Here is a 56,157-nt window from a genome sequence, read left to right as displayed (position 1 = left end):
TGCAATCTTGCGCACATAGACCGGCACATGCCAGACCGCGCGGGTGCCTGCGGGAAACAGCATGCTGACGCCGGGGCGGCCTTCATAGGTGTTGCCGGCCTCATCGGTTATATGAACCTCGCCTTCAAGGAAGAGCACGGTCTCGTCCCAGAAGAAGTGCCAATGGAATTTGCCGGCGGTGCACTCCCAATGGTCGGTCGAGGACCAGCCGTTGGTGCCGGTGGAAAGGCTGGCGAGCCGGGCCTGCGGCATGCCCTCGATGATCCACTCCGGGCGGATCGGCGCGCTGCGCATCGCTGCGGCGTTGAGGGCTGCATAGCGGAAGACAGGCGTCGCGCCGCCCGGTTGCTCCATCTGGGGCGCAGCTTCCCCGTCCTGCGGCTTGCCGATGCTGCCGTTCTCAATAAGTGCCATGATGCCCAGCCTTCTCCTGACCAGCGGTGCCTCTTTGCCCGTGGGCACCTGCGGTTGCGGGATTTATGCCATGGGCTGCGTTGCCGCGGGGTTTAACCGCGGATGCGGGCCATCTGGAATTTGCAAATGCAGTTAACCGCCCGTGACCGGCTGGTCAGGCCTGGCGCGGGTAACGGGCAGCTTCTGCGGGCCAGCTTTCGATATCATGCGGGCGGCCCTCCTGGTCGGCAAAGGCGACCATGTCACGGGCCAGGATGGCCTCGAAGAGGAGAACCGAGGTGACAGCCATCCGCCGGCCCCGGTCAAGGATCAGCAGTTCGAAGCCTTCCTGCAGGCGGGCACGCAGATAAGGCACGATATCGCTGGTCTTCCAGGCGAGCGGGCGGGCCGGATCGACGAACATCACATAGATGCGTTCCAGCGGATCCCGGTGAAAATAGGCACCTGCATCCAGTGGATGGGGAATACGGTTGCGGTCCGGGCTGTTCGTCAGCCGGGCGGAGAGATAGGCGCATTGATAGGCAAGGCATGCGGACGGACGTTCCGGCTGGCCGAAGATGGCACAGCCATGATCCTTGATGCTGGCGCAGGGCCGGTACATCGGTTTGTCCAGAGGACCAATCTCCGGCAGCTCGCAGCAATAGGTACAGGTGCGGCACCAGGATATGCGGGCACCAGCGTCCTTCTTGCGTTTAGCCTGCCCCACGCGGCGTTCCCCTTTGGCTTGCGGCGCGAAGCTGGCGCCGCCACGGCTCATTCCGTCTGGCAAACACGTTCGCGATTGCAGCGGAAGATTAAAGAGTTATTCCTGAAGCTCAAGGCTGGCGATGCAGATGAAGGGGGAGATACAAGACAAGACGCTGAAGTGGCAGAGCGTGTCTAACTATGCCGCTGAAAAGTGTGGTGCCCCTGGCCCGAATCGAACGGGCACTCCCTCACGGGAAACGGATTTTGAATCCGTCGCGTCTACCAGTTCCGCCACAGGGGCAGCGTCCTTGGAGCCGCGACTATAGCCAGACTGGCTTTGCCGTCAATCCACCGGTTTGGGCTTTCCCCGCTCCAATTGGCAATTGTTTGTTGCGCCGCGGAAAATATCCGCCCTGGCACCTCGTTCCCCCGATGACAAAAGCTCCGGCGGCGGCTATGCAGAATGTCATTATGCTTAGAAAACTCTACGATTGGACATTGTCCCTCGCCTCTGGCCCGCGCGCACCGCACGCGCTGGGGGTGGTTTCATTCATTGAAAGCTCGTTCTTTCCGATTCCACCGGATTTGCTGCTGATCCCAATGGTGGTCGCAAACCGCCACAAGGCCTGGTTCTACGCAGCCATTGCCACGGTCATGTCGGTACTGGGCGGCATTTTCGGCTATCTGATCGGCGCTTTCCTGTTCCATCAGGTCGCAGCGCCGATCCTGTCCTTCTATGGCTACATGGACAAGTTCGACCGCTTCAGCGAGATCTTCAACGCCTGGGGCTGGTGGTTTGTGTTCATTGCCGGCCTGACGCCATTTCCCTACAAGGTGATCACCATCGCTGCCGGTGTCACCGGCCTCTCCATGCCGGTCTTTGTCGTTGCCAGCATCGTGTCGCGCGGCATGCGCTTCTTCGCAGTTGCAGCGCTTCTGTATCTCTTCGGTGAACCGATCCGGAACTTCATCGAAAAGCGTCTCGGTCTCGTCTTCACGGTATTTGTGATTCTGCTTGTTGGCGGCTTCGCTGCTATCAAACTGCTCTGAAATCGGATGAGGATCTGAAATGACATCGCTTCAGCGGGCCAGGGCGGCCAATCTGCTTCTGCTTCTGGGGGGAACAGCCTCCATTGCGGCAGCTTGGGGCTTTCAGCTGATTGGCGGATATCTGCCCTGCAAGCTGTGCCTTGAGCAGCGTGTCCCGTATTATGTGGGGCTGCCGCTGGGTGTTCTGGCTCTGCTGGCTCTCATGACGCGCCGCACCGGCGTTGCCACGGTGCTGCTGCTTCTCGTGGCTGCGGTCTTTGCCTATGGGGCCGGACTTGGCGCCTATCAGGCCGGGGCCGAATGGGGCTTCTGGATGGGGCCATCCGACTGCGGTGGCGGCGGTGCCACTCCGAAGTCTGCGGCCAACATGCTGCAGGCGCTGCAGAACACCCGCGTGGTCTCCTGCACAGAGGCCAGCTGGCGTATGTTCGGCCTGTCCTTCGCTGGCTGGAACATGGTGGCCTCCGCAGGTGTTGCCATTCTGGCGCTGTTTGCAGGCTATCAGGCCCGCAAGGGCTGAGAGGGGACGCGGCCATGGGTGAGCGGGAGCGGCGTGCAAAAGCCAGGGAAGACGAGGCCAGACGGGCCCTGTCGCGCGTCCAGGCCGAGAGCGAGACCATCCTTGGCTCCACCACCAGCCGCATGGCCAGCCATGCCCAGCGTCACTTTGGCGCCGCCGACAAGAACCAGAACGACCGGATCGAGGTCTGGGGCACGCGCATCGGCCGCATCGCTGGCCTGCTGTTCGCGATTGGTCTGGTTATCTATCTGGTCAGCGCCTATCTGATGTGAACTGTAAGTTCACAAAGGGCGATTTGATGAGTGACCGGACAGGGGCGCCAGACCCGCAGATTTCAGCCATCGCGGCCATGGTGGCCCCGGGGCTGGACGCCTTCGAGGTCATGGTGCGTCAGGCCTATGCCCAGCTTCCCGAAGAGTTTCAGGCGCTTTGCGAGGGTTTGGTGATCACGGTTGCCGATTTTGCCGATGAGGAGATGCTGGAAAGCGTCGGCCTTGACGACCCCTTCGAATTGATGGGCCTGTTTCAGGGCGTGGGCCTCGCACAGGGCGGAGACATGCTCCATACGGGGCAGGAGCCAAACCATGTGTGGCTGTTCCGGCGCCCGATCCTCGACTATTGGGCCGAGCATGAAGAGCAGCTGGGTGACGTGGTGACCCATGTTCTGGTGCATGAGATCGGCCATCACTTCGGCCTGTCGGATGAGGATATGGAAGCAATCGAGGCCGCAGCGGGCTGACCCGCGCGGCCTCGTTGTACTTGTCCTGTACCGGGCACGAAACCCGGCATTACAGTGTCACTTGTCCTCGGCCTTGGCGCGCTCGATCGCCTCGACGATCAGCTGACGCGCCCTGTCCGGGCCTTCGATGCCAGTGACCTTGACCCACTTGCCGGGCTCCAGATCCTTGTAGTGCTCGAAGAAGTGCTTCACCTGTTCCATGGTGATCGCCGGCAGATCGTCGACCGACTTCACGTTTTCATAGCGGCGGGTCAGCTTGGTGCTGGGAACGGCAATGATCTTCTCATCCTGGCCGCTCTCGTCTTCCATCATCAGCACGCCGATCGGACGGCAGCTCATGATGGCGCCGGGGATGATCGGGCGCTGGTTGATGACCACGACGTCGATGGGGTCGCCATCGCCGCACAGGGTGTGGGGCACGAAGCCATAGTTCCCCGGATAGCGCATCGGGGTATAGAGGAAGCGGTCCACGTACATGGCACCTGCTGCCTTGTCCATCTCGTACTTGATCGGCTCGCCGCCGACCGGAACTTCGATGATGACGTTGATGTCTTCCGGCGGGTTCTTGCCGATCGGCACCGCATCAATACGCATGAGCTTGCTCCTTGAGTTGCTGCGCAGGTCTATTGCAGGGACCGCGCCGCGAAGCAAGGGGCAAGTGTGATACTGCGTTGAAATCCGGGCTTTTCGTCGTTGCAGGCAAAGGCAAACCGGTCTCCCGGATCAGCGGTCCGTTTCATGCCAGCAATAGATCGAAAGCTCCAGCCGCTTGCCCCCCGTCTGGTGCCAGGAGCGGCCGGTCAGCACACCGCCAAGGGCGGCATAGAAGCCGCAGGCCGGTTCATTGTCCGTCAGGACGCGCACCGCAAGGCCCTTGAGACCGCGCCGCTCAAGGCAGGTTCTGACGCTGGCAAACAATCTGCGGCCAAAGCCGAGGCCCTGATACTCCGGCTTGAGATAGAGCTCGTAGAGCTCTCCGGCGCAGCCGGTGCCCCGCATGCGGCAGGGGCCATAGCTGGCATAGCCAGCTACTTCGCCGGCCACTTCCAGCACCTCGATCTCGACGCCCTTGTCGATGGCGTCATGCCACCAGCCGCGGCTGCGGCGGGCGACAAAGCGCTCCAGGTCCAGCCCGTCGAGCATGCCCCGGTAGGCAAGGCGCCAAGCTTCGGCATGCACGGCAGCAAGGCTAGCCGTGTCATCATGTCTTGCGGGGCGCAGTTCCACGAGGCTCGTCGTCATCGGCAGATGATAGCCGGGCATGAGGCGAACGGGAAGCGGACAATGAAGGGAGACCGGTTGATCTGCCGCAACGGCAAATGAAAAGGGCCAGCACGAGTGCTGGCCCTTCAGGTGCCCGTTCGAATGTACTTCAGCACTGAACCTGATCAGCTCCGTTCCGGGGGGGCTGGGGGGCTAATGCGTACCGGAACCAGAACCGTTCAGGCCGAACGGGTATGATCATAAGATGGTGGGCCAACGTGGCGTGTGAAGGGCTCAATTGAGGCAAAAGCAAGGTATCTTTTCAGCTTTCCTGCGGCCTTGAATCCCTGCGACACGCAGGCTTGCCAGTGCGCCCCGCAAGGGGCATCATGACAACTCAATGACATATCCTCGCCGGCAGGCATCAGCAGGTTTGATTCCGCAGCAAGGTTGACGGGAGGTGGCATGAGCGAGAGCGAAGGTGATGCAGCCGGACAGCCGCAAGGCTTTCCTCTGGAGGTGCCCGTCCGGCCGGACAGTCCGCCCGGTTCCAGTGCCCAGTCCACCGTTCCGCAGACCCCGGCAAAACCCGTCGTTGCCTTTGACCGTAGAGAGCTCGACCAGATCCTGCGCATTTATGGCCGGATGGTCGCGGATGGAGAATGGCGGGACTATGCCATCGACCTGATGAAGGACCGGGCCGTCTTCTCCGTCTTCCGCCGCAGCAGCGAAATGCCGCTTTACCGGATCGAGAAGGACCCGAAGCTTGCCCGCCGCCAGGGCGCCTACAGCGTGGTGGCGACGGGCGGCATGGTGCTCAAGCGCGGGCATGAGCTGGCATCTGTTCTCAAGGTTTTTGAAAAGAAGCGCCATCTGCGGCTGGTGGATGCCTGAGCCCAGGCAGAGCGTATTCCTGCAACGCAGAAAGGCCTCAGGACGGTCTCGTCCTGAGGCCTTTCTTCCAGCTTTTCTTTAAGTCTCAGAAGCGCAGGCTCAGTTCGGCGTTGACCGAATGGGACTGGGCGTTGCGGCGCAGTTCACCGCCATAGGTCAGCTTGCCGGTCAGCTTCTGGCTGGCATTGGTGGCGGCAACACCAAGGTTGAGCCGTCCGATGTCACGGCCAAGATCAGGTGCCGCAACCTGGACAGATGTTCCCAGCACCTGAACCTGACGGCTGGCGGAAACCGGCCCCAAGGCGCGGGCATAGGCGATGTCCATCGTCGGGGTCACGCTGTAGCTGCCCAGTGCGATGGGCGTGGCCGACAGACGCAGGCCAACGCCGGTTTCCGAGCCCGTTGAGGTGGTGTTGCGCAGGCTGACGTTGAACACATCGGCCCCCGTTTCGTTGCCGGAGCCCAGCCACTGATGGCGGACGCGGCCGTGCACATAGGGCCGCGCCAGCAAACCTTCGGTTTCGAAGGTCATGCCAATGCGGGCTGAGGCCGAGAGGCCGAAATCATGCGTCCGTGTTTCACCGTTTACTGGCACGCTTGTGCCCGGCTCGATGATGTTGTTGCGGTTCGTGGTGCTCTCGAACCGCGAGAAGCTGGTGGCTGCTTCCAGGAAATACCGGTCATAGGTGTAGCCGCCGTAGAGCAGCGCATGCTGCCCGCCTATGCGTACACGATCGTCCGCGCTGTGCATGGAGGAAAGGCTGAAGCCGCCGGCCGCGCCGAGGCGCAGATTTTCGGTGGCGATGAATTCACCACCGATCAGCAGGCCCGCGCTGCGGCTGGTGGCTGCGGGCGCGGAAGCTGTGCCATCCATCAGGTTGAGGCCGGCAAGAGACTGCATCCAGAACCGCCGGCTCGCCTCGTTGGGCGCAGTGCCATTGGTGGATACGGCCACCGCCGGTCCAGACGGGTCAAGCAGGGCGCTGGCGCGCTGCTCCGTGATGCCCATAACCGTGTTGAAGGCCTGCTGCTGGACCTGAGATGTCCGAGAGAAGACGGCGGTCTTTGTGATGTGGCGATTGCTTGTCAATCGGTCGAGGTTGAGCAGACCCCAGCCATACCGGCTGTCGATGCCGGCGGCGCCGATGTCCGAGGCGGTCACCAGTACAAGGCGTGCCAGCTGCTCCGGGGTGGCATTGGGGTACATCTGCTGGGCGATGGCCAGCGCACCGGTGACGTGCGGGGCGGCCATCGAGGTCCCGGAGAAGCGCACATAGCCGCCGGTGTTGGCCGTGGAGTAGATGCCGCCGGTGTTCTCGTCATCGTCGCCACCCGGTGCTGCCAGGCACCACATCATCGTGACGCCGCACTGGTTGGCATAGGCAGCAGTTTTGCCATCGCGGCCTACCGAGGTCACGGCAATCCAGTTCGGTGTCAGTTCCGGGTAAAGGTAGGGCAGGGACGCCTCGACGCCCGCATCCGGCGAACGTTCATTGCCTGTCGCCCACACCAGAACGGCGCCTTGGCTGGCAGCTTCACGTGCCGCAAACAAAAGTTCCGACCTGTATTCTTCGAATTTGGCTCTGTCTTGAGCCAGATTGCCGGAAGGTTCGTAGACGTAGCTGCCCCAGGAATTATTGAAGATGCGAATACCATTTTCGAGGCCATACTCGAGCACCGAAGCTGCATAGTTGACCAGGATGTCGCCGTCCTCATCCATGATCGCAAGATTTGCGAGCTTCACGTCTGGAGCCACACCCATCATGCCAATGCCGTTGGCGGATGCTCCGATGATGCCCGCCACGTGGGTGCCGTGGCCATCGGCGTCCGTGAAGGTCGCCATCTCCTCAGAGCCGTTGTAGTTGAGGGCGCTGAGATTGGCGATCAGGTCGGGATGGCTGGCGAGGATGCCGGTATCCATGACACCAACCGTCACACCGGCTCCGGTATAACCACGGGAATGGGCAATTGGCGCGCCGGTCATCAGCAGACCCCACTGCGCTTCATACTCGTTGACTGGCACAAGCGGCGCTGCCTGTGTTGCCGCAAGGCCCAGGAAGAGGGTGGACGCTGCTGTCGCACCGAGCAGTGCGGAGCGCAGAAAATATGAATGTGTACGCATATCAGCCCTGAAAACCACTTGAACTGCCTTTGTATTCACCAGGGCAGCAGGCGGTGCAATCAATGCCCGGTGATGGCACTTTCCGGGTGGGCTTGAAGATAAAAAGGGCGCGGAGGTGATCCGCGCCCTTGAACTTTGCTGCTGTGTGCCGCGATTATTCGCGGTTGCCGAACAGCTGCAGCAGCATGACGAAGAGGTTGATGAAGTCGAGGTAGAGACGCAGGGCGCCCATGATCGACTTCTTGGTGGCCACTTCGCCGGTGTCGCCTTCGTAGTACATTTCCTTGATCTGCTGGGTGTCATAGGCGGTGAGGCCTGCGAACACCAGCACGCCGATCACCGAGACAGCGAACTGCAGGGCGGAAGACGCCAGGAAGATGTTGACCACCGAGGCAATGATGATGCCGATCAGGCCCATCATCAGGAACGAGCCCCAGCCCGACAGGTCCTTCTTGGTGGTGTAGCCGTAGAGGCTCAGCGCACCGAAGGAAGCGGCGGTGATGAAGAACACGCGTGCGATCGACCCGCCCGTGTAGACGAGGAAGATCGAGGACAGGGACGCACCCATGAGCGCGGCATAGACCCAGAAGCTGACCTGTGCGGTCGAGGCGCTCATGGACTGGATGCGCATGGAGAGGAAGAACACCATGCCAATCGGAGCCAGCATGATCAGCCACTTCAGCGGCGAGGCATAGAGCGCATAGCCAAGCTGCGAGAGCATCGTGCCGTTGCCGAGAACGGCAGCAGCAGCTGCCGGATCAGTGGTCGTCGCGAACTGGGCAAGGCCCAGAGCGATGAAGCCAGTGATGGCAAGACCGATGGTCATGTAGTTGTAGACGCCCAGCATGTAAGAGCGCAGGCCCTGGTCAATGCCGGCATCGGCGTAGCGGCCGGCGACCGCGTACGGTGCTTCATTTTTCCGGTCGAACGTCGACATAATAGTGTTTCCCCTTCATTAGGTTACGCGGGAGGGACACTCCCAAACCGCCTCGACGGAGCAAGTCCGTTTGCAGAAGAATATGGGCGGCGTTTGGTACCTGCACAAGGGCAAATGACCAAAAAACCGGGCTGGCGAAGATTACAAAATCTCCATCTGCGGCCTCCGGGGGCTGACGAAGCGCCTGAGGCCGTTCGTTGCGGTTAGAGATTGCGCAGCACGGGGGCAGGTTTCTTGCCCAGAACGCGCCAGGTGCCGATAAGGCCGAAGCCGACGGTCAGCACCAGCGCAGCAAGCGCCGCGGTGATGGCTGTGCCGGGCAGCAGCGTGAAGGACCCGTTCATTACCTGCGTGATGACGAACCACGCGGCCACGGACCCGGCCAGTACCGCAAACACAGCCGTGTCGAGGCCGAGCATCGCATATTCCATCGCATAGGCGCCGGTCAGCCGGGCGCGGGTGGCGCCAAGCGTCTTCAGGATCACCGCGTCATAGATGCGGCTGCGGTTTCCGGCCGCCAGCGCTCCGGCCAGTACCAGAATGCTGGAAATGAGCGTGATGGCAGATGCCGCACGTATGGCGACGGCAAGCTGGGCGACGAGATCGTTCACCTGCGCCAGGGCATCCTTCACGCGGATGGCCGTGACTGTTGGGAAGGCGGAGGAGACGGTCTTCAAAAGGCCAAGCTCGCGCTCTGCCGGCACATCCGGGTCCCAGGTCACGGTCATCAGGAAGGCATGCGGGGCGCCGGCGAAGGTGTTGGAGGAGAAGACCATCACGAAATTGATGGCAAGCGACTCCCATTCCACCTTGCGGGTGTTGGCGATCTTGGCGGTGATCTCCCGGCCCAGCACGTTGACGGTGATCCGGTCGCCGACCGCAAGACCCAGTTCGGTGGCCAGTTCATCATCGAAGGAGACCAACGGTTCTCCGCTGTAGCCTTCGGGCCACCATTCCCCCTTCATCAGTGTGGAATTGGCCGGCAGGCTGTCCTGATAGGTGATGCCCCGGTCGCCGCGCAGCACCCAGGCGGCGCTGGCCGGCGGGGTGATCTGGTTCACTGGCACGTCCTTGAGGCTGACGAGGCGCCCGCGCAGCATCGGCACGCTCTGGATCTTCGCATCCCCGGCCTCCTGCTTCAGCAAGGTGGCGAAGGCGTCGCGCTCGGTGCTCTGGATGTCGATGAAGAAGAAGCTCGGCGCCTTTTCCGCAATCGTTGCCGTCAGCTCCCGGCGCAGGTTGCCATCAATGAGGGCGAGCGACACCAGCAGGGTGAGGCCAAGGCCAAGCGACAGCACCACCGAGGAGGTAAGCGCGCCGGGCCGGTGGATGTTGGCTATGGCGAGCCTGAGGCCGGTGGAGCGCACCTGCGGCGCCTTGCGTGCAGCCAGCATCAGCAGCCGCGCAACCCCGCCCAGCAGCAGGAAGGAGGCAGCGGAGGCAACCACATAGATGGAAGCAATGCGCCGGTCTTCGGCAAGGAAGATGGCGATTGCAGCCAGCGACAAGGCGGCGATCAGCGTTGCCGCCAGATAGCGCTTGCGCGGCCAGACCTTGGCGCCCGTCACCTGATCGCGGAACAGAGCGGTGGGCGGCACGTCATGTGCGCGGCCCAGCGGCCAGATGGCAAAGGCCAGCGCCGTCAGCATGCCATAAAGCAGGCCGAGGCCAAGCTCTGCAGGGTAGACGGATACCGCCAGCTGCACAGGCAGAAGGCCGGAAATGGCCCCGGCTGCCGCGAAGGGGATGATGGCACCTGCCACAAGCCCGATGGCGATGCCGATGGCGGCAATGATCATCATCTGGATCAGATAGATGCGGAAGACGAGATCATTGCTGGCGCCAAGGCACTTGAAGCTGGCGATCACCTCGCGCTTGCTTTCAAGGAATGCCCGCACCGCATTGGCAACGCCGACACCGCCGACGACCAGCGCGGTAAGGCCCACCAGCGTCAGAAACTGGGTGAAGCGCTCGATGTTGCGCTCCAGCCCCGGTGAGGCGCTGGCGCGGGACTGGATGCGCCAGCCGGCTTGCGGAAACTGCTCACGCGATTGCTCGATGAGGCGGATGATGCCTTCATCCGTCGTGCTGGATGGCAGCTTCACCATGTAGGACCAGGTGACGAGGCTGCCGGGCTGCACGAGGCCGGTTTCGGGCAGAGCCGTTTCGTTCAGCATCAGGCGCGGGCCGAATTCAAGCCCGCCGGAAAGCTTGTCCGGTTCGGTGGCAATCACACCGGTGAGGGTGACGGTGGTGCGGCCGACGGAGAGTTTGTCTCCGGTGTTGAGGCCAAGACGGGCGAGCAGCGAGGCATCGGCGACGGCGCCGAAACTGCCGTCCGGCTGGCGGCCCATGGCCTCGGCAGGATTGGTGCCGCCTGCAAGTGTAAGAGTGCCATAGAGCGGATAGGCGCCATCGACGGATTTCAGCTCGACAAGGGCCTGATCACTGCCATCGGTCTTGCGGGCCATGGCGCGCAGGGTCGCGGTGCGGGTAACTTCGCCAAGGCTCTGCACATAGGCATATTCGGCAGCATCGGCCTCCCGGTGGACGAGGCGGAAGGACATGTCGCCCCCGAGGATGGACTGCCCCTCGTTGGAAATGCCTTCTGTCAGCGCCCGCGACACCGAGGCAACGCCGGAGATGGCGGCAACGCCAAGGGCAATGCAGGCGATGAAGATGTAAAAGCCCCTCAATCCGCCGCGCAACTCGCGCAGGGCAAAGCGGAAGGCTAGGGCGAGTGAGCGGTTGCCGCCTGACGGGGCCGGGGCAAAGGCCGTCATGCGCGGGCCTCCGCCGGGGAGGTGTGATGCTCCTCCTCCACCTGGCCGGAGCGCATCCGCACCACCCGGTCGCAGCGTTCGGCCAGCGCCGGGTCATGGGTCACCAGCACCAGCGTGGTACGGCGGCGGGCGATGGCTGCAAACATCAGCTCGACGATTTGCTCGCCAGTCGCGGCATCCAGGTTGCCGGTGGGCTCGTCGGCGATGAGGATTTCCGGCTCCACCACCAGCGCCCGTGCGACGGCGACGCGCTGTTGTTCGCCGCCAGACATCTGCGCCGGATAGTGGGAGAGGCGGTGGCCGAGACCCACGGCTTCAAGCTCTGCGCGGGCCTTGTCGAAGGCCTTGGGGTCGCCGGCAAGTTCCAGCGGCACGGCGACATTTTCCAGCGCCGTCATGTTGGGCACCAGATGGAAGGACTGGAAGATGATGCCGACATTGCGGCCACGGAAGCGGGCGAGCTGATCCTCGCTCAGCGGCGTCAGCTCGGAGCCCGCGACAATGACCGAGCCCTTGTCGGCGCGCTCCAGCCCGGCCATCACCATCAGCAGCGTGGACTTTCCGGAGCCCGACGGGCCAACCAGACCGGTGGAGCTGCCAGCCTCGATTTCCAGATCGACACCCTTGAGAATGTGAACCCGGCCTGCGCCGTCGCCGAGACTGAGGTGAACTCCCTTGAGCGCAATGGCTGGTCCAGTCGTCATGTGTGACCCTATATAGGTTGGGTGCCGGGATGGGATCCAAGCGGCTCCGCTGCCATTTCACTGCGGTGCCAGCCCCATCGGGCAACAAAAAGTATGATCCCGCTGACTGCGGGTTTTCCGGGTGCATATGGGGCCCTGTCACGGAGTGATCCAGACCGCCATGTTCAAGTTTGTGTATCTGTTTGTCGCAATCGCCTTGTCCGCAAGCCTTTCTTCAGGCGCTGCCCTGGCCAATGACGAACCTGTGAAGATTGTTGTGCTCGGGGACAGCCTGTCGGCCGGCTACCAGCTTGCCCCCGACGAGGCCTTTCCCGTGCAGCTGGAAAAGGCGCTGAGGGAGAAGGGTGAGAACGTCACCGTGATCAATGCGGGCGTCTCGGGTGACACGTCCTCCGGCGGCCTGTCGCGGCTCGACTGGTCCGTGCCGCCGGATGCGGATGCGGTGATCGTGGAACTGGGCGCCAACGATGCCCTGCGCGGCGTTGATCCGGCAGCCACCCGCAAGAACATCGAGGCTATCGTCTCCCGCCTGCGGGAGCGGGGTGTCGAGGTGCTGGTGGCCGGCATGCTGGCGCCGCGCAATCTGGGCGAGGATTATGCCGCCGCCTTCGACCCGATCTTCGCGGATGTGGCAAAGGCCAACGATGCGCTGCTCTATCCGTTTTTCCTCGAAGGCGTGGCGATGAAGCCGGAGCTCAATCTGGCTGACGGCATGCACCCCACGGGGGAAGGGGTTTCGGTCATCGTTGCCAATGTGCTACCCCTCGTGCAGGATCTCGTTGCCCGCGCCCGGCAGAAGTAACCTTCTGTCCCGCCGGGTCCCGCCTTTCGCGGCTTGCCGCGCCTGCCACATTGTCTTGAACAACGTCTTGAAAAAAGACCTTTCGAAACACGAGGGATGCTCCGATGGATCAACGCCGTCTTGGCCGCACGGATATCATGGTCAGCTCGATCTGCCTTGGCACCATGACCTTTGGCGAGCAGAACACCGAGGCTGAAGGTCATGCCCAGCTCGACTATGCGCTGGACCATGGCGTCAACTTCTTCGACACCGCCGAGATGTATCCGATCCCGCCCAGCGGCGAGACGCAGGGGCGGACCGAGCGCATCATCGGCACCTGGCTGAAGGCGCGCGGCAACCGGGACAAGATCGTTCTGGCCACCAAGGTGGCGGGCCGTTCGGACAGCACTTACTACCGCAAGTCCGGTGAAGAGGTGCGCCTCACCCGCCCGCAGATCCGTGAGGCGATCGAGCGCAGCCTGAACAACCTGCAGACCGATTACGTCGATCTCTATCAGGTGCACTGGCCGGACCGCACGGTCCCCGGCTTCGGCTCCAACCCCACCCGCTGGAATGATCCGGCGCCCGCGCCCGATGAAACGCCGATTGCGGAGACGCTGGCTGCCCTGAGCGAGCTGGTCAAGGAAGGCAAGGTACGCCACATCGGGCTGTCGAACGAAAGCGCCTGGGGCACGATGACCTATCTGAAGCTGGCGGAGACCGAAGGTCTTGCCCGGCCGGTGTCGATCCAGAACGCCTACAACATGCTGAACCGAACCTTCGAGACGGGGCTGGCGGAAGTATCCTTGCGCGAGGACGTGGGTCTTCTCGGCTACTCGCCGCTGGCGCAGGGTGCGCTGACGGGCAAGTATCTGGATGGTGCGCTGCCTGCCGGATCGCGCAAGCAGCTCTACAACCGCCTGCAGCGCTATGAGAAGCCGGGTGCGGAAGAGGCCATCCGGGCCTATGTAGAGCTTGCCCGCTCAGCCGGCATGGATCCGGCCCAGCTCGCCATCGCCTTCCCGCTGACCCGCAGCTTCATGACCTCGGTGATCATCGGTGCCACCTCTATGGCGCAGTTGCAGGTTGCCATTGGTGCGGCGGATGTGAAGCTTTCGCCGGAACTCATCGAGAAGATCGACCTGCTGCACCAGATGCACGGCAACACATCGCCCTGATCTGGATATCTGCCGTAACGGCAGAATTGCGGGCGAATCAACCTGTTGCGCGGCGCCATTGGCGCCGCGTTTCATTTTGGCCGTGCAAAGCCTCGTCTTTTCAAGGCCTTTGCGAATTTCCTTGCGCAGTGCGGCAAGATGTCCCCTGATGGAGGGACCAGCGACAGCGGAGGGTTGCCCGATGCCGCGATTGTTTACAGGTCTCGAAATTCCGGCCCAAACCGGCCTGCACCTGTCCATGCTCCGCGGAGGCCTCCGGGGCGCCCGCTGGATTGATCCTGAAAACTATCACATCACCTTGCGCTTCATCGGTGACATTGACGACCGCACGGCTGATGACGTGGCTGATGCCCTTTCGCGCATAAGGCGCGACCCGATAGAGATCCGGCTCAACGGCCTTGGTTCCTTCGGCAATGGCAAGCCGCATTCGGTCTGGGCGCGGGTAGAGCCATCTGCCCAGCTGGCCGAGCTTCAGGCGGAGCAGGAGCGTATCCTGCAAAGGCTTGGGCTGCCACCGGAGCGGCGCAAATACATGCCGCATGTCACCATCGCCCGCTGCAAGACGGCGAGCAACGCCGACGTTGCACGCTGGCTGGCCGAGCGCGGGAGCTTTCAGGCGTCAACTTTCCTTGCCGGCCGCTTTGTGCTGTTCTCCTCCCGCGCCAGCATCGGTGGCGGGCCCTATCTTGTCGAAGAGGCTTTCCCGCTGGCCGCGTGAGGGGCATGGCAACTGCCCTGCCTTGAAACGGGCCAGGTGGCGGAGCAGGCTGGGACCGTTTTTGGCATGGATAGACGGTATGATTGACGGCGGTTTGCTGGTGCTGCAGGCGGTAAAGGCCGTGACCGGTTTCATTCTGGGGCTGCTGGGGGCCGCGGGCTTCCTGGCCTTCGGATTTTTCCGGGACGTGTTTGCTCTGCAGGATCCGGTGATGGCCGGAGCAGTGACCGGCACGGCGCTTGTCTCCGCGGCTTTTCTGGGGGCGCTGGCCTTTGCGCCTTCTTTTATCGCCATTGCCCTTGCCGAAATCCTGCGGCTGCGCAGTGCTGTCTATCATGTGGGGCTGGCAGGAGTGATTGCAGCAGGGCTCTGGATCATGGGGGATAGTGCCATGATCAGTAATGGTCATGCCGGATGGCTGCCGGGCACCACAGTGGCGCTGGCTGCCGGCTTTGTCGGCGGCATCATCTACTGGCTGATTGCCGGGCGCACGTCAGGCTGCTGGAGGAGCCCGGCAGACAGGTCTGGTTGAAACTCCGGCCTGCTGACCAGAATTGCCAGCCTCATGATTAGAGCTTCTTGTCGCCTGCCAGCACTTCCTTTGCGGCCTGGCTGTGCTCGGGCCGCATGTGGGCGCGCACCATGGCGATGGCGCCCATCAGCACGGTGGCATCGTCGCCAAAGCCGATGCCGAGGATAAAATCCGGCACCACGTCCAGCGGCAGAACGAAATAGGCCAGTGCCGCCAGCAATGTGGCGCGCACTTTGCGCGGGGTTGCCGGATCAAGCGCGCAGAAATAGGCGGCCACCACATCTTCCATGAAGGGCACTTGCCGGGCCGCCTTGCGCAGCGTTTCCTGCAACTTCTCCCGGATGCGGCGGGATTTCTGCTCGTCCGTGCCCAGCTCCGGTCCAAGGATTTCCGGATCAAAGCCGAAATCGTCAACACGTGCGCTCACGATGGAATCTCCTTTTTGGCCGGAATGGCCGTGGGCTTCGCCTATCCTGCGCCTGATTGCTTGTCCTTATGAACTGCCTTAGAGCCAAACATATGGGAATGTGCTGCGACGCCTGCAACCGGCTCAGTTCTTCGCCCCAAGCTTTCGGGCTTCGTCCAGCCACGACTGGCGCTTTTCGAGAGAAGATCCACGCACTGGCGCAAAGGTACGGAACTTCACAGGGCTGAATCCGCAAAAGCCGAGGATCTGTCTCTTCAATGCCCTGTATCCGCCCGCGCGATAGACAAGATAGAGCCACCAGACAGGTGTATCTGCGGCCACCAGCACTTCGGCGCTCCGGCCCTTGAGCAGTTGAGCCGGAAAGGGGCTGGTTTCGAGATACTTGAAGGCAAATCCGGGAAGGAAGGCCCGGTCGAACAGTCCTTTGAGCTTTGCCGGCATCATGCCCCACCAAAGCGGATGGGCGATAGCAAGGTGATTGCACCAGGTCACCGCCTCTTGGAATGTGACAAGGCCGGGCTCCAGCGCCTGAATACTGTTGTAACCGCCGGCCAGGTTCGGGTCGAACTGCATGTCTGCAAGTGCCATGATCCGGACTTCATGGCCTTTTGTCCTGGCGCCCTCGGCATAGGCTTGTGCCAGCGATGCCGTGAAACTGGTTTCTCCCGGATGTCCAATCAGGATGAGGATCCGCTTTGTCAATTGTTCCTCCATGGCATGCTGCAACGGCTAGGCCGTCATTTATTGACCGTGGTCAATTTCTTTAGATGATACTTTGACCGTGGTCAATAAATGGGCCGCCGAACCGGCACGCGAATTGAAACGGCAGGACAGGAATGGCAGGACGCCGCCAGCAGCGCACAGTCGAAACGCACAGACGAATCCTTGAGGCGGCGCAGGAATTGGTCGCTGAACAGAGCTTCGAGGCCACGAGTGTGGAGGCGATTGCAATGCGGGCGGGCGTTGCCAAAGCGACGGTCTTCGCCCATTTCGACGGCAAGACGAGCCTATTGATTGCCCTTCATCTTAGCCAACTTGAGGCGCTGGCCACAGATTTGCGCCAGACCGTCGATGCTCTTGCTGCTGATCCTCAACGGAACGATGCGTGCAAGGAAATCCTGGCGCTGCTTTCGCCTTGGCTCGCGCTGTACCGCGAAGACCCTGACTTCGCGCGTTTGCTTCTGATCCAGTCGACCCTGAAGGATGGTCCGCATACGCGGCAGTTCATCGAGGCCTGTTCTGGCATGGAGGCCGAAATCCGCCGCGCCCTGAGCGTGCTGGCAGAGCGGGGCGCTCTGCGTCCTGGAGCTGAGGTGACCGTGCTGACCCAGGGTGTGATGGCTTTCTATTACCACGTCATCGTTGGTTTCAATCTTTGTCATATCACAGACGAAATTCAGCAGACCGAACTTATGCAAGGGCTTCTGGCACGCCTGCTCTGACAGGGAGAGGCGTGAACAAAGGGGCCGCTGCCGGATTTCCGGTCAGCGGCCTGAAGTGTGTTTGGTACTGGGAGGCAACCGCTTCAGTCTGTCACAGTGCCCGGGTTTCCAGCACGCGCCGGGCGATCACTTGCGCCTGGATTTCAGCCGCGCCCTCAAAGATGTTGAGGATGCGGGCGTCGCAGAGCACGCGGGAAATCTGATACTCCAGTGCAAAGCCGTTACCGCCGTGGATCTGCAGGGCATTGTCCGCCGCCGCCCAAGCCACGCGCGCGCCCAGCAGCTTGGCCATGCCCGCTTCCAGATCGCAGCGCCGGCCAGAGTCCTTTTCTGCGGCGGAGAAATAGGTGAGCTGGCGGGCCAGCATCAGCTCGGCTGCCATGAGCGCCAGCTTGTCGGAAACGCGCGGAAAGCTGATCAGCGGCTTGCCGAACTGGATACGCTCCTGTGCATAGCGAAGTCCCAGGTCGAGTGCGGCCTGTGCAACGCCAAGGGCGCGGGCGGCGGTCTGGATGCGGGCGCCCTCGAAGGTCTGCATCAGCTGCTTGAAGCCCTGACCGGTCTCGCCGCCGAGCAGGTTTTCTGCCTTCACCTCGAAACCGTCGAAGGCGATCTCGTATTCCTTCATGCCCCGGTAGCCGAGCACCTCGATTTCGCCGCCGGACATGCCGGGGGCCGGGAAGGGCTCCTCATCCGAGCCGCGCGGCTTCTCGGCGATGAACATGGACAGGCCCTTGTAGCCCGGCTCATCCGGGTTGGTGCGGGCCAGCAGCGTCATGATGTCGGCGCGCACCGGATGGGTGATCCACGTCTTGTTGCCGTGGATCTTCCACACGTCCTCTTCCTTCACGGCGCGGGTGCGCAGCGAGGCAAGGTCGGAGCCAGTGTTGGGTTCGGTGAAGACGGCGGTGGGCAGGATCTCGCCGGAGGCAATCTTCGGCAGCCAATAGGCTTTCTGCTCTTCCGTGCCGCCGCACAGGATCAGCTCTGCCGCAATTTCCGAGCGTGTGCCGAGCGAGCCGACGCCGATATAGGCGCGGGACAGCTCTTCCGAGACAACAACCATGCTCTGCTTGCCGAGGCCCATCCCGCCGTATTCCTCCGGAATGGTCAGCCCGAAGACACCGAGTTCCGCCATCTGGTTGATGACGTCGAGCGGGATATAGTCATTGTCGAGGTGCCACTGATGCGCATGGGGGCTCACCTTGTCCTCGGCGAAGCGGCGCATTTCGGTGCGGATCTGCTCCAGCGTTTCATCAAGTCCGCTGTCGCCAAAGACAGAGTGACCCTCCTGATGACGGATGAGCTCTGCGAGTTCTGCCCGCAGTTCCGGACTGGAGCCCTGCGCAATCAGTCCGGCAGAACAGGACCGCAGGGCGGCGGTGTTCGCCTCTCCAAGGCCAAGGCTGGCAAGGCGGATGAACTCGCCCTGATTCATCGGAATGCCGCCGAGAACCTGCGCCAGATACTCACTGAAGCCGAGGCGTATCGTCAGTTCCTCCAGGCGCCCAAGCCGGCCCTCGGCCAGCAGGCGGCTGCCATAGGCATCCATCTGCCGCAGGGCCTCCACATAGGTCGCAAGCCAGGCGAGCCCGTGGGTGGCATGCTGGTGCCGGTCCATGGCCTCTGCCGACAGACCCTTGCCGTCCGTCACCTTCGCCCGAACGGCGCGTGCCGCTGCATCCAGCAGGGTGTCCAGCGCGGCTACGGCCTCTCCCGTTTGCGCAAACAGATGCTCCACTGCACTGCCCTCACCGGCTGCCTCACTGGCTGTCTTGTGTCCCAGAGCCATGCCCATCCGTCCGTCCCTTTGCATTTGTTGTTTGTTGCGTCGCATTCTGGAAAGCATGTTGCGCTGCACCTGCGGCTTTGTCGAGGCCGCACCTCTACGCCTTTCGGCCAAGCAGGCAGTGCCGCGGAGGCAACATGCACTTGACGCCTGCACGCCAAACGGGCCACATCGGGGACATGAAACTGATAAAGCCTCTGCCCGTCAGCTTTCGCATCCTGTGGGATGCAGTCAGCCACTTCAACACGGATGACGGCTGGGCCATGGCCAGCCATGTGGCGCTCTCGACGCTGCTGGCCCTGTTTCCGTTCCTGATCTTCATCGCCGCGCTGACCGGTTTTCTGGGGCTTTCGGGCGTGGCCGATCAGGTCTCCGCGCTGATTTTCGATGCCTGGCCTCCGGTTGTTGCGGCCCCTGTCGCAGATGAGATCAACAAGGTTCTGACGGTCCGCCGTGGTGACCTCTTGACCTTTGGCGCTGTTGCGGCCCTGTGGTTTGCCTCCAACGGGGTCAGCGCAGTGCGGCTGGCGCTTAACCGCGCCTACCGGGTGCGGGAGACGCGGTCCTTCATCTGGCTGCGGCTGCAGGCGATCCTGATTGTCATCCTTGGTTCGGTGGCGCTGATTGCCTTCACCTTTCTCGTGGTGCTTGCGCCGCTGGTGCTGTCGGCAGCCCTCAAGTGGTTTCCGGGGCTGGCGGACGTGTTCCAGGAACTGCACCTGACCCGCTATGTCATCGCCGGTTTTCTCGGCTTTGCCGGTCTTTATGCCATTCACTGGCTGCTGCCGGCCGGGCGCCGCAGCATGATGGATGCCCTGCCGGGGGTGGTGCTGACGCTTGTGCTCTGGGTGGCGTGTGGCGCGGTCTTCGGCTGGTATCTGGCGGGCTACGCGGATTATGTCTCCACCTATGCAGGGCTGGCCGGCGTCATGTCGGCGCTGGTCTTTCTCTACATACTTGCCGTGCTGCTGCTGATTGGCGGCGAGTTGAACGCCGCCATCCTGCGTCAGCGGTTGCTGGCGCAGCGAAGGGCGGCGCGCCAGATCACGCCGGGCGGGGTTTCCGGCGGATGAACAGGATCGCCGCCATGATCAGCACCATGCCTGCGATCTGTACAAGGGTCAGCGTTTCGCCAAACAGGAAGTAGCTTTCCAGCGTCGTGGCTGCGGGCACCAGATAGAACAGCGAGCCGACCTCTGCGGCTGATCCGGTGCGGATCATGTACATCAGCAGCAGGATGGCACCGATGGACAGCACCAGAACAAGCCAGGCCATGGCGAAAATGAGCTGGGGCGACCAGGTGATCTCCCAGGTTTCGGTGAAGGTCAGCGGCACCGTAAAGAGCAAGGCGCCGGCATATTGCCAGATGGTGCCGGTCACATGGTCCGCGCCCTGCACGAAGCGCTTCTGATAGACAGTGCCCAGGCTGATCGCGATCACCGATACGAGCATAACAGAGACGGTCACGGAGGTGATGCCGGAGGCTGCTGCGCCCAGCTTGGGCAGCAGCACCAGCAAAAGGCCGGCAGAGCCACCGGCAAAGCCCAGCCAGTGGCGCCAGGTGATCTGTTCTTTCAAGAGCCATCCGGCTGCCAGTGCGGTCACAACCGGCTGCAGGCCGACCATCAGTGCTGCGGCGCCCGCGGGCAGTCCCTGCCGGATGGCCCAGAACACTCCGCCCAGATAGATACCGTGCACAAGAATGCCGGTGACCATGCAGTGGATCGCGGCGCTGACGGGCAGTCTCCGGGTGGATCCCAGCAAAACACCGAGGCCGATCAGCAACGGTACGGCAAAGGCATATCTCAATGCCAGAAAAACAAATGGCTCAATGAACGGCGCGCCAAGTTTGGAGCCGATGAAGCCGGTTGACCAAAGTGAAATGAATGCAACTGGGGCAAGTTTATGTGGTTGTATAGACATGGGCCGCCGGGCTTCGGTTCGTGATGTGATGGAGTGCATGGGTGGTGAAAATTTAATCAGTAAGGGCGCCGATTCCTGATTGTGAATTCAGTCTGCATTAACTGCTCTTGTTGCTTAGAATATCTGGTCAGCGCGCAACGGCTGTCACCTGATGGGAAAAGTCTGAATGACCCGGAACACACACACCCTTCCAGACCAGGGCCTTTCTGCACAGACCGGGGAGCGAGGTTTGTCCACAAACGGGCTTACAGTACGTGCGCGGATCTTGTCTATCAGTCTGATCACGGCCATAGGCCTGCTGGTGGTGGGCGCTGCCTTCTGGTGGAGCCAGTCCAAAGTGGAGGATGCCTTCCGGGCGTCCGAGGCGAACACCAACCTTGCGCGTGCGGCCTACGATTTTGCCGGTGTCGCCAACCGGATGCAGATCGAGGAAAAGTTCTATCTTTCGGCTCCCTCTGCTGCTGTCTTTGACAGTTTCAAGGCTGAGGCTGCTAAGGCCGACGCCGGAATTTCTTCGATTTCTGCGATGCCGTCTGCTCAGCCACTTGCAAACGAGATGGCGGATGTGAAGGATACTCTGTCTGCCATTGGTGGCGCTTTCGGGGAGCTGCATGCCATTCAGGAGAAGATCGGCTTTGACGGCAACTCGGGCCTCAGGGCGGATCTGACAACCTTCGCAGACCAGGTGAAGAACCGGATCAATGATGAGCTGAAGTTCGGCGGCGCGTCCGACTTCGAGAAGCTCGCCCGCACCGTCATGGAAGTGCAGCTGGCCGAGCGCAAGTTCACTCTTTCTGGCGGCGGGCCGCGTGACGAGTTCGATACCGCCTTTGCCATGTTCACGAAGCTTCTGGGCCGTGCCTATATTCCCAATGAGGTCAAGGCGGATATCGAAGCCAGCATGACGGCTTACAAGGCCGCCTTCGACACCTATGCGGACGCGCTGGTGGTGCGCTCGGACAAGATCACTCTGGTTGAAGACCTGTTCATGCTGCTGCCGCCGCATATTGATGCACTGATCAGTGCGGCACGCGCAGGCGACGCTGAAGCGGCTGCGCAGCTGGACGAGGTGCGTCAGCTGTCCTCGCTTGTGGTCTACGGCATCATTCTGGCCATGCTGCTGGGGCTGCCGGCGCTTGCCTTTGCCATTGGCCGCTCCGTGTCCGGTCCCCTGACTCGCCTGCAGACCTCCATGGAGCGTCTTGCCAGCGGCCAGACGGATGTGGAACTGCCGCAGAGCAATTCCCGCGACGAAATTGCCGCGATGGTGCGCACCGTCCGCGTGTTCCGTGACAACGCGGCCGAGCGTATCCGCCTTGAAGCAGCGCAGGCTGCAGAGAATGCAGCACGTGACGAGCGGGTGCGCCGCCTTGAAGCCATCATTGGCTCCTTCGACCAAACTGTTCAGCGCGCTCTTGATAGCCTTGATGCCGCATCAAGGGATCTCGGCCAGGCGTCGTCCGCCGTGGAGCATGCGTCCGATGAAGTGGCGGCACAGGCCGGTAATGCCGGTCAGAGCGTGCGTGTCGCGGCCCAGAACGTGACATCTGCGGCAGGTGCGACGGAAGAGCTGGCCGCATCCATCAAGGAAATCGCCAGCCAGGCTGACCGGTCGACGAAAGTCGCCAAGCAGGCTGTCTCCGGTGCAGAATCCACATTCTCCACCATGCAGGCGCTTTCGAGTGCGGCTGACCGTATCGGCGCTGTCATGAGCCTGATCCGCGATATCGCCAACCAGACCAACCTTCTCGCCCTTAACGCCACCATCGAAGCTGCACGGGCCGGAGAGGCGGGCAAGGGCTTCGCGGTCGTCGCAGCTGAAGTCAAGGCGCTCGCCAACCAGACGTCGAAGGCAACCGAGGATATTGCGGCTCAGGTTGAGGCAATCCAGAATGCGTCTGCCGGTGCTGTCACCGCCATCTCGGAAGTGCGGGACATCATTTCCGACATGGACAATCTGGCTGTTGCCGTCGCGGCTGCCGTCGAGCAGCAGGAGGCGGCTGTCAGCGGGATTGCGGCCAATGTCGCCGATGCGTCCAGCCGCTCAGAGGAGGGGGCGGACCGCATGTCGGCCGTTGTCAGCGCAACGCAGCACGTACGGTCCAGCGGAGACGAAGTTGAGCGCCTGTCGCGGCTTCTGTCCGAGCAGGCTGGTGTCCTGCGCACGGAAATCCGCAGCTTCCTTGAAGGTGTGCGGGCCGCCTGAACGGGGAGCGGCCGGGGCGGCGCGGCCAGAATGCTTGCACCAGAGTGATTCTGCCTGAGCCGGTCCTTTAAACATGGGTGGGATTTCCTGCCCATGTTTTTCTTTTTACGGTCAAATCCTCCCACGTGAACCTTGTGTGAAGCTTGTCCGGGAAGGGCCTTTGCCTTGCCCGGCTTTTCCCGCTATCGATAGGCTCCAGAGAATATATCGGGCCGCGGGCCGGGAGTTGTCATGCAGGAGAGTATCGTCATCATCGGTGCGGGCCAGGCTGGCGCGCAGGTGGCGCAGTCCCTTCGCCAGGGCGGATTTGCAGGAGCCATCCATCTTCTGGGTGAAGAGCCGCATCCCCCCTATCAGCGCCCGCCGCTGTCCAAGAAATTCCTGTCCGGCGAGACTGATGCCGAAGGCCTGTGGCTGCGCCCGGCGGCCTTCTACGAAGCGCAGAACATCGGTCTGAGGACGGGTATCCAGGCGACAGCCATCGACCGGACGGGCAAGACCGTGGTTCTGTCGAGCGGTGAAGAGCTGGCCTATGGCAAGCTGATCATTGCGACGGGCACACGCGCCCGGTCGGTGCCGCTGCCCGGCGCAGAACTCGCCGGTGTTCTGAGCCTGCGGTCCATTGCCGATGTGGATCACATCCGCAAGGCCCTCACAGCCCATTCCCGGCTTGCCGTGATTGGTGCCGGTTACATCGGTCTGGAAGTTGCGGCTGTCGCCCGTGCCATGGGCAAGACGGTGACCGTCATCGAGGCGCAGGACCGGGTGCTCAAGCGCGTCGTCTCGCCGGTGATCTCGGCTTTTTATGAAGGCCTGCACCGGGAGCAGGGCGTTGACCTTCGCCTCAATGCGGGCGTTGCCGGGATCGAAGGCGAAACGGCAGTGACCGGCGTGCGCCTTGCCGATGGCAGCTTCGTCGATGCCGATCTGGTGCTGATCGCCGTTGGCGCATTGCCGAATACCGAACTTGCAGCGGAAGCCGGACTGGATGTGGATGGGGGTATTCTTGTCGATGCCTCTGGCCGCACCAGCGATCCGGACATTTATGCCTGCGGTGACTGCACCCGTTTCCGCTCAGGCCGCTATGGCCGGGATGTGCGGCTGGAAAGTGTGCAGAATGCCATTGATCAGGCCAAGGCGGTTGCGCAGGCTGTTCTTGGCCAGCCAGTAGAGTATGACCCGCTGCCCTGGTTCTGGTCCGACCAGTATCACGTCAAGCTGCAGATCGCGGGGCTGTCCGAAGGCTATGATCAGACGATCACGGTGGGCGAGCCCGCCGAGGCAAAGTTCTATGTCGCCTATCTGAAGGACAGCCGTCTGATCGCCGTGGACAGCGTCAACGCGCCGCGCTCGCACATGATGGCCCGCCGGACCATCGGCGAGGCCTGGCGCGAGGATCTGCTGCCTCCGGCCTGAACGTTCCGGCGGGCGTCAATGCCCGCTGGTGATCTCCGCGAGAAGACGGATGACGTCGCGCGGCTGCTCAAGATGCGGCATGTGGCCGGTGTCTGCGAGGCGGTGCACGGCGATTGCGCCTGGCAGGCCCTCGCTCTGGCTCACGGGCAGCACACCGTCTTCAAGGCCCCAGATCACTTGAACCGGCAAGGGCAGCGCGGCGACATCATCGAGTGGCAGGGTTTTCTGCCCGTCACCGTCAAGGATTTCTTCCACGATCTCCTGCAGGGCTTCGATGGCGCCCGGGCGTGAGCGGGCCTCTGACGCATGGCGGGCAAGCTGGCGCGGCATGCGGAAGGAAGCGGCGAAGAACTCCGGCAGCAAGGCTGCGAGGTCCTCTTCTTCCGAAGCTGACGCGTAGCGGCGCAGCAGGTCCGCGTTGATTTGCGGGCCGAAGCCGCCAGGGCCAACAAGCGTCAGGCTTGCGATCCGCTCCGGCATGCGCAGCGCGATGAGCGCCGCAACGGCGCCGCCCATGGAATGGCCGGCCAGATGCACCTTTTCCAGTCCCAGCGCGTCCAGCGACTGGCTGACCGCCTTGGCCGAGATTCCTGCGTTGCCAATGCGCGGCCAGCCCACGGCCGTGCCGTGACCCGGCAGGTCAAAGGCGATGCTGCGCAGGCGGGTGGAAAGGCCGGTCTGGATGTTCAGCCAGCCCTGCCGGTCGCCACCAAAGCCGTGCAGCAGCACCAGGGGTGTACCAGTCTGGTCCGTGCCCTGCTCGGCATAGGGCAGGTGAGCGGGAACATCGGGCTTCAGGCTGATGGACATGGCGGCTTTCCGGAATTTGGTGTGACTGCCTATAGATAATGGGCCCGTTCTGATCTGCCTAGCCGCCCGAATGGCGGGCACAATGACGGCCAAAGGGATGGACTTCGCATATGCTGGCAGATTAAATCGATTGAAAGACGCTTCTCATGGCTGCCCGGCTGGTCTAGAAGCGGCAAACCTTTTTGTTTCAGGGTGATTTTCAGATGACGAGCGCGGTGGATATCGTTTGCCTTGGCGAGCCCATGGTTGAGCTGAACCAGCATGAGGCCGGTGGTGCCTATCATCCCGGTTTCGGCGGCGATGTGTCCAACGCCGCTGTTGCTGCGGCCCGTCAGGGTGCCCGTGTGGCGCTGGCGACGGCTTTGGGCACCGATGTATTCGGTGACAGCCTGCGCGCCATGTGGAAGGCCGAAGGCGTTGACGACAGCGAGGTCAAGGCAAACCCGGATGCGCCGACCGGCATCTATTTCGTCACCCATGGCTCTGATGGCCACCGGTTCTCCTACCGCCGGGCAGGCTCTGCCGCGAGCCTCTACCAGCCGCGCGACCTGCCGAAGGACATGCTGGCCAGCACCCGCGTGCTGCATTTCTCCGCCATCAGCCAGGCGATTTCAGCGTCTGCCTGCGACGCCTGCTTTGCTGCCGTCGAGCAGGTGCGCGCTGCAGGCGGCCTGATCTCCTACGACACCAACCTGCGCCTTGCGCTGTGGCCGCTGGCCCGCGCCCGTGCCGTCATCCGCTCGACCATCGGCATGACGGATATCATCCTGCCGGGCCTCGATGATGCCCGCCAGATCTGCCATGCGCAGGATGCAGATGGCATCGCCGATGAACTGCTTGGTCTCGGTGCCAAGGTGGTGGCGCTGACCATGGGCGGCGATGGTGTGCTGGTTGCTACGGCAGAGCGCCGCGAGACGCTGGCGGCCCATAAGGTGAAGGCAGTGGATGCGACGGGCGCAGGCGACGCCTTCGACGGTGCGTTCCTGGCCGAATACCTGCGCAGCGGCGATGCATTTGCAGCTGCTGCCTATGCCAATGCGGCAGCGGCCCTTTCCGTCACCGGCTATGGCGCCGTTGCGCCTCTGCCGCGCCGGGCGGATGTGGAAGCGTTTCTCGCCGGCAAGGCCGCCTAAGGCCTTCCATCAGGAAATGTAACGGTTTCTTCACCACGAAAACGCTAGAAATACTGGAGTTTCAGCCCGTCACCGTGCGGGCACTCCCGTTGCGTTCCTGTGTTTGATCCAACCGAAACCTTCCAGCGAGCCTTTCCATGCACCGTCTGTCCCGCCTGACTTTCATGGCTGCTGCTGCCGGCATCGCCTTGAGCGCATTTTGCGCCATGCCAGCATCGGCTTATGACAACACCTATTTTGATCCGGTCACACGCCAGTGGCTGGAAATGAAGCTGACCCCGGAAGTGGCGGCAAAGATCGCCCGCCGGGAATACAAGCGCAAGACGGTAACCTACAACGGTCCCGAAGCACCCGGCACGATCATCGTCGACACCACGGAGCGCCGCCTCTACCACGTGCTTGAGAACGGCAAGGCCATGCGTTACGGCATCGGCGTCGGGCGGGATGGCTTCACCTGGAAGGGCGAGGAAAAGGTTACCCGCAAGGCCGAGTGGCCGGGCTGGACGCCGCCGCCGGAAATGATCGCCCGTGAGCGCAAGAAGGGCCGCAAGCTTCCCGCCTTCATGGCTGGCGGCCCGGAGAATCCGCTGGGTGCCCGCGCACTTTATCTCGGCAACACCATTTACCGCATCCATGGCACCAACGAGGACTGGAGCATCGGCCAGGCCGTCTCCTCCGGCTGTTTTCGCATGTGGAATGATGACGTGGAGCACCTCTACAGCGAGGTCTCTGTCGGCGCCAAGGTGGTGATCCGCTGAGGCTCTGACACCTCCTTCGAGACGCAAAAAAGGCCGCGCCGGGCAACTGGTGCGGCCTTTCTGCTTCAGAGAAAAATACAATAATGTCCGTTAGTTTCGTCCTGCCATGATCAAGTCATGGCAGGACGGAGAGAAGGGGGATGGCTGGAGCAAACAACAGGCGGCCTTAACCTCCCGCAACCTCGCCGGGCCGGATGATCAGCCAGTTGAGGCGCAGCGGCGGCCACTTGGCCGGGGCTGCATATGGAATGTCGGCAAAGCCGTCGCGCAGGCGGCCCGGATAAAGCGCGGCCAGCGAGCCTGTGGGCACTTCGCTGTCTCCCGTCCAGATCACCAGAACGCCCTTCTTCTTCACATTCTCCATGCTGATCCATGGGGCAATCGCGGGGGTGTGATCGGTGAAGAGATGCGGCCTGTCTGGAGAGAATAGGGTGACATGGGCCGCAGGCCACATGTCGCCCGCCACATAGGTGAGCGGCGTGCCGGTTGCCTCGCGCCAGGCCGTTTCAGCCTGAGCCGCCACTTCCGCTCCGGGAAAGTGAATGCGCGTCGGCTTTTTCTTGATCAGCGGCTCCACCAGCGCCTGTCCTGCTGCAACGCTGAGGAAGATCACCTGCACTACAACGGCAGCGGTCAGAGCACGGCGGATGGACCAGTCGCCGTTGCGGGCTGAGGCAAATCGCACCAGCAGGAGGCCTGCCAGCGTGAACATGGACGCGCCCCACATCTGCTTGAAGGCGCTGCCGGTGACGCCGGAGACCAGCATCACGACAAGGGCCGGCAGCAGGGTGAACCACAGCAGGAATCGCAGGTCCACCGAACTGACGCGGGGCGTCTCGCCTTCAGGCGCAGTGCCGCGCAGGCCCGCCAGACCGAGCCCGGCGAAAATGGGGATCAGCACCGGCGCCATGCTGCCAAACTGGCCGAGCAGGAAGTTGACCGGATTGAGAATGTGGTCTGCAATGCTTTCCGCCGGAACGCTGCGGCTTGCGGCATAGGTGAAGGTCAGAAAGTCCGTCTTCAGCAGCCACCAGACATGCGGCGCAAAAAGCGCCAGTGCGATCGCCATGGCGAAGTAGGGGCCGGGCGTTGCGAGACAGCGGCGGGCATCGCGGAAGGTCAGGGCATAGAGCCCGATGCAGCCGATGAGAAGGCCCGCGAAGTACTTGGCATAGAGCCCGAGTGCGGCAATGACGCCCAGCAGCAGCCAGTCTGTCAGCCGCCCGCGGAGGAGGCCTCTGTGGAAGAACAGCAGCATGCCGGCCCAGATGGGGATCTGCAGGATGTTCGGGTTGAACTCCGGCGCGGGCAGGGTGAAGTAGAAGGCACAGCTGGTGGCCGCAATGGCCCAGAACCGCTGCCAGGGCGAAAGGCCCATGTCCCGGCCCAGCAGCCAGACCGCCAGATAGGTGAGGGCGTAGCAGATCTGGCTCAGCCAGTAGGCGCCGAAGGCATGGCCGCCGGTCAGATGATAGCTTGCCTCCAGCAGCCAGGCCTGCAGCGGCGGATGCTTGGTATAGCCAAGCGCCAGATCCCGGCCCCAGGCAAAGCCCTCCACCACATCCAGCGGCGGATTGGGAAACAGCACACTCGGCACCAGCGCCCAGAGCAGGCAGATGGCAAGGCAGTAGAGAAGGGTTGCGCGGGCGGCTGACATCATCGGTCGTCCGGTCATCGGGAGGCGGAGTTTGACGGTTCGGCAAAGGCCCAGAGCCGGGCGCCCAGGAAGGTGAGCGGCGGAACCACGAAGATCGCAATGACGATGCCCACCGCACCGGGCACCCGGGTGAAGTTCAGCAGGGCTGCCAGTGCGCCGTTGTTCAGCACGAAGCCGGCGGCAGCCAGCACGAAGAAGCGGCGCATGCGCTGGCCGGTCTGAACCTCATCCGCCGACCGGAAGCTCCAGACATGATGTCCGGTGAAGGAGACGATGAACGCCACCAAAAATCCGCCGATGTTGGAGGGCATCGGCGGCACATGGGCCAGCTCCAGCAGGCCAATGGCCACGGAGGCATGAACAACGGCGGCCGACACGCCGACAATGCCGAAACGGGCGATGGTGGCGAACTCGCGCAAAAGCCGCTGCTGCCGTTCCCGGGTCATCATGCGCTCTCCCCGCCAGAGGGCTTTGCATCAGCTGGTGTTGCGGACGATTCAATGATGTCCTGCACCAGATAGACCGGCCGCTGCTTCGTTTCTATGAAGAGCCGCCCAACGTATTCGCCAATGATGCCGATGGACAGCAATTGCAACCCCGAGAAGAACAGGACACTCACCATCAGCGAGGCATAGCCCGGCACATCGATGCCATAGAGGATGACCCGTGCCACCAGAACCATGGCATAGGCAAATGCCGCTGTTGCGATGAGCCCGCCGCAATAGAGCCAGACCCGCAGGGGCACGCTGGTGAAGCTGGCAAGGCCGTCAAGGGCGAAGTTCCAGAGCTTCCAGTAGTTCCACTTGCCTTTCCCGGCCCGACGTGACGGCCGCTCGTAAGGGACGAAGGTGGTGGGGTGGCCAACCCAGGCAAAAAGGCCTTTCATAAAGCGGCTGCGCTCCGGCAGGCGCCCGAGGGACTCTGCCACGCTGCGGTCGATCAGGCGGAAGTCTCCCGCATTGGCCGGCATGTGGATGCTCGTCAGCCGGTCGAAGAGCCGGTAGAACATGCTGGCCGTGCTGCGCTTCATCAGCGTGTCCTGCGACCTGTCCACCCTGAGGCCGTAGATCACGTCATAGCCCTGCTTCCAGAGTTCCAGCATTTCGGGGATGAGACCGGGCGGATCCTGTAAATCCGCGTCGAGAATGACGAGAATGTCACCCTTGGCATGGTCAAGGCCTGCGGTGAGGGCGGCCTCCTTGCCGAAATTGCGCGAAAGGCCGATCAGCTTCCCAGGAAGGCCCTCCGACAGATAGCGGCAGATGATGCGGGCCGTATCGTCGCTGCTGCCGTCATCAATGAAGATGAATTCGCTCACCACGGCCAGCCCGGCGAGAACAGCTTGCGTCTCGGCGAGGAAGATCTCCAGCACCTCCGCCTCATTGTAGACGGGTACGACGATGGACAGGAGAGGGCGGGAGGGGCGTCTTGCCGCGCGCCGTTCCAGATACACGGATTGACTGGCCGCTTCGGACTGGATGTCCATGGCAAAGGCGTCCCACTTTCAGGTTTCAGCCAGGTTCGCGCTGTCTCTTGCAAACGCAGGCCTGCTGGCTCTCAAGACGAATGCCTCCGGCCAGGCCGGATGCATTCGTCTCTGTGTCAGCTCAGCGCGCCGTGGCAGTGCTTGTACTTCTTGCCCGAACCGCAGGGGCAGACCTCGTTGCGGCCGACCCGGCCCCAGGTTGAGGGATCGTTCGGATCGCGGGCCACGCCGGTTGCCGCAAAGCCGCCAGCCGCGGGCAGGTCATCGGCCATCTCATCCTCTCCCGTCATCGGGTTGAGGTGATGGGGATGCATCTCGCGCGGTTCTTCCGGCATCTGCGGTGCCTGCTGCGTCACCAGTTCCACCCGCATCAGCTGCGAGGTGGTGATCTGGCGCAGCTGGGTCAGCATGTTCTCGAACAGGTTGAAGGCTTCGGTCTTGTATTCCTGCAGCGGATCACGCTGGGCATAGCCGCGGAAGCCGATGACCGAACGCAGATGATCAAGATTCGCCAGATGCTCGCGCCAGAGATTGTCCAGCGTCTGCAGCAGGATCGCCTTTTCCACCTGGCTCATGATCTGCTGGCCGAAACGGCCGAGCTTGTCTTCCATGATGGCATCAGCTGCCTTCGTCAGACGCTCGCGCACTTCCTCGTCGGCGATGCCCTCTTCCTTGGCCCAGTCGACGACGGGCAGGTCAAGGTTGAGGAGGGTCTGCACTTCCTTCGCCAGGCCTTCCGTGTCCCACTGCTCCGGATAGGCGCTTTCGGGGATGTGGCGGGAGACGAGATCGTCGATGACCTCATGGCGCATGTCGGTGACGGTCTGCCCGAGGTCTTCGCCATCCATCAGCTCGATGCGCTGCTCGAACACCACCTTGCGCTGGTCGTTCATCACGTCATCGAACTTCAGCAGGTTCTTGCGGATGTCGAAGTTGCGCGCTTCCACCTTCTGCTGGGCCTTGGCCAGCGCCCGGTTGATCCAGGGGTGGATGATGGCTTCACCTTCCTTCAGGCCCAGCTTCTGCAGCATGGAATCCATCCGGTCGGAGCCGAAGATGCGCATCAGGTCGTCCTGCAGCGACAGGAAGAACTTGGAATGGCCCGGGTCGCCCTGACGGCCCGAACGGCCGCGCAGCTGGTTGTCGATGCGCCGGCTCTCGTGGCGCTCGGTGCCGATGACGTAAAGACCGCCAGCAGCCAGCGCCTTCTGCTTCAGAACTTCGATCTCGGCACGGATCGCAGCCACGCGTGCATCACGCTCGGGGCCTGCTTCCATGTCCGCCAGTTCGCGCTCGATGCGCATGTCCGGGTTGCCGCCCAGCTGGATGTCGGTGCCGCGGCCGGCCATGTTGGTGGCGATGGTGACCGCGCCGGGCAGGCCGGCCTGCGAAATGATGAAGGCTTCCTGCTCATGGTAGCGGGCGTTCAGCACCGCGAAGACCTTGTCTTCCTGGCCGCCCTGATCGCCGTTCTGCAGCGGCGCGAAGGCGTTGGGATCGGTCACATCCACCTGCCGGTAGCCGTGCTTGCGCAGGCGTTCGGCTAGCATTTCCGACTTTTCGATCGAGGTTGTGCCGACCAGAACCGGCTGCTGGCGGGACTTGCAGTCGTCGATCAGCTCCACGATGGCGTTGAACTTCTCGTCTGCGGTCCGGTAGACCTCGTCGTCGTCATCGACGCGCTTGACCGGCATGTTGGTCGGGATCTCGACAACTTCCAGCCCGTAGATGTCCTGGAACTCGTCCGCTTCGGTTGCTGCCGTACCGGTCATGCCGGCCAGCTTGTCGTACATGCGGAAATAGTTCTGGAAGGTGATCGAGGCGAGGGTCTGGTTTTCCGGCTGGATGCGGACCTTTTCCTTCGCTTCCAGTGCCTGGTGCAGGCCTTCCGAATAGCGGCGGCCCGGCATCATGCGGCCGGTGAACTCGTCGATGATCACCACTTCGCCGTTGCGGACGATGTAGTCCTTGTCGCGCTGGAACAGCTTGTGGGCTTTCAGTGCCTGCTGCAGGTGGTGCACGGCGCTGACGTTTTCCACGTCATAGAGCGACTCGCTGCGCAGCAGATTGGCAGCGCCGAGCAGCTGCTCCAGTTTTTCGTTACCGCTTTCGGTGAACGTAGCCGAGCGCTGCTTCTCGTCGATCTCGTAATCTTCCGGCGTCAGCGCGGGAATGAAGGCATCGACCGTGTTGTAGAAGTCCGAGCGGTCTTCCAGCGGGCCGGAGATGATCAGCGGCGTGCGTGCTTCGTCGATGAGGATCGAATCCACTTCATCGACGATGGCGAAGTTGTGTCCGCGCTGCACCATCGAGGCGCGCTCATACTTCATGTTGTCGCGCAGATAGTCGAAGCCGAATTCGTTGTTGGTGCCGTAGGTCACGTCGGCGGCATAGGCGGCGCGGCGCTCCTCATCGGACAGGCCATGCACGATAACGCCGGTGCTGAGGCCAAGGAACCCGTAGACCTTGCCCATCATCTGGGCGTCGCGCTGGGCCAGGTAGTCGTTCACGGTGACCACGTGCACGCCCTTGCCCGCGAGGGCGTTGAGATACACGGGCGCGGTGGCGACAAGCGTCTTGCCTTCACCGGTGCGCATCTCTGAGATCTGCCCGGAGTTGAGGACAAGGCCGCCGATCAGCTGGACGTCATAGTGCCGCTGCCCGAGGGCGCGCCGCGCCGCTTCGCGCACGGTGGCGAAGGCAGGAGCCAGAATGTCGTCCAGCGTGGCGCCGTTGGCCAGCTGCTCGCGGAAGGTCTGGGTGCGCGCGCGCAGCGCGTCGTCCGACAATGCCTGTACTTCAGCTTCAAGAGCATTGATGGCCGCAACCTTCGCCCTCATGGCCTTGATCTTGCGGTCGCTCGGAGAGCCAAAAATCTTACGTGCTAATGCGCCAAGGCCGGCCATGTGGCGGTCCTTCCAAGTGACGGGCGGCATCAGGTGCAAGGCCCCTGTCGCCAGCCCTCAAAAAAATCTCATTTCCGGTACACGGTCCGCCTGCCTGCCCGCATGCGGGCTGCGAAGCTGCCGTTCCATGGATGCCCCGCCCTTGAAGGTGGCGCGGGACGTTCGACAGATAAGAGGGGGTAGGATGCTTGTCAACGCCGCCGCTTTCAGCAAGGTTGCGGCAGCTCGCGCTCATGCGGTGCAGAGCTGTTCAAATTCTGACCCTAAGGACACCACATGTTCCGTTCTTTCATGAGCCGCCCCTTGCGCTCAGTCCTGATCGCTGCAACGGCGATCAGCCTCGGTGCCACGGCCCTGTCTGCGGCCGAGCCAGGTGACGTTGTTGCCAAGGTTGGCAGCACGGAAATCACCGAAGCCGATATCGCCTTTGCCGCCCGTGACCTCGGCCCGCAGCTGCAGCGCTTTCCGCCCGCCCAGTGGCGCCAGATTCTCACCGACGTGATGGTCGACATGACGCTTCTGTCCGAGGCGGCGAAGAAGGAAGGCATGGAAAAGGACGAGGACTTCCAGCGTCAGGTCCGCTTCATGACAACGCAGGCCCTGCGCAATGCTTATGTCGCGCAGAAGCTTGATGCTGCCGTCACCGAGGACGACATCAAGGCTGCCTATGACAAGGAGTTCAAGGACTTCAAGGGCGAGGAAGAAGTCCGTGCCCGTCATATCCTTGTGTCCTCCAAGGAAGAAGCCGAGAAGCTGATCAAGGAGCTGGACGGCGGCGCCGATTTTGCGGAACTGGCCAAGGCCAACTCCAGCGACGGCTCGGCAGCCAATGGCGGTGACCTTGATTACTTCACCAAGGGCCGCATGGTGCCGGAATTCGAAACGGCTGCCTTTGCGCTGAAGCCGGGCGAGTATACCAAGGAGCCGGTTGAGAGCCAGTTCGGCTGGCACATCATCAAATCCGAGGACAAGCGCATTCAGAGCGCTCCGCCGCTGGAAGAGGTTTCCGATGGCCTGCGCCAGATGCTGATGCGTGAGCGCTATGCCAAGCTCATTGAAGAGCTGAAGGCTGCAAATCCGGTGGAAATCGTCAAGCAGGAAGCTCCTGCCGATGCCCCGGCAGCAGCCCCTGCCGGTGAGGCTGCCAAGCCCGCCGCTCAGTAAGACAGAGGTTCGGAAGACGCGTTTCTTCTGACCTGAGCATGATCCCCCGGCACCCTGCCGGGGGATTTCCTGTTTCAGCGGGCGTCATGGGTCTTGCGCACCCCCTTTCCATCGGGCAAGGCTGCGCCTCATTGCATTTGTGTGCCAGAGGCCGTCATGTCGACAGAAGTTTCTCCGCTTGCCCCCAAGTCCTACCCTGAGATGCCCGTCATCGAAGGCGTGCGTTTTGCCACGGCGGCTGCCGGCATCAAGTACAAGGGCCGCACGGATGTGCTCCTTGTGCTGATGGATGAGGGCACGGAAGTGGCCGGTGTCTTCACCCGTTCGCTTTGCCCTTCCGCACCGGTGGACTGGTGCCGCGCCAACCTGCCCTCCGGCAAGGCCCGGGCACTGCTGGTCAATTCCGGCAATGCCAATGCCTTTACCGGCAAGAAGGGCAAGGCGGCGGTCGAGCTTTCGGCGGAGATCGTCAGCAAGGCGGTTGGTTGTGCCCAGGGTGAAATCTATCTTGCCTCAACCGGCGTGATCGGCGAGCCGCTGCCTGCGGACAAGTTCTCCGGCGTCGTTGATAGTCTTGTGGCCGATGCGGTTGCTGGCTCATGGCTCGATACGGCCAAGGCGATCATGACCACCGACACCTATCCGAAGGTGTCCACCCGCACGGTGGATCTGGGCGGTGTGCCGGTGACGCTGAACGGCATTGCCAAGGGTGCGGGCATGATTGCCCCGGATATGGCGACCATGCTGTCCTTCCTCTTTACCGATGCCCCTATTGCAGCTCCCGTGCTGCAGGAGCTGATCTCCGGCGCCGTTGGCGGCAGCTTCAATGCCATCACGGTGGACAGCGACACCTCCACCTCCGACACGGCCCTGCTGTTTGCCACCGGCAAGGCGGCCGAACGCGGTGCTGTGCGCGTCACCGAAGCCTACGATCCGCGTCTGGAGCCTTTCCGTCAGGCGCTGGGCGAGGTGATGCAGGATCTGGCGCATCAGATCGTCCGGGATGGTGAAGGCGCCCGCAAGTTCGTGGAAGTGCGCGTCGAGGGTGCCTCGTCCGATGCGTCGGCCAAGCGCATTGCCCTGTCCATCGCCAACTCGCCGCTGGTGAAGACCGCCATTGCCGGTGAGGATGCCAACTGGGGCCGTGTCGTCATGGCTGTCGGCAAGGCAGGTGAGCCCGCGGACCGTGACCGTCTGGCCATCTGGTTCGGCGATGTGCGTGTGGCCGTCAATGGCGAGCGGGACCCGGATTACTCGGAGGCGGCTGCTTCGGCGGTTATGGAGCGCGAGCACATCGTTATCCGCACCGAAATCGGCCTCGGAGAGGGAACCGCCACCGTGTGGACCTGCGACCTTACCAAGGCCTATGTCGAGATCAACGGCGATTACCGTAGCTGATCCGTCAAACTTTCTTCAGGGCGGGCTCTGAGTTTTTTAAGAGCCCGCTCAAAACTGTCTAAAATTGGAACATGCCATGCGGATGGTTCTTGTCGTTGCCTGTGCTCTCATTGACGCGGACGGGCGTATCCTGATCGCGCAGCGGCCCGAGGGAAAGTCCATGGCAGGGCTCTGGGAATTCCCCGGAGGCAAGGTGGAAGCTGGAGAAAGGCCTGAAGCCTGCCTGATCCGCGAGCTTTCCGAGGAACTTGGAATCAGCGTTAAGGAAGAGTGCCTAGCCCCTCTGACCTTCGCCAGCCACGCTTATGAAGATTTTCATCTCCTGATGCCATTGTATGTCTGTCGGCGATGGCAAGGAACTCCTGCAGCCCAGGAAGGGCAGACCCTGAAATGGGTGCGGGCAGGCAAGCTCAGGGAATTCCCCATGCCACCGGCCGATGAGCCGCTGATCCCCCATTTGATTGGGCTGGTCGGCGTCTGATGTAGACCGACAGGCAAACAGCCGCGTATCTGGCTGGTTAGGAGTTGCAATGCGACTGGACGAAAATCCGGCAGGCATGTTTGGTGCCCCCGCCAGGAAGCGCGTTCAGATCGGCCTTGATCTGGCGGCCCGCTTTCAGGAGGACGTGAAAGGCGCGACGGCCGTTGAATATGGCCTGATGGTCGGGTTCATCTCTCTGGCCATTGTCGCGACTCTGCTGTCGATCGGTCAGGACATTGGAACCGCCTTTACCATCATCAGCGATGCCTTGCAGGGCTCCTGATCAGGCGCCGCCGGGATCATCCGGCACCTTCAGTGCATCGGCCAGCCGTGCCTTGGCGGAACCCGGCTTTAGCGGCTTCTGCTGGCTCTCATGCGGCGCCCAGCCGGACAGATACATCACCTGAAATGTTGCGCGGATGCGCCCGTCCGTGTCGCTGTAATCCGCTGCATAGAGTTCCGCAGCCTTCAGAAACACGGCTCGTGACAAGGGTTTGCGGCTGCGCTCGTTCAGTGCCGAAGTGGCGCCCATCATCTTCAGATCCCGCATCAGCGCAAAGATGCTGTCATAGCGCACGGTCAGCTTGTCCGTGTCCGTGACCGGCAGGGCAAAACCGGCGCGTTGCAACAGGGCGCCAAGATCGCGGGTGTCGGCAAAGGGCACGACACGGGGCGCGGCGCCGCCGGTGACTTCCAGCTCCGCACGCATCAGGCAATCGCGCAATTCACTCAAGGTATCCCCGCCCAGCAGCGCCCCCAGAAACAGCCCGTCCGGCCTCAAGGCCCGGCGGATCTGGATCAGCGCGCCCGGCAGGTCGTTGACAAGCTGCAGGCTGAGTGCGGAGACGATCAGGCCCACGGACGCGTCCTTCAACGGGAGAAGCGCGTCATCGCAGACAAAATCCGGGGCGGGCAGGGCAGGGTCGGCCATGAACAGGTCGCCGCGCAGCACCGTCTCCGCCTTGCCGCTCTGCTGCAGGATCTGAGCAATCCGCCCCGTGTGGCCGCCCAGATCCACCGCTGTGCCGAACTCTCTTGTCACGGCTGCGATACGGTCCGCCAGATCTTCGGCGACTGCTGCCAGCAGAAAGTCTGCGCCTTCGATGCGGCCCTCAAGGGCACGCCGGCGCCGCCGGGCGAGAAGAGAACGGTCAATGAGGTCGATGCTGGTCATAGGGGTGCCTTCCGGGTGCCGGGCATGCTGCCTTATAGGCCCAGCCTTCCGCTTCCGTCAAAAGCTGCTAGGGTTGTTGTGAGCCATGGGTTGAAAGAGGCCTCTGATGCTTCAGGAACAGGATGCAGGCCTTGATCGCCTTGACTGGCGCAGACGCTCTCTGGGCGGATTGCGCCGGATCTGGCGCGCGGGGCTCGATTTCCTGCTGCCGCCGCGCTGCCTCACCTGCGATGCCCCCGCTGCCGAGCCCGATGCAGTCTGCCCTTCTTGCTGGGGGCAGATGCCCTTCATTGAGGCGCCCTGGTGCGCCCGCTATGGCACGCCGCTGTCCTTCGATCTCGGGCCGGAGGGCCTGAGTGCCCGCGCCATTGCCTCGCCGCCTCTCTTCAACCGGGCCCGTGCAGCCACCCTCTATGGCGGCCCGGCTCGGGACCTGGTACTGGCGCTGAAATTCGGCGGGCGGCGCGAGGTGGCAGCCCCCATGGGACGGCTGATGGCAGCTGCCGGGCGGGAGCTGTTCCAGCCTGATACGCTGGTTCTGCCCGTGCCTCTGCACCGCACCCGCCTGTGGCAGCGCCGGTTCAATCAGGCTGCCCTGCTGGGGCGGGAGGTGGCGCGCATCAAGGGCGTGGGCTTTGAACCGCTGATGCTGGAGCGCCGCCGCCGCACCCGCCAGCAGGTGGGCCTGCATGCGGACGAACGCAGCCGCAATGTGCGCGGTGCCTTTGCGCTCCGGCCGGAAGCGGCGATTCAGATCAGCGGGCGGCCTGTGGTGCTCGTGGATGATGTTCTGACAACGGGATCAACGGTGGAGGCCTGCACGCGGGTGCTGCTGCGGGCCGGTGCGCGGCAGGTGGATGTGCTCACCTTCGCCATCGCCGATCCCTCGCTCACCGCCGAGTGAGTGGCTTCCCTGAGCTCACGGCCATTTTCGGGGCTTGTCCGGCGCAAGTTCCGGCAGATATAAGCCGGTGAGGGGCGGTGAGCTGCCCATAAGGAGTTGAAACGTGGTTGAAGTCATCATCTACACCCGGCAGATGTGCGGCTACTGTTCTGCGGCCAAGCGCCTTCTGGACAGCAAGGGCGTTGCCTATACCGAGCATGACGCAACCTTCGATCCGGGTCTGCGGTCCGAAATGATTGCCAGGGCCAATGGCCGCAGCACCTTCCCGCAGATTTTCATCGGCGGGGTGCATGTAGGCGGCTGCGATGACCTGCATGATCTGGACCGGGCGGGCAAGCTCGATCCGATGCTCGCTGCCTGATCCGGAGTTTTTTGGATGACCATCTTCACCGCCGCCTGCGTGCAGCTTCGCTCCAGCCGGGATGTTGCTGCCAATGGTGCAGCGGCTGAAGCGCTGATCCGGGAGGCTGCTGCTGCCGGCGCTGACTATGTTCAGACCCCGGAGATGACCAATCTGCTGGAGCGCAGCCGTGAGGACTTGATGGCCAAGATCCGGGTGGAAGCGGACGATCCGTCGCTTGCCCGGTTCCAGGCGCTGGCCGCAGAGCTTGGCATCTGGCTGCATATTGGCTCGCTCGCCATTTTGCTCGAGCCAGGCAAGGCGGCAAACCGCGGCTTTCTCATCGGCCCGGATGGCAGCCTGAAGGCGCGGTACGACAAGATCCATATGTTTGACGTGGATCTGCCCAACGGCGAGAGCTGGCGGGAATCTGCGACCTACCGGCCCGGCTGCGAAAGCCTTGTTGCGGATCTGCCCTTTGCACGGCTCGGCATGGCCGTGTGCTATGACGTGCGCTTTCCGGCGCTGTTCCGGGCGCAGGCCCGTTCCGGGGCCGGGGTGCTGACCATGCCTGCCGCTTTCACACGCCAGACGGGCGAAGCCCACTGGCACGTGCTGCAGCGGGCGCGGGCGATCGAGAATGGCGCTTTCGTCATCTCCAGCGCGCAGGGCGGCAAGCACGAGGATGGCCGCGAGACCTATGGCCACAGCCTGATCGTCAACCCCTGGGGTGTGGTGATCGCGGAACTTGACCACGATGAACCGGGCTTCGTGACCGCCCGTATTGATACAGAAGAAACGCTGAAGGCGCGTCAGCGCATTCCCGCCATTGCCAACGAGCGGGACTTCACCCTGACGCAGACCGGCAAGGAGATTGAGGCGTGATCCGTTACACGCTCCGCTGCGACAACGCTCATGAGTTCGAGGGCTGGTTCCGCAATTCCGGAGATTTCGAGCGCCAGATGGCGCAAGGACTGATGAGCTGTCCGGCCTGCGGGTCTGATGACGTCACCAAGGCTTTGATGGCGCCTGCCGTCAGCACCTCGGAGCGCAGGGACAGCCTTGCGCCCGCCGGTGCTGCTGCGGCAGCGGCCGGGCCTGTTGAAGCGCCTGCTGCACCCACCGGTGCAGGGGCAGCGGCAACATCGGCCATGATCGCTTCAGACTCGCGCCACGCCGAGCTTCTGCAGAAGATCCGGGAGCTGCGCCAGCAGATCGTCTCCAATGCCGATTATGTGGGCCAGTCCTTTGCCGATGAGGCCCGCAAGATGCACTATGGCGAGGCGGACCATCGCAGTATCTATGGCGAAACCAGCCCGGATGATGCACAGGCTCTTCTGGAAGAGGGCATCAGCATCCTGCCGCTTCCGGTGCTGCCGGAAGACCGCAACTGATTTTTGCCTCCGGTCAGTCCAGGCCAGAAACCGGGCCAGCAGCCGGACCAATTTGAACGGGTGGCCCGGCCGCTGAATGGAGTCTGATCAGGCGTTTGCTGCCGGCTTTGCGCGCGGGGCGGCCTTGCGGGCTGCCGTTTCGCCATTGCCGTTGCTGTTGGCCGGTTCCATCGCCTTGGTGGCCGCTTCCATGGTCTGCTGCGCCATGTCTTCCACCACCTCTGCCGCCGTATCGACGACGAGATCGCCGGCCTTTGAGGTCTCGGTGAGGCTGGTCTGCAGAAGTTCCAGCGTCTTCTGGGCCTGGGCTTCGTAGTCGTGCCACATGTCACGGAAGAAGCCCTGCAGGGTCTTGGCGGTTTCTGCCGGTTCCTTGCAGGCGACAAGCGAACGGAAGCACGCGAGGTCTGCCTTGAGCCGCTGGCTCACGAAGTCCATGTGGCCGGTGAAAGCCTTTTCGCTGCCTTCCAGCATCTGGCGGCTGGCGGTCTCCAGGGCGCTGAGCGTGTGCTCGCCCAGCTTGTCGGAGCGTTCGGCCCAAGACCAGTTATCGGCCCATTTGCTGGATGCCACATTCATCCACGGTGCAGTGAGCCCCATGGCGCCGTGTACGGCGGTGTCATGTTCAATCCGGTTCTTTGTCATGTCGACCTCCCACAGATGTCGATTGCGCGTCTTCAGAAGGAGAGACGCCTGCCTTGCCGCTGCTTGCGGTCTGTCAGGCCGTGGCCTGCATGCTGCTGGCAATTACCGCGGGTAAGGCCTCAGCATGCACACGTGCCGCTAGGTTAGCAAGGGAATGTGACAACCGTTTTGATCTGCCTCACAAGAGGGCGCCCGGTCTGCGGCAGGAATGCGGCATTGGCCGCAAAAACCTGCGGCAGTGTGACGCGGAACTCCGGAAGGTCTCAGGCGCGCATCCAGGCCTGCAGCTCTGCGGTGACGGCGCCGGGGGCCTCCAGCGTGGAGAGGTGCCCGGCCCCGGCAATCAGGCTGAGGCGGCTGCCGGGGATGGCCTCGTGGATCTCACGGGCAATGGCAGGCGGCGTCAGCGTGTCGCCTTCTCCTGCCAGCACGAGCGTGGGGCAGGTGATCTGGCCGAGGAAGGGGCGGGAGTCGATCCGGGCCATGATGGCGGTCTGCTGGCGCACGAAAGCCTCGGGCCCTGTGTCTTCCGCCATTTCCACCACCACGGCCTTGAGAGTTTCGTCCTCTGCCCGCGAAGTATCCACCAGTCCGGGATAGAGCAAGTGCGGCACCTTGGCGAATTTGCCCGTTTGCGCCATCTGCATCAGCACGCGGCGGCGCTCGCCCTGCTCGGGCATGTCGGGCCGGGCGCTGGTGTCCAGCAGGGCGAGACGCGTCACCTTCTCCGGCGCCAGGCGCATGATCTCCATGGCGACGTAGCCGCCCATGGACAGCCCGGCGAGAGCAAAACGTTCGGGTGCTGCTGCCAGAATACCTTCTGCGATGGCGCTGATGCTGTCCGCTTCCCGGTGATTGCCGATGAGGATCGGCCGGTCCGAAAAGGCGGCGATCTGTGCGGCGAAGAGGAGCTCCGTGCAGAGCAGGCCCGGAATGAAGACGACAGCCTCGGTCATGCGTGCGTATCCCTGTGTTCCTGAGACGTAAGGCTTTCTCGTGCCGGAAAAAATCCTGCTTGGGAAGCCTGTTTCGGAGACAGGCTGGCGTCAGGAGAGCATCAGGCCAATGTCCTTCACGGCATCAGCCATGACCGGATAGAGCGATGCCAGAAGCAGCAGGGCCATGGCAATGTTGAAGGCCTGCAGCCGTGCCGGGCTGGCCAGGAAGCCGCGCAACAGCCTGCCTGCGGCCACCCAGGAAAAGCAGCAGGGAGCGCCGGTCAGGCTGTAAAGCAGGGTGATGATCAGCACATTGGTGAAGAAGCCGTCTGCCGGTGTGTAGGCGGCGATGGCCCCGATGGCCATGATCCAGGCTTTCGGGTTTACCCACTGGAAGGCGGCCGCCTGCAGGAATGTGAAAGGCTTCGGTTTGGCGCCTGCGGTTTGCGGTGCGCCGGAGCGGGCGATTTTCCAGGCGAGCCAGGCCATGTAAAGCGCCCCGGCATATTTCAGTACGTCATGGAGGGCCGGCCACAGCTCAAACAATGTGCCTATCCCGAGCCCGCAGGACAGCACCAGAATCGAGAAGCCGATATTGATGCCCAGCATATGCGGCAGGGAAGCCTTGATGCCGAAATTCACACCCGAGGCCAGCAGCATGGTGTTGTTCGGCCCCGGCGTGATGGAGGAGACAAAGGCGTAAAGAACAAAGGCGGCGATCAGGTCCGGCGTCATGGCAGGCTGTGCTCGGGCTAGTGGCTGAGTGGCCTGCAGAATAGAGGCGTGACGCTTTTGGAGAAAACGGAATAGCGTCACGTGACACTATTCCGTTTCCTGATCTGACCGTTTCTCCGCCCCGGGGGCAGCCTCAGCGGCTGGCGAGCAGCATGTAGTTCACGTCCATGTCGCGCGAGCGGTTCCAGCGGTCTGTGAGCGGATTGAAGGTGACGCCGCTGCGGTCGATTATCGTCAGGCCTGCTGCCGTCACAGGACGCTCGATCTCTTCCGGGCGCACCAGCTTTTCAAAGGTGTGCGTGCCCTTGGGCAGCCAGCGCAGCACATATTCAGCGCCAACAATGGCGAGCGCATAAGCCTTGAGGGTGCGGTTGATAGTGGCCACGAACATCAGCCCGCCGGGGCGGACCATGCGTGACACTTCGGTCAGGAACAGCGGCACATCGGCGACGTGCTCCACCACTTCCATGTTCAGCACCACGTCAAAGGTCTCGCCTGCTGCGGCCAGTTCTTCGGCTGTCGAGGCGCGGTAGTCGATGGCAAGGCCGGACTGGGCTGCGTGCAGCTTCGCGATCTCGATATTGACCGTCGAGGGGTCTGCGCCCACCACGTCGGCGCCAAGGCGGGCCATGGGCTCGCTCAAGAGCCCGCCGCCGCAGCCGATGTCGAGGAAGCGCAGGCCCTTGAAGGCGTCACTGGCTTTGGGATCGCGGCCGAAGCGGGCGCAGACCTGTTCCTTGATATAGGCGAGGCGCACCGGATTGAATTTGTGCAGCGGCTTGAACTTGCCTGCCGGATCCCACCATTCGGCGGCCATGGCGGAAAAACGGGCTACTTCCCGCTCATCGACGGTGCTGCCGGCTGCGGCCTGGTCCCTCGAGGTCTCGGTGCTCATGACTGTCCTTCCCGGATGAGGTCTTGCGCGGGGCTTGCGCTCTGAGGTGTGACCTTTCGCGTCAGGGCTGCTTTGTCAAGGCTCCCTGTTGCAGATGCGGCGTTGTGGCTGTATGGATTGCGGCCGATCCGCCGGGCGCGCTCGCGCCCATATGGCTCTCGACGGGAAGACAAAAACCACGATGGCCCGACTGGTTATGAAGTTCGGCGGCACGTCCGTCGCGAATATCGAACGCATTCGAAATGTTGCCCGCCATGTGAAACGGGAAGTTGACGCCGGCCATGAAGTTGCCGTCGTCGTGTCGGCCATGGCCGGGCAGACCAATCAGCTGGTCGCCTGGTGCCGGGAAGCCGCTCCCATGCATGACGCGCGCGAGTATGACGCTGTTGTCGCCTCCGGCGAGCAGGTCACCTCGGGGCTCCTGGCCATCGTGCTGCAGGAAATGGGCGTCAATGCCCGCTCCTGGCAGGGCTGGCAGATCCCGATCCGGACCGATGGCTCGCATGGTGCCGCCCGCATTGCGGGCATTGATGGCGCCTTCATGGTGGAGCGGCTGAAACAGGGCCAGGTGGCCGTGGTGGCCGGTTTCCAGGGCATCGCCCCGGACAACCGCATCTCCACGCTGGGCCGTGGCGGCTCCGACACTTCGGCCGTGGCCATTGCCGCTGCCATTCAGGCTGACCGCTGCGACATCTACACGGACGTGGACGGGGTCTACACCACCGATCCGCGCATCGTGCCGAAAGCCCGCCGCCTTGACCGCGTCGCCTTCGAGGAAATGCTCGAAATGGCTTCGCTCGGCGCCAAGGTGCTGCAGGTGCGCTCGGTCGAAATGGCCATGGTGCATGGCGTGCGCACCTTCGTGCGTTCAAGCTTTGACGATCCCGATGCCCCGCAGGAGGGCAAGGACGGTCTTCCCCCCGGAACTCTCATCTGCGACGAGGACGAACTCGTGGAACAGCAAGTCGTGACCGGCATCGCCTTTGCCAAGGACGAAGCCCAGATCTCCATCCGCAACGTGCCCGACAAGCCGGGTGTTGCCGGTGCCGTGTTCGGCCCGCTGGCCGATGCGAACATCAACGTGGACATGATCGTCCAGAACATCTCGCCGGACGGCAAGACGACGGACATCACCTTCACCGTGCCCGAATCAGAATATGAGCGGGCCATGAAGACGCTGGAAGACAAGCGTGCCGAACTTGGTTTCGGTGCTCTGGAAGGCGCTCGTGATGTGGTGAAGGTGTCGGTGATCGGCATCGGCATGCGCTCGCACGCAGGCGTTGCAGCCCAGTGTTTCCGCGGCCTTGCGGAGAAGGGCATCAACATCCGTGCGATCACCACCTCCGAAATCAAGATCTCGGTGCTGATCGATTCTGCCTACACGGAACTTGCGGTACGGACTCTCCATTCGCTATACGGTTTGGACGGGTAATAACCAGCCTGGGCCGGGCAGATGCGATGAACGTGTCTGCCTGCCCGCGCCGACAGGAACGGAGCTGACCCATGCGCAGCAACCTGGCCGGTCCGCGCCTGTTGCTCCGCAGGCTTCGCGAAGTCATGGCGGAGCCGATCAACGCGCAGGAGCGGCTCGACAAGATCGTGGTCCTGATCGCGGCGAATGTGGTCGCCGAGGTCTGCTCCGTCTATATTCTGCGTGCTGACGGCGTTCTCGAGCTGTATGCAACCGAAGGCCTCAACCGCGAGGCCGTTCACCAGGCTTCCCTGCGTGTCGGCCAGGGCCTTGTCGGCCTGATTGCCGCCGAAGCGCGGCCGCTCAATCTTCCCAACGCGCGCGCACACCCCGCCTTCGCCTATCTGCCGGAAACCGGTGAAGAAGCCTACAACTCCTTCCTGGGTGTGCCGATCCTGCGTGCCGGGCGCACGCTCGGCGTTCTGGTGGTGCAGAACAAGTCGCACCGCACCTATTACGAGGACGAGGTCGAGGCGCTGCAGACCACTGCGATGGTTATCGCGGAAATGGTCGCCGCCGGCGAACTGGAAGCCATTGCCAAGCCGGGCACGGGGCTGGATCTCTCCCGTCCCTTCCGCTTTTCGGCCGTTGGGCTTGCCGATGGTGTCGGACTGGGCCACGTGGTGCTGCATGAGCCGCGTGTCGTCGTCACCAACCTCATTGCCGAGGACACCGACCACGAAACGGGCCGTCTCGAGGGCGCGATCGACCGTCTGCGCCTGTCCATCGACAGCCTTCTGGCCTCCGGTGACTTCGCCCAGTCGGGCGAGCACAGGGATGTGCTCGAAGCCTATCGCATGTTCGCCTATGACAGGGGCTGGATCCGCAAGATCGAAGAGGCGATCCGCAACGGCCTCACGGCAGAAGCTGCCGTCGAAAAGGTGCAGAGCGACATGCGCGCCCGCATGCTGCGCCAGACGGACCCTTACCTGCGCGAGCGCCTGCATGATCTCGACGATCTGGCGCACCGGCTGATCCGCGAACTCATGGGCCGCCAGCACAGCGGTGGCGCCGGCAGTCTGCCGCAGGATGCCATCATCGTTGCCCGCAACATGGGGGCCGCCGAACTTCTCGATTATGACCGCGACCGGATTCGCGGCGTGGTGCTGGAGGAGGGTGGTCCGACCAGTCACGTCACGATCGTGGCGAGAGCCCTCGGTATTCCCGCCGTTGGTCAGGTGCAGGATATCGTCAGCCTCGCGGATGCGGGTGATGCCATCATTGTTGATGGCGGCACGGGTGAGGTGCATCTGCGCCCCGCTTCGGACGTGCAGGATGCCTATGCGGAAAAGGTGCGCTTCCGCGCCCGCCGTCAGGCCCAGTTCCGCCGGTTGCGCAACAAGCCCTCCGTCACCAAGGACGGGGTCGAAATCGCGCTGCAGATGAACGCTGGCCTCCTGGTGGATCTGCCGCATCTGAGCGAATCGGGGGCGGTGGGCGTAGGCCTGTTCCGCACCGAACTGCAGTTCATGGTGGCTTCGTCCTTCCCGCGCCTGTCCGATCAGCAGGCCCAGTACACACAGGTGCTGGATGCGGCGGATGGCAAGCCCGTGACCTTCCGGTCGCTGGATATCGGCGGCGACAAGGTGCTGCCCTATCTGCGCTCGATCCAGGAAGAAAACCCGGCCATGGGCTGGCGCGCCCTGCGCCTTGGCCTGGACCGGCCGGGCCTGCTGCGCACCCAGGTGCGTGCGCTGCTGCGCGCAGCTGCCGGCCGCGAACTCAAGCTCATGTTCCCGATGGTCTCGGAAGTCTCCGAGTTCCACCGGGCCAAGGAACTGGTGGAGCGCGAGCTGAAACATGCCCGCCGCCATGGCCATGATGTGCCCGATTCCATCCGCCTCGGCGTGATGATCGAGGTGCCCTCCCTGCTGTTCCAGCTGGAAGAGCTGTTTCAGGTGGTGGATTTTGCCTCCATTGGCTCCAACGACCTGTTCCAGTTCTTCTGCGCCGTGGACCGGGGCAACACCCGTGTTGCCGACCGCTATGACACGCTCGGCCCCGGCTTCCTGCGGGCGCTGAAGCTGATCGTGGATGTGGCCGGGCGGCACCATGTGCCGGTGACGCTCTGCGGGGAAATTGCGGGCAAGCCTCTGGAAGCCATGGCGCTGATCGGGATTGGCTACCGGTCCCTGTCCATGTCCCCGGCCTCGCTGGGCCCGGTGAAGGCGATGCTGCGCAGCCTTGACGCGGGGCGCCTGTCGGCGCGCCTGCTGCCGCGCCTTGATCACGGGCACCCGGATCACGAGATCCGTGCCTTCCTGCGGCGCTTTGCCGAAGAGCAGGACGTGGCGCTCTAGCGCCGCACCTGCCGCTCATCCCGTTTACTGCCGGGAGGCACTTTCCTCCCGTGGCTCTGGAGACATGCGCTCATGCTGGCGCAAGCAAAACTCGACACACTGCTGAACCGCTTTGCCGAACTCGAACACCGCATGTCCTCCGGTCCGGATGCTGGGGAATATGTGCGTCTTTCGCGTGAATATGCCGATCTGGAGCCGCTGGTGCGCGCCGTGCAGGCTCTGCGCAAGGCGGAGGAGGATCTCGCTGGTGCAGAGGCGCTGATTGCGGAGGCGGGCAGCGACCGGGAGATGCGGGACCTCGCCGAGCTGGAGCGCGATGAGCTGACGCAGAAGGTGGAGGAGCTGACGCAGGCCGTGCGCATCGGCCTTCTGCCCAAGGACAGCGCCGACAAGAATGACGCCATTCTGGAAGTGCGGGCCGGCACGGGCGGGGATGAAGCGGCGCTTTTTGCCGGTGACCTTTTCCGCATGTATCAGCGCTATGCCGCACTGCAGGGCTGGAAGGTGGAAGTGCTTTCGGCCAGCGAAGGCGAGGCGGGCGGCTTCAAGGAAGTGATTGCGTCGGTCACGGGTGAGAATGTGTTTGCCCGGCTCAAGTTCGAATCAGGTGTGCACCGGGTGCAGCGCGTGCCCGAAACCGAATCGGGCGGGCGCATCCACACCTCTGCCGCCACGGTTGCCGTGCTGCCGCAGGCCGAAGAGGTGGATGTGGATGTTCAGGAATCGGACCTGAAGATCGACACCTACAGGGCATCCGGGGCGGGCGGCCAGCACGTCAACACCACCGATTCGGCCGTGCGCATCACCCATCTGCCCACCGGTATCGTCGTGGCGGTGCAGGACGAACGCTCCCAGCACAAGAACCGTGCGAGAGCCCTGCAGCTGCTGCGCGCCCGCATCTATGATGCGCAGCGCGACAAGGCAGCGAACGAGCGCTCCGAGGCGCGGCGCCTGCAGGTGGGCTCTGGTGACCGTTCCGAGCGCATCCGCACCTATAACTTCCCGCAAGGCCGGGTCACCGATCACCGCATCGGCCTGACGCTCTACAAGCTGGAGCAGGTGCTGGCAGGCGAGGCGTTGAACGAGCTGGTCGAGGCGCTGACCGTCGATCATCAGGCAACGCTGATGGCCGCCGAGGAGGGCTGACCCCATGTCTGGGACAGGGGATGCGCCAACTCTGGGTGCGCTTTACCGCGAGCTGCGCGACAGGTTCCGCAAGGCAGGCCTTGCTTCGCCGGAGCTGGACGCCCGGCTGCTCGTGGCCGCTGCTGCTGGTCTGTCTCCCGGTGATGTCGTGCTGCGCTCCGATGATCCTGTGAGCGAGGCCGCTTCAACGCGGGCGCGCCGCCATGCTGAGCGGCGCGAAGCGCATGAGCCTGTCGGCCGCATTCTGGGCGAGCGGCAGTTCTTTGGTCTTGATCTGGCCCTTTCCCCGGACACTCTGGAGCCCCGTCCCGACACCGAAACGCTGGTGGAGGCGGTGCTGGCGCGGGCGGGTGGCCTCGCAGATCCGCTGATTGCTGACATCGGCACGGGCACGGGCGCCATCATTCTGGCCCTGCTCAATGAGCTGCCACAGGCGCACGGTCTTGCGATTGATCTGTCTGCCGGTGCGCTGGAGACGGCGCGGGCCAATGCGCGGCGTCACGGGCTGGAGGACAGGCTTTGCTTTGCGCTGGCAAACTATGGGGAAAGTCTTGCGCCTGTGTTCGACTGGATCGTCAGCAATCCGCCTTACATCGCCTCTGGTGTGATCGCGGGGCTCGATGAAGATGTGCGCAAGCACGACCCGGTTCTGGCGCTTGATGGCGGATCTGATGGGCTTGTTGCGTACCGTGCAATCGTGCCGCAAGCGTTGGCTGCGCTGCGTCCCGGAGGGCGGCTCGGCTTCGAGACCGGCTATGACCAGGGCAGAGCCGTTTGCGGCCTGATGGCTGAGGCTGGATTTCAGGATCTTGAAATCATTCAGGATCTCGGCGGAAATGACCGTGTGGTGACGGGCATTAAGCCGGCATCGGGTTGACTGCGGACATCCTTCAAAAAAGGCTTGGAAATCTGACGCGAACCGGCTAGTTTCACTTTGCCGAAGCCGGGATAACGCGGTCGGGGCGAGTTTCTCGCCATATCGGCGATCCAGCCCACGCAGGGATTATGGGCCGAACGATCGCAACGCGTTTTGGAAACCGAACATTTTCTGATTAATCGGACTGTCGGTCTGTCGCAGAATATGACGATTGCGTTGCCCTTTGCCGGGTGAAGCTGTCGTGGCGGTTCATTGTTCACAGCCGGTCATGCTCCCTTCACTGGAGCCGGGTAAATCCGGAATCCCAGCGCAGGGAATACAGACGCGCTTTTGATTGGCCGGCCTTGCCGGCCGCCGTTCCTTAAGAGTTAACGGCAGGATGAGACCAGGAAATCAAAATAAGCAGCGTATGCGGAACAACCGGGGCCGTAAGGGACCGAATCCGCTGACCCGGACGTTTGAATCGAACGGCCCGGACGTGAAGATCAGGGGTACGGCTCTGCACATCGCCGAGAAGTACCAGCAGCTGGCCCGCGACGCACAGGCAGCCGGTGACCGGATCATGTCGGAGAACTATTTCCAGCATGCCGAGCACTATTACCGCATCGTTGCGGCGGCTCAGCCCAACATGGCGGCAAGCGGCGGTCTGCGCTTCGACAACGGTTATGATGAGGAGGATGGCGAGGATCAGGGTGCCGAAGGCGCCGAGATCAACGAGCGGTCCGACCGTCAGGACCAGCCCGAGCGGCAGGAGCGTTCTGAGCGTTTTGAACGCCCGGATCGCTCTGAACGCATGGAGCGGCAGGACCGCCCCGGGCGTCAGGAGCGCGGTGAACGCCAGGACCGGGGTGACCGTCAGGAGCGTGGCGAGCGCCCCGAACGCGGTGACCGCCCGGTGCGTCAGGAACGTTCCGAGCGCAACAACCGGCAGGACCGCTATGAGCGCCGCGACCGGGACGACCGTCAGGAACGTGCCCCGCGCCCGGTTGAATATGTTGCGGCCGACGAACCGCAGCCCTTCATCGAGCACATGCCGGTACCGGAACTGAACGGAGGGCATATCAGCCGTCCGGTTCACGACGAGCCGGTTCAGACGGAAGCTGCGGTCTATCCCGGAGCCGAAGGTGAAGACGGTGAGGATGGCCGCCCGCGCCGCCGCCTGCGCGGCACCCGTGGCCGTGGTCAGCGCCGCGAGGGCGAAGATGCTCCGGCTGAAGAAACCGCCGCAGCTCCTGCCACGGTTGCCGCCGAGGCTGCCGCTCCGGTGGAAGCCGGTGAGGAGCCCAAGCCCCGTGCCCGCCGTACGCCGCGCCCGCGCCGCACCAAGGATGTGGAAGAAACCACCTCCAGCGACGCCTGAGCAGGCAGCAGGCTACCGAAGATACGAAAGGGCGTTCCGGTCTCCGGGGCGCCCTTTCTCGTTGCGATGCGGCTGCGCGCGTCTTTTCCTTGCGCCTGCTGGCGCCGGGCGAGCCCCGCGAAAGCTTCGGGGATCAGGATCCTTCCGGAGTTGCCGGACACCCCCCTTTTGTTGTCAATTTGCAACACTATATGAGCCTTGCCATCCGAGTGATGGCGCGGGTGCCCGCTTGGGCAGCTTGCGGCCGCAAGGCCGGGGCTGCCCGCCAAATGGGGCTCGCAGTCCAGCACGCCGGCCATGCTACGGGTGGTCAGGCGGAAAGGAGTTTTGCGAATGAATATGGAAAAATACACCGAACGGGCGCGCGGCTTCATCCAGTCTGCGCAGACCTTTGCGCTGGGGCAGGGGCATCAGCAGCTCCTTCCCGAGCATCTTCTCAAGGTGCTGATCGACGATCCCGAAGGCATGGCCGCCGGTCTGATCGACCGTGCGGGCGGCTCGTCCCAGGATGTCCGTATTGCCGTTGAGCAGGCTATTTCCCGGTTGCCGAAAGTCTCCGGCGGTTCGGGGCAGCTTTATCTGTCTCCCGCCATGGCGCGCTTCTTCGAGCAGGCCGAGAAGGTGGCAGACAAGGCGGGCGACAGCTTCGTCACCGTCGAGCGCATGCTGCTGGCTCTTGCCATGGACAATGACAGCGAGGCCGGCAAACTTCTGGCCAAGGCGGGCGTGTCCCCGGCCAATCTCAACCAGGCGATCAATGCCCTGCGCAAGGGCCGTACGGCGGACTCCGCCAGTGCCGAGAGCCAGTATGACGCGTTGAAGAAATATGCCCGTGACCTGACGCAGGCCGCCCGTGACGGCAAGCTCGATCCGGTGATCGGCCGCGATGAGGAAATCCGCCGCACCATTCAGGTTCTCTCCCGCCGTACCAAGAACAATCCGGTTCTGATCGGTGAGCCGGGCGTGGGCAAGACGGCGATTGCCGAAGGCCTTGCCTTGCGCATCGTCAATGGCGATGTGCCGGAGAGCCTGAAGGACAAGCAGCTTCTTGCACTCGACATGGGCTCGCTGATTGCCGGCGCCAAATACCGCGGCGAGTTCGAAGAGCGGCTGAAGGCGGTTCTCTCCGAAGTGGAGACGGCTGCAGGCGGCATCATCCTGTTCATCGACGAGATGCACACGCTGGTCGGCGCGGGCAAAGGGGATGGGGCCATGGATGCCTCCAACCTGCTGAAGCCGGCCCTTGCCCGCGGCGAGCTGCATTGCGTCGGCGCAACGACGCTCGATGAGTACCGCAAGCATGTTGAAAAGGACGCGGCGCTCGCCCGCCGGTTCCAGCCGGTTTTCGTCAGCGAGCCGACGGTGGAGGACACTATCTCCATCCTGCGCGGCATCAAGGAGAAATACGAGCTGCATCACGGGGTGCGCATCACCGATTCGGCCATCGTCTCCGCCGCGACATTGTCGAACCGCTACATCACCGACCGGTTCCTGCCGGACAAGGCCATCGACCTGATGGACGAAGCCGCCAGCCGCCTCAGGATGCAGGTGGACTCCAAACCCGAAGAGCTCGATGAACTCGACCGGCGCATCATTCAGCTCAAGATCGAGCGGGAGGCGCTGAAGAAGGAGAACGATCCTGCCGCGCAGGACCGGCTGGTCCGGCTTGAGAAGGAGCTGACGTCGCTTGAGGAAGAGTCCGATGCGCTGACCCAGCGCTGGCAGGGTGAGAAGGACAAGCTGAACGTCGAACAGAAGCTCAAGGAGCAGCTGGACGGCGCCCGCAGCGAGCTTGAAAAGGCGCAGCGGCAGGGCAATCTTGCCCGGGCTGGCGAGCTTGCCTATGGCGTCATTCCGGAATTGGAGCGCAAGCTCGCCGAAATGGCCGGTGCCAGCGCCAAGGGGGCGATGCTGGATGAGGCCGTGACCTCCAGCCACATCGCCCAGGTGGTGTCCAAGTGGACGGGCATTCCGGTTGACAAGATGCTGGAAGGCGAGCGTGACAAGCTCCTGCGCATGGAAGACGTGCTGGCGGGCCGGGTGATCGGCCAGGCCGAGGCGATCCATGCGGTTTCCACCGCCGTCCGCCGTGCCCGTGCCGGACTGCAGGACCCGAACCGGCCGATTGGCTCCTTCATGTTCCTCGGGCCCACGGGTGTGGGCAAGACGGAGCTGACCAAGGCGCTGGCCTCGTTCCTGTTCGACGATGACACGGCGATGGTCCGTCTCGACATGTCGGAATATATGGAGAAGCACTCGGTCTCCCGCCTGATCGGCGCGCCTCCGGGTTATGTCGGCTACGAAGAGGGCGGCGCCCTGACGGAGGCGGTACGCCGCCGGCCCTATCAGGTCGTTCTGTTCGACGAGATCGAGAAGGCCCATACGGATGTGTTCAACGTTCTGTTGCAGGTGCTCGATGATGGCCGCCTGACCGATGGTCAGGGCCGCACCGTCGACTTCCGCAACACGCTGATCATCATGACCTCGAATCTGGGCGCCGAGTATCTGGTGAACCAGCCTGAGGGCGAGGATACGGACAAGGTGCGCGAGGAGGTGATGGGCGTGGTGCGCAGCCATTTCCGGCCCGAATTCCTCAACCGCCTGGACGAGATCGTGCTCTTCCACCGGCTGCAGCGCAACCAGATGGCGTCCATCGTGTCGATCCAGCTGGAGCGGCTGCGGGCCTTGCTTGCCGACCGCAAGATCACGCTGGATCTGGACGACAGCGCCATCGGCTGGCTGTCGCAGAAGGGCTATGACGCCGCTTATGGCGCCCGGCCGCTGAAGCGGGTGATCCAGAAGGATGTGCAGGACCCGCTGGCGGAGAAGATCCTTGCCGGGACGGTCAGGGACGGCGACCACGTGGCGGTCAGCGCCGGAACGGACCGGCTGATCTTCACGACTGGGCCAGCCGCTGGCGAATCTGCGGCGGCCTGATGCGCCTCCGGCCTTGAAACGGCCGTCATGAAAACGAAAGACCCGCCGGAGCGCTCCGGCGGGTCTTTTGGTCTTGTTGCACAAAGCGGCGGGAAGTGCTCCGTCAGCGCACCGTCGCTGACGCGGACGCCGCCGCGAAGCGCGAGGGCTTTTGCCCGCGCTCAAGCAGGGCGTCGATGCGGGTGCGCTCCTGCTCGAAATTCGCCAGCATGTCGCCATCCAGAACCCGGCCGCGTGGCAGGCGGATGCGCATCGGATCCACGAAATTGTTGTTCACCAGCACCTCATAGTGAAGGTGCGGTCCGGTCGAGAGGCCGGTTGAGCCCACATAGCCGATGATCTGGCCCTGTGTGACGCGCCCGCCTTCCTTGATGCCGGGGCCGAAGTCGTTCATGTGGTTGTAGGTGGTGACGTAGCCGTTGGCGTGGCGCAGTTCCACGCGTTTGCCATAGCCCGACTCCCAGCCGGCCTTGATGATGGTGCCATTGCCCGATGCCATGATCGGCGTGCCGCGCGGGGCAGACCAGTCCACACCCGTATGCATCTTGCCAAAGCCATAGACCGGGTGCTGGCGCATGCCGAAACCTGACCGGAATGTGCCGCCCGTGAGCGGCTTGCGCATCAGGAACTTCTTCGCGCTGCGGCCTTCCTCGTCATAGTAGTCCACCGAACCGTCATCGGGAGCACGGAAGCGGTACAGCCGCCGCTCGGCAGAGCCTGTATGCAGCGAGGCATAGAGGATCTCGCCGTTGCCGCCAGTCTCGTCATCGCCGCCGCCATAGAAGACTTCCAGCGAGTCACCGGGCTGGACCCTGGCATTGAAGTCCACATCGTAGGAGAAGGCGCCGATCAGCTCCTTGATCAGGTCTTCCGGAATCTGCTGCTCGAGGGCTGTCTGATAGACGCTTTCGTAAAGTGAAACGGACGGGCCGCCGGAACTGCTGCCAAAGGTATTGCGTTCGGCCTCGGCAAAGGCGTCCAGAAGTTCTTCTGCCGGCTCGTTCGCGGTCACGTAAATGCCATTGTCAGAGCGGGCGACGGTCGCCTTGTGCTGGGTTTCGGTATAGATGCTGACACGCTCGACCCGCGGAATGGTGGGGTCGGCGGGATCTGAGCCGAGGGCAATGCGAAGCCGGTCGCCAGGCGCAACATCCAGAATGCCGGCGCCGAAGCGAAAGGCAGCCAGAATGGCTTCAGCCTCGGGATCGGATGCCTGATTGTCCAGAAGGATGTCCTTGAAGGCCATGTCCGGCTCGACGGGTATGATACGCTCGTCAAAGCCGGCGGCGGGAGTTGTGCCAGCCTGCTTGGAAACGAAGGAGACGTTTTCCTGGGTGATCCGCACGGACAGCCGCGCGAAATCGGGCTGACGGGCAAGATCGAAGTCGAAACGGTCCGGGTTGACGATGGTCCGTGACGCGATCTGGACACCGCTTTCACTCAGAAACTGGGCTGAAGCCCGGACTTGCTCTTCCACTTCCGTTTCCGAAGGGGTGAGGGCTGTGTCGATCAACGGGCTGTTGACCGGAAAGTCGCTCTGGGCCAGCGTGAATTCACCTTCCGACTTGCCCGAATAGACAGCATCGCTGACCGTCCGCTCATCCAGCGGCTTCTGATCGGCGAACATCTGCAGCGGATTGAAGGCCGGAATGCGCCCCTCCACATCGGCGATGCGCCGGGTCGTCAGCGTGGTGTTCACAAATGTATAAGGCTTCGCCTTGATATGCTCCTGATCACCGCTGCGTGTCACGACATTCAAGGGAATGATGCGTTTGCTGGTGAACTGGGCTGCTGCCTTGCTGACCCTGTCCCCTTTCGTACCGGCACCGGCCGTGCTCGGTGTCTCCTGTCCGGGCATGTGAGCCGTTGCGGCGGCAACACGGTACTGCCCGTCAAGGGCCGCAACCAGCGCCCCGCCCATCAGCACGATGGAGGTCACCCCTGTCAGGACGGTCCCGGTCAACCAGCGCAAGCTTACCTTCCGGCGGTCCGGCAACGCGTTGCGCTCGTCATAGACGACAAGCGGAGGCATGGTGCCGAGTTCGACCGCCGGAAGAGCGTGAGACTGAAATGGGCCCAGATGCATCAGTTGCCTTGTCTGTTCATGTCGTCCTGCATTGCCTGGACCTTGCAGGGCCGGGCAATGCGCGGAAACGGCCGCAGGCCGGAACCTTCCCGAACTTGACGGAAAATGCAGCTTGCCGCCGCAAAGGTCAACGGCGGTGTCGCCTTGGCGTGCGGCTGCGTCACCCGCGCCGCAACTGAACCGTTCGATACGCAGGGTTTCAGGCATGAATATGACAAGGGCGCCTTGAAGCCTTACAGGCAAAGAGAGCCTGAGCTGGAGCGCAGGCGTCTTTCTCCTCTCTTCCTGCGGCATGGGGGCTGCCATGGCTGCTGCATCTGAGAATTTTTCGCTGTCCTTGCGATTTTTTTGAGCCGGCTTGTGAACAAGGAGGCGGAACTCACAGCTCCAGGCCGCCCGAACCTGAGCGTTTCTGCGGGATTTGTGCCTTGTGAATCTTTTTTGACAATCTGTGTTGACTCCTCTCGGGGGGCTGGCTATAAACCGCTCCATCGACGGCGGCGCCACGGAAACACGGCGCTAAACGCTGTCGGGTCAGCCGAAAACGACTGAGCCATCAGGAGCTCGAAAGAGCGAAAGGTTCTGTTGTCTGCGGTTCCCGGAAACGGGGCGAACGCGTGAGTGTTCAGTTCTTTGACAATTAGGTATTTGAAGGAAGGGAAACGCGGCCGGCGTTGACCTGGCGCTTCGGCGGGGC

General features: G+C 62.9%; 52 protein-coding genes and 1 tRNA gene (1 of these 53 only partly in view). 29 read left to right on the top strand and 24 right to left on the bottom strand.

The genetic code is table 11. From position 1 onward, the window contains the following. From V6L75_RS13440 to V6L75_RS13430, 3 genes are all read right to left on the bottom strand, one after another. Positions 1–414 carry the 5' portion of a cupin domain-containing protein gene (locus V6L75_RS13440; protein WP_334252009.1) on the bottom strand. 84 nt of this gene lie to the left of the window's left edge, so only the first 414 of its 498 coding nucleotides appear in the window; the start codon lies at positions 412–414; the stop codon falls past the left edge of the window. Between the two features lie 154 nt (positions 415–568). Continuing rightward, positions 569–1,120 (bottom strand): hypothetical protein, encoded by a 552-nt coding sequence (locus V6L75_RS13435; protein WP_334252008.1) that lies wholly within the window; start codon positions 1,118–1,120, stop codon positions 569–571. 195 nt (positions 1,121–1,315) lie between these two features. Next, positions 1,316–1,402 (bottom strand) — tRNA-Leu (locus V6L75_RS13430). A 170-nt stretch (positions 1,403–1,572) separates the two neighbouring features. Here V6L75_RS13430 and V6L75_RS13425 point away from each other — a divergent pair. The 4 genes from V6L75_RS13425 to V6L75_RS13410 are packed head-to-tail and all read left to right on the top strand — an operon-like array spanning position 1,573 to position 3,410. Continuing rightward, positions 1,573–2,151 carry a YqaA family protein gene (locus V6L75_RS13425; RefSeq protein WP_334252007.1) on the top strand — a complete coding sequence of 193 codons (579 nt, stop codon included), beginning with the start codon at positions 1,573–1,575 and terminating at the stop codon, positions 2,149–2,151. A gap of 19 nt (positions 2,152–2,170) precedes the next feature. After that, on the top strand, positions 2,171–2,671 hold the full coding sequence (locus V6L75_RS13420) for a disulfide bond formation protein B (protein WP_334252006.1): 501 nt from the start codon (positions 2,171–2,173) through the stop codon (positions 2,669–2,671). Positions 2,672–2,685: 14 nt separating this feature from the next. Then, positions 2,686–2,943, top strand: coding sequence for a hypothetical protein (locus V6L75_RS13415; RefSeq protein WP_334252005.1), 258 nt, complete (start codon positions 2,686–2,688; stop codon positions 2,941–2,943). Between the two features lie 26 nt (positions 2,944–2,969). Further along, the gene (locus V6L75_RS13410; RefSeq protein ID WP_334252004.1) at positions 2,970–3,410 is read left to right on the top strand and encodes a metallopeptidase family protein; all 441 of its coding nucleotides are present in this window, start codon (positions 2,970–2,972) and stop codon (positions 3,408–3,410) included. A 57-nt stretch (positions 3,411–3,467) separates the two neighbouring features. On the opposite strand, the gene ppa is transcribed toward V6L75_RS13410, so the two are convergent. Then, positions 3,468–4,004: an inorganic diphosphatase gene (ppa, locus tag V6L75_RS13405; RefSeq protein ID WP_334252003.1), complete on the bottom strand. Its 537-nt coding sequence runs from the start codon at positions 4,002–4,004 to the stop codon at positions 3,468–3,470. A 129-nt stretch (positions 4,005–4,133) separates the two neighbouring features. Then, positions 4,134–4,673 carry a GNAT family N-acetyltransferase gene (locus V6L75_RS13400; RefSeq protein ID WP_334252002.1) on the bottom strand — a complete coding sequence of 180 codons (540 nt, stop codon included), beginning with the start codon at positions 4,671–4,673 and terminating at the stop codon, positions 4,134–4,136. Positions 4,674–5,078: 405 nt separating this feature from the next. Between V6L75_RS13400 and V6L75_RS13395 the strand changes: the two genes are divergently transcribed. Continuing rightward, positions 5,079–5,507: a DUF2794 domain-containing protein gene (locus V6L75_RS13395; RefSeq protein WP_334252001.1), complete on the top strand. Its 429-nt coding sequence runs from the start codon at positions 5,079–5,081 to the stop codon at positions 5,505–5,507. An 85-nt stretch (positions 5,508–5,592) separates the two neighbouring features. Here V6L75_RS13395 and V6L75_RS13390 read toward each other — a convergent pair whose 3' ends face one another. From V6L75_RS13390 to V6L75_RS13375, 4 genes are all read right to left on the bottom strand, one after another. Further along, complete coding sequence (locus V6L75_RS13390; protein WP_334252000.1) at positions 5,593–7,629, bottom strand: S8 family peptidase; 2,037 nt, start codon at positions 7,627–7,629, stop codon at positions 5,593–5,595. 154 nt (positions 7,630–7,783) lie between these two features. Then, positions 7,784–8,566 (bottom strand): Bax inhibitor-1/YccA family protein, encoded by a 783-nt coding sequence (locus V6L75_RS13385; protein WP_334251999.1) that lies wholly within the window; start codon positions 8,564–8,566, stop codon positions 7,784–7,786. A gap of 203 nt (positions 8,567–8,769) precedes the next feature. Next, positions 8,770–11,349 (bottom strand): ABC transporter permease, encoded by a 2,580-nt coding sequence (locus V6L75_RS13380; RefSeq protein WP_334251998.1) that lies wholly within the window; start codon positions 11,347–11,349, stop codon positions 8,770–8,772. Continuing rightward, a complete protein-coding gene (locus V6L75_RS13375) occupies positions 11,346–12,053 on the bottom strand; it encodes an ABC transporter ATP-binding protein (protein ID WP_334251997.1) in 708 nt (235 codons plus the stop codon). The genes V6L75_RS13380 and V6L75_RS13375 overlap by 4 nt, the downstream gene beginning before the upstream one ends. Before the next feature lie 160 nt (positions 12,054–12,213). Between V6L75_RS13375 and V6L75_RS13370 the strand changes: the two genes are divergently transcribed. From V6L75_RS13370 to V6L75_RS13355, 4 genes are all read left to right on the top strand, one after another. Then, on the top strand, positions 12,214–12,855 hold the full coding sequence (locus V6L75_RS13370; RefSeq protein WP_334251996.1) for an arylesterase: 642 nt from the start codon (positions 12,214–12,216) through the stop codon (positions 12,853–12,855). Between the two features lie 104 nt (positions 12,856–12,959). Further along, positions 12,960–14,012 (top strand): aldo/keto reductase, encoded by a 1,053-nt coding sequence (locus V6L75_RS13365; protein WP_334251995.1) that lies wholly within the window; start codon positions 12,960–12,962, stop codon positions 14,010–14,012. Between the two features lie 181 nt (positions 14,013–14,193). Further along, positions 14,194–14,730 carry an RNA 2',3'-cyclic phosphodiesterase gene (thpR, locus tag V6L75_RS13360; RefSeq protein ID WP_334251994.1) on the top strand — a complete coding sequence of 179 codons (537 nt, stop codon included), beginning with the start codon at positions 14,194–14,196 and terminating at the stop codon, positions 14,728–14,730. A gap of 79 nt (positions 14,731–14,809) precedes the next feature. After that, positions 14,810–15,262, top strand: coding sequence for a translation initiation factor IF-3 (locus V6L75_RS13355; RefSeq protein WP_334251993.1), 453 nt, complete (start codon positions 14,810–14,812; stop codon positions 15,260–15,262). A gap of 37 nt (positions 15,263–15,299) precedes the next feature. Here the strand turns inward: V6L75_RS13355 and V6L75_RS13350 are convergent, their stop codons facing one another. Both V6L75_RS13350 and V6L75_RS13345 read right to left on the bottom strand, forming a co-directional pair. Then, positions 15,300–15,689: a YkvA family protein gene (locus tag V6L75_RS13350; RefSeq protein ID WP_334251992.1), complete on the bottom strand. Its 390-nt coding sequence runs from the start codon at positions 15,687–15,689 to the stop codon at positions 15,300–15,302. A 123-nt stretch (positions 15,690–15,812) separates the two neighbouring features. After that, entirely contained in the window at positions 15,813–16,391 is a 579-nt protein-coding gene (locus tag V6L75_RS13345; RefSeq protein ID WP_334251991.1) for an NAD(P)H-dependent oxidoreductase, read from the bottom strand. Positions 16,392–16,525: 134 nt separating this feature from the next. Here V6L75_RS13345 and V6L75_RS13340 point away from each other — a divergent pair, with 134 nt between their 5' ends. Then, positions 16,526–17,131 (top strand): TetR/AcrR family transcriptional regulator, encoded by a 606-nt coding sequence (locus V6L75_RS13340; protein ID WP_334251990.1) that lies wholly within the window; start codon positions 16,526–16,528, stop codon positions 17,129–17,131. 91 nt (positions 17,132–17,222) lie between these two features. Here the strand turns inward: V6L75_RS13340 and V6L75_RS13335 are convergent, their stop codons facing one another. Further along, positions 17,223–18,929, bottom strand: coding sequence for an acyl-CoA dehydrogenase family protein (locus V6L75_RS13335; protein WP_334251989.1), 1,707 nt, complete (start codon positions 18,927–18,929; stop codon positions 17,223–17,225). A gap of 170 nt (positions 18,930–19,099) precedes the next feature. Here V6L75_RS13335 and V6L75_RS13330 point away from each other — a divergent pair, with 170 nt between their 5' ends. Next, positions 19,100–19,993 carry a YihY/virulence factor BrkB family protein gene (locus V6L75_RS13330; protein ID WP_334251988.1) on the top strand — a complete coding sequence of 298 codons (894 nt, stop codon included), beginning with the start codon at positions 19,100–19,102 and terminating at the stop codon, positions 19,991–19,993. On the opposite strand, the gene V6L75_RS13325 is transcribed toward V6L75_RS13330, so the two are convergent. Beyond that, complete coding sequence (locus V6L75_RS13325; RefSeq protein WP_334251987.1) at positions 19,965–20,843, bottom strand: DMT family transporter; 879 nt, start codon at positions 20,841–20,843, stop codon at positions 19,965–19,967. The genes V6L75_RS13330 and V6L75_RS13325 overlap by 29 nt on opposite strands. A 265-nt stretch (positions 20,844–21,108) precedes the next feature. On the opposite strand from V6L75_RS13325, the gene V6L75_RS13320 reads away from it, so the two are divergent. Next, positions 21,109–23,049, top strand: coding sequence for a methyl-accepting chemotaxis protein (locus V6L75_RS13320; protein ID WP_334251986.1), 1,941 nt, complete (start codon positions 21,109–21,111; stop codon positions 23,047–23,049). 231 nt (positions 23,050–23,280) lie between these two features. Further along, complete coding sequence (locus V6L75_RS13315) at positions 23,281–24,465, top strand: NAD(P)/FAD-dependent oxidoreductase (RefSeq protein ID WP_334251985.1); 1,185 nt, start codon at positions 23,281–23,283, stop codon at positions 24,463–24,465. Positions 24,466–24,480: 15 nt separating this feature from the next. Here the strand turns inward: V6L75_RS13315 and V6L75_RS13310 are convergent, their stop codons facing one another. Further along, a complete protein-coding gene (locus tag V6L75_RS13310) occupies positions 24,481–25,275 on the bottom strand; it encodes an alpha/beta fold hydrolase (RefSeq protein WP_334251984.1) in 795 nt (264 codons plus the stop codon). 203 nt (positions 25,276–25,478) lie between these two features. Between V6L75_RS13310 and V6L75_RS13305 the strand changes: the two genes are divergently transcribed. After that, a complete protein-coding gene (locus V6L75_RS13305; RefSeq protein ID WP_334251983.1) occupies positions 25,479–26,408 on the top strand; it encodes a sugar kinase in 930 nt (309 codons plus the stop codon). A 137-nt stretch (positions 26,409–26,545) separates the two neighbouring features. Continuing rightward, positions 26,546–27,166: a L,D-transpeptidase gene (locus tag V6L75_RS13300; protein ID WP_334251982.1), complete on the top strand. Its 621-nt coding sequence runs from the start codon at positions 26,546–26,548 to the stop codon at positions 27,164–27,166. A gap of 166 nt (positions 27,167–27,332) precedes the next feature. Here the strand turns inward: V6L75_RS13300 and V6L75_RS13295 are convergent, their stop codons facing one another. The 4 genes from V6L75_RS13295 to secA all read right to left on the bottom strand — a co-directional run bounded on the left by V6L75_RS13295 (position 27,333) and on the right by secA (position 33,215). Further along, positions 27,333–28,826 carry a glycosyltransferase family 39 protein gene (locus V6L75_RS13295; RefSeq protein ID WP_334251981.1) on the bottom strand — a complete coding sequence of 498 codons (1,494 nt, stop codon included), beginning with the start codon at positions 28,824–28,826 and terminating at the stop codon, positions 27,333–27,335. 11 nt (positions 28,827–28,837) lie between these two features. Further along, a complete protein-coding gene (locus tag V6L75_RS13290) occupies positions 28,838–29,272 on the bottom strand; it encodes a GtrA family protein (RefSeq protein WP_334251980.1) in 435 nt (144 codons plus the stop codon). Next, a complete protein-coding gene (locus V6L75_RS13285) occupies positions 29,269–30,309 on the bottom strand; it encodes a glycosyltransferase family 2 protein (protein ID WP_334251979.1) in 1,041 nt (346 codons plus the stop codon). The genes V6L75_RS13290 and V6L75_RS13285 overlap by 4 nt, the downstream gene beginning before the upstream one ends. Positions 30,310–30,425: 116 nt before the next feature. Then, positions 30,426–33,215: a preprotein translocase subunit SecA gene (gene secA / locus V6L75_RS13280; RefSeq protein WP_334252157.1), complete on the bottom strand. Its 2,790-nt coding sequence runs from the start codon at positions 33,213–33,215 to the stop codon at positions 30,426–30,428. Between the two features lie 276 nt (positions 33,216–33,491). Here secA and V6L75_RS13275 point away from each other — a divergent pair, with 276 nt between their 5' ends. The 4 genes from V6L75_RS13275 (at position 33,492) to V6L75_RS13260 (ending at position 36,541) form a co-directional block, all read left to right on the top strand. Continuing rightward, entirely contained in the window at positions 33,492–34,379 is an 888-nt protein-coding gene (locus V6L75_RS13275; RefSeq protein ID WP_334251978.1) for a peptidylprolyl isomerase, read from the top strand. Between the two features lie 156 nt (positions 34,380–34,535). Then, the gene (gene argJ, locus V6L75_RS13270; RefSeq protein WP_334251977.1) at positions 34,536–35,777 is read left to right on the top strand and encodes a bifunctional glutamate N-acetyltransferase/amino-acid acetyltransferase ArgJ; all 1,242 of its coding nucleotides are present in this window, start codon (positions 34,536–34,538) and stop codon (positions 35,775–35,777) included. A gap of 76 nt (positions 35,778–35,853) precedes the next feature. Next, positions 35,854–36,258, top strand: a complete 405-nt coding sequence (gene mutT / locus V6L75_RS13265; protein WP_334251976.1) for an 8-oxo-dGTP diphosphatase MutT — start codon at positions 35,854–35,856, stop codon at positions 36,256–36,258. A 49-nt stretch (positions 36,259–36,307) separates the two neighbouring features. Next, positions 36,308–36,541 (top strand): Flp family type IVb pilin, encoded by a 234-nt coding sequence (locus tag V6L75_RS13260; RefSeq protein ID WP_334251975.1) that lies wholly within the window; start codon positions 36,308–36,310, stop codon positions 36,539–36,541. Here the strand turns inward: V6L75_RS13260 and V6L75_RS13255 are convergent, their stop codons facing one another. Further along, complete coding sequence (locus V6L75_RS13255; RefSeq protein ID WP_334251974.1) at positions 36,542–37,432, bottom strand: class I SAM-dependent methyltransferase; 891 nt, start codon at positions 37,430–37,432, stop codon at positions 36,542–36,544. 106 nt (positions 37,433–37,538) lie between these two features. Between V6L75_RS13255 and V6L75_RS13250 the strand changes: the two genes are divergently transcribed. From V6L75_RS13250 to V6L75_RS13235, 4 genes are all read left to right on the top strand, one after another. Then, positions 37,539–38,336 (top strand): ComF family protein, encoded by a 798-nt coding sequence (locus V6L75_RS13250; protein ID WP_334251973.1) that lies wholly within the window; start codon positions 37,539–37,541, stop codon positions 38,334–38,336. Between the two features lie 103 nt (positions 38,337–38,439). Continuing rightward, positions 38,440–38,697 carry a glutaredoxin 3 gene (grxC, locus tag V6L75_RS13245; RefSeq protein ID WP_334251972.1) on the top strand — a complete coding sequence of 86 codons (258 nt, stop codon included), beginning with the start codon at positions 38,440–38,442 and terminating at the stop codon, positions 38,695–38,697. 15 nt (positions 38,698–38,712) lie between these two features. Then, positions 38,713–39,561 carry a carbon-nitrogen hydrolase family protein gene (locus V6L75_RS13240; protein ID WP_334251971.1) on the top strand — a complete coding sequence of 283 codons (849 nt, stop codon included), beginning with the start codon at positions 38,713–38,715 and terminating at the stop codon, positions 39,559–39,561. Further along, entirely contained in the window at positions 39,558–40,070 is a 513-nt protein-coding gene (locus tag V6L75_RS13235) for a DUF1178 family protein (protein ID WP_334251970.1), read from the top strand. The genes V6L75_RS13240 and V6L75_RS13235 overlap by 4 nt, the downstream gene beginning before the upstream one ends. An 87-nt stretch (positions 40,071–40,157) precedes the next feature. Here V6L75_RS13235 and V6L75_RS13230 read toward each other — a convergent pair whose 3' ends face one another. The 4 genes from V6L75_RS13230 to ubiG all read right to left on the bottom strand — a co-directional run bounded on the left by V6L75_RS13230 (position 40,158) and on the right by ubiG (position 43,283). Then, on the bottom strand, positions 40,158–40,715 hold the full coding sequence (locus tag V6L75_RS13230; protein ID WP_334251969.1) for a phasin family protein: 558 nt from the start codon (positions 40,713–40,715) through the stop codon (positions 40,158–40,160). A 263-nt stretch (positions 40,716–40,978) separates the two neighbouring features. Next, complete coding sequence (locus V6L75_RS13225) at positions 40,979–41,671, bottom strand: alpha/beta fold hydrolase (protein WP_334251968.1); 693 nt, start codon at positions 41,669–41,671, stop codon at positions 40,979–40,981. Between the two features lie 90 nt (positions 41,672–41,761). Continuing rightward, positions 41,762–42,388, bottom strand: coding sequence for a LysE family translocator (locus V6L75_RS13220; RefSeq protein ID WP_334251967.1), 627 nt, complete (start codon positions 42,386–42,388; stop codon positions 41,762–41,764). A gap of 133 nt (positions 42,389–42,521) precedes the next feature. After that, complete coding sequence (ubiG, locus tag V6L75_RS13215; RefSeq protein ID WP_334251966.1) at positions 42,522–43,283, bottom strand: bifunctional 2-polyprenyl-6-hydroxyphenol methylase/3-demethylubiquinol 3-O-methyltransferase UbiG; 762 nt, start codon at positions 43,281–43,283, stop codon at positions 42,522–42,524. A 181-nt stretch (positions 43,284–43,464) separates the two neighbouring features. Here ubiG and V6L75_RS13210 point away from each other — a divergent pair, with 181 nt between their 5' ends. The 6 genes from V6L75_RS13210 to clpB all read left to right on the top strand — a co-directional run bounded on the left by V6L75_RS13210 (position 43,465) and on the right by clpB (position 53,374). Continuing rightward, positions 43,465–44,715, top strand: a complete 1,251-nt coding sequence (locus tag V6L75_RS13210; protein ID WP_334251965.1) for an aspartate kinase — start codon at positions 43,465–43,467, stop codon at positions 44,713–44,715. 71 nt (positions 44,716–44,786) lie between these two features. After that, positions 44,787–47,054 carry a phosphoenolpyruvate--protein phosphotransferase gene (ptsP, locus tag V6L75_RS13205; RefSeq protein WP_334251964.1) on the top strand — a complete coding sequence of 756 codons (2,268 nt, stop codon included), beginning with the start codon at positions 44,787–44,789 and terminating at the stop codon, positions 47,052–47,054. Between the two features lie 72 nt (positions 47,055–47,126). After that, on the top strand, positions 47,127–48,200 hold the full coding sequence (gene prfA, locus V6L75_RS13200; protein ID WP_019966075.1) for a peptide chain release factor 1: 1,074 nt from the start codon (positions 47,127–47,129) through the stop codon (positions 48,198–48,200). Positions 48,201–48,204: 4 nt separating this feature from the next. Next, a complete protein-coding gene (gene prmC / locus V6L75_RS13195; RefSeq protein WP_334251963.1) occupies positions 48,205–49,077 on the top strand; it encodes a peptide chain release factor N(5)-glutamine methyltransferase in 873 nt (290 codons plus the stop codon). A 379-nt stretch (positions 49,078–49,456) separates the two neighbouring features. Next, the gene (locus tag V6L75_RS13190; protein ID WP_334251962.1) at positions 49,457–50,437 is read left to right on the top strand and encodes a DUF4167 domain-containing protein; all 981 of its coding nucleotides are present in this window, start codon (positions 49,457–49,459) and stop codon (positions 50,435–50,437) included. Positions 50,438–50,770: 333 nt separating this feature from the next. Then, the gene (gene clpB / locus V6L75_RS13185) at positions 50,771–53,374 is read left to right on the top strand and encodes an ATP-dependent chaperone ClpB (RefSeq protein ID WP_334251961.1); all 2,604 of its coding nucleotides are present in this window, start codon (positions 50,771–50,773) and stop codon (positions 53,372–53,374) included. A gap of 103 nt (positions 53,375–53,477) precedes the next feature. On the opposite strand, the gene V6L75_RS13180 is transcribed toward clpB, so the two are convergent. Further along, positions 53,478–55,460 carry a M23 family metallopeptidase gene (locus V6L75_RS13180; protein ID WP_334251960.1) on the bottom strand — a complete coding sequence of 661 codons (1,983 nt, stop codon included), beginning with the start codon at positions 55,458–55,460 and terminating at the stop codon, positions 53,478–53,480. Between the last annotated feature and the right edge of the window lie 697 nt (positions 55,461–56,157).

This window comes from Pannonibacter anstelovis, assembly GCF_036881715.1.
Lineage (GTDB): Bacteria > Pseudomonadota > Alphaproteobacteria > Rhizobiales > Stappiaceae > Pannonibacter > Pannonibacter anstelovis.
Note: the sequence above shows the minus strand (reverse complement) of the source record. Positions and strands in the feature narration are given on the sequence as shown.

Bases quoted from the DNA above. Each gene is read 5' to 3' on its own strand.
- prfA (WP_019966075.1), top strand. From the start codon at position 47,127: ATGCTGGCGCAAGCAAAACTCGACACACTGCTGAACCGCTTTGCCGAA.
- V6L75_RS13255 (WP_334251974.1), bottom strand. From the start codon at position 37,432: ATGACCAGCATCGACCTCATTGACCGTTCTCTTCTCGCCCGGCGGCGC.
- V6L75_RS13375 (WP_334251997.1), bottom strand. From the start codon at position 12,053: ATGACGACTGGACCAGCCATTGCGCTCAAGGGAGTTCACCTCAGTCTC.
- V6L75_RS13415 (WP_334252005.1), top strand. From the start codon at position 2,686: ATGGGTGAGCGGGAGCGGCGTGCAAAAGCCAGGGAAGACGAGGCCAGA.
- V6L75_RS13230 (WP_334251969.1), bottom strand. From the start codon at position 40,715: ATGACAAAGAACCGGATTGAACATGACACCGCCGTACACGGCGCCATG.
- V6L75_RS13425 (WP_334252007.1), top strand. From the start codon at position 1,573: ATGCTTAGAAAACTCTACGATTGGACATTGTCCCTCGCCTCTGGCCCG.
- V6L75_RS13310 (WP_334251984.1), bottom strand. From the start codon at position 25,275: ATGTCCATCAGCCTGAAGCCCGATGTTCCCGCTCACCTGCCCTATGCC.
- V6L75_RS13385 (WP_334251999.1), bottom strand. From the start codon at position 8,566: ATGTCGACGTTCGACCGGAAAAATGAAGCACCGTACGCGGTCGCCGGC.
- V6L75_RS13335 (WP_334251989.1), bottom strand. From the start codon at position 18,929: ATGGGCATGGCTCTGGGACACAAGACAGCCAGTGAGGCAGCCGGTGAG.
- V6L75_RS13300 (WP_334251982.1), top strand. From the start codon at position 26,546: ATGCACCGTCTGTCCCGCCTGACTTTCATGGCTGCTGCTGCCGGCATC.
- V6L75_RS13355 (WP_334251993.1), top strand. From the start codon at position 14,810: ATGATTGACGGCGGTTTGCTGGTGCTGCAGGCGGTAAAGGCCGTGACC.
- V6L75_RS13325 (WP_334251987.1), bottom strand. From the start codon at position 20,843: ATGTCTATACAACCACATAAACTTGCCCCAGTTGCATTCATTTCACTT.
- V6L75_RS13410 (WP_334252004.1), top strand. From the start codon at position 2,970: ATGAGTGACCGGACAGGGGCGCCAGACCCGCAGATTTCAGCCATCGCG.
- V6L75_RS13290 (WP_334251980.1), bottom strand. From the start codon at position 29,272: ATGATGACCCGGGAACGGCAGCAGCGGCTTTTGCGCGAGTTCGCCACC.
- V6L75_RS13225 (WP_334251968.1), bottom strand. From the start codon at position 41,671: ATGACCGAGGCTGTCGTCTTCATTCCGGGCCTGCTCTGCACGGAGCTC.
- V6L75_RS13190 (WP_334251962.1), top strand. From the start codon at position 49,457: ATGAGACCAGGAAATCAAAATAAGCAGCGTATGCGGAACAACCGGGGC.
- V6L75_RS13210 (WP_334251965.1), top strand. From the start codon at position 43,465: ATGGCCCGACTGGTTATGAAGTTCGGCGGCACGTCCGTCGCGAATATC.
- V6L75_RS13285 (WP_334251979.1), bottom strand. From the start codon at position 30,309: ATGGACATCCAGTCCGAAGCGGCCAGTCAATCCGTGTATCTGGAACGG.
- V6L75_RS13295 (WP_334251981.1), bottom strand. From the start codon at position 28,826: ATGATGTCAGCCGCCCGCGCAACCCTTCTCTACTGCCTTGCCATCTGC.
- V6L75_RS13390 (WP_334252000.1), bottom strand. From the start codon at position 7,629: ATGCGTACACATTCATATTTTCTGCGCTCCGCACTGCTCGGTGCGACA.
- V6L75_RS13395 (WP_334252001.1), top strand. From the start codon at position 5,079: ATGAGCGAGAGCGAAGGTGATGCAGCCGGACAGCCGCAAGGCTTTCCT.
- V6L75_RS13240 (WP_334251971.1), top strand. From the start codon at position 38,713: ATGACCATCTTCACCGCCGCCTGCGTGCAGCTTCGCTCCAGCCGGGAT.
- clpB (WP_334251961.1), top strand. From the start codon at position 50,771: ATGAATATGGAAAAATACACCGAACGGGCGCGCGGCTTCATCCAGTCT.
- ppa (WP_334252003.1), bottom strand. From the start codon at position 4,004: ATGCGTATTGATGCGGTGCCGATCGGCAAGAACCCGCCGGAAGACATC.
- V6L75_RS13420 (WP_334252006.1), top strand. From the start codon at position 2,171: ATGACATCGCTTCAGCGGGCCAGGGCGGCCAATCTGCTTCTGCTTCTG.
- V6L75_RS13315 (WP_334251985.1), top strand. From the start codon at position 23,281: ATGCAGGAGAGTATCGTCATCATCGGTGCGGGCCAGGCTGGCGCGCAG.
- V6L75_RS13380 (WP_334251998.1), bottom strand. From the start codon at position 11,349: ATGACGGCCTTTGCCCCGGCCCCGTCAGGCGGCAACCGCTCACTCGCC.
- V6L75_RS13220 (WP_334251967.1), bottom strand. From the start codon at position 42,388: ATGACGCCGGACCTGATCGCCGCCTTTGTTCTTTACGCCTTTGTCTCC.
- V6L75_RS13305 (WP_334251983.1), top strand. From the start codon at position 25,479: ATGACGAGCGCGGTGGATATCGTTTGCCTTGGCGAGCCCATGGTTGAG.
- argJ (WP_334251977.1), top strand. From the start codon at position 34,536: ATGTCGACAGAAGTTTCTCCGCTTGCCCCCAAGTCCTACCCTGAGATG.
- V6L75_RS13340 (WP_334251990.1), top strand. From the start codon at position 16,526: ATGGCAGGACGCCGCCAGCAGCGCACAGTCGAAACGCACAGACGAATC.
- V6L75_RS13330 (WP_334251988.1), top strand. From the start codon at position 19,100: ATGAAACTGATAAAGCCTCTGCCCGTCAGCTTTCGCATCCTGTGGGAT.
- mutT (WP_334251976.1), top strand. From the start codon at position 35,854: ATGCGGATGGTTCTTGTCGTTGCCTGTGCTCTCATTGACGCGGACGGG.
- V6L75_RS13260 (WP_334251975.1), top strand. From the start codon at position 36,308: ATGCGACTGGACGAAAATCCGGCAGGCATGTTTGGTGCCCCCGCCAGG.
- V6L75_RS13250 (WP_334251973.1), top strand. From the start codon at position 37,539: ATGCTTCAGGAACAGGATGCAGGCCTTGATCGCCTTGACTGGCGCAGA.
- V6L75_RS13365 (WP_334251995.1), top strand. From the start codon at position 12,960: ATGGATCAACGCCGTCTTGGCCGCACGGATATCATGGTCAGCTCGATC.
- V6L75_RS13400 (WP_334252002.1), bottom strand. From the start codon at position 4,673: ATGCCCGGCTATCATCTGCCGATGACGACGAGCCTCGTGGAACTGCGC.
- ubiG (WP_334251966.1), bottom strand. From the start codon at position 43,283: ATGAGCACCGAGACCTCGAGGGACCAGGCCGCAGCCGGCAGCACCGTC.
- ptsP (WP_334251964.1), top strand. From the start codon at position 44,787: ATGCGCAGCAACCTGGCCGGTCCGCGCCTGTTGCTCCGCAGGCTTCGC.
- thpR (WP_334251994.1), top strand. From the start codon at position 14,194: ATGCCGCGATTGTTTACAGGTCTCGAAATTCCGGCCCAAACCGGCCTG.
- V6L75_RS13180 (WP_334251960.1), bottom strand. From the start codon at position 55,460: ATGCATCTGGGCCCATTTCAGTCTCACGCTCTTCCGGCGGTCGAACTC.
- V6L75_RS13370 (WP_334251996.1), top strand. From the start codon at position 12,214: ATGTTCAAGTTTGTGTATCTGTTTGTCGCAATCGCCTTGTCCGCAAGC.
- prmC (WP_334251963.1), top strand. From the start codon at position 48,205: ATGTCTGGGACAGGGGATGCGCCAACTCTGGGTGCGCTTTACCGCGAG.
- secA (WP_334252157.1), bottom strand. From the start codon at position 33,215: ATGGCCGGCCTTGGCGCATTAGCACGTAAGATTTTTGGCTCTCCGAGC.
- V6L75_RS13275 (WP_334251978.1), top strand. From the start codon at position 33,492: ATGTTCCGTTCTTTCATGAGCCGCCCCTTGCGCTCAGTCCTGATCGCT.